Below are 55484 nucleotides of genomic sequence, written 5' to 3'. Positions count from 1 at the left end.
GGCCGCGCAGCATGCCGGCGGCCACCGCCTGGGCGCCGTCGAAAATCTGGAACAGCGCAGCAAAGGCCAGGAACGACACGGCAAGCCCGATCACCCTGGCATTGGCCGGGTCGCCGAGATCGATGAAGGCGCTGATCAGCAGCTGCGGCCACAGGATCATCACCAGCCCCATCAGCGCCATGAACGACACGCCGATGACAAAGGCGGTCCAGCCGGCGCGGGAAACCCCTTCCGGGTTGCCGGCGCCATGGGCGAGCCCGACGCGCACCGTCGCCGCCTGGTTGAGGCCGAGCGGCACCATGAAGCTGACCGAGGCGATCTGGATGGCGATGGCATGCGCCGCGAGCGAGGCCGCGTCGATCAGGCCCATGAGAAGGGCTGCGGCGTTGAAGATCGTCACCTCGAAGGCGAGGAGGCCGGCGATCGGCAAGCCGAGCCGCAGCAAGCCCTTGAAGCGCGGCCAGTCGGCCCGCCAGAAGCGCCCGAACAGTTGATAGCGGCGAAACTTCGGCTCAAGCATCACCACCGCCGCCATTCCGGCGAACATCAGCGTGCTGGACAGCGTCGTGGCGAGGCCGGAGCCGGCGATGCCCATCGAAGGGGCGCCGAGATTGCCGAACATGAACACCCAGTTGAAGAAGACATTGCAGGCGACGGCAACGAAGACGATGACCAGCGCCCAACCCGGCCGCTCCAGCGCGGAGATGAACGAGCGCAGGACGATATAGCCGTAGAAGGGCAGCACCGCCCATTCGAGCCAGCGCAGGTAGATGCCGGCCTGATGTGCCAGCGCCGGTTCCTGACCCATGGCCAGCAACACGGCCTCGCCGTACCAGAGAAATATCCAGATCGGGATTGAGATGAGGATCGCCAGCCACAGGCCCTGCCGCACGGTGCGGCGCAGGTCGCGCACCGAGTGACGACGGCGGCCGAGTTCCGTGGCGATCATCGGGGAGGTCGCCAGCATCAGGCCAAGCCCGAAGATCAGCGGCATGAAATAGAGGTTGGCGCCGAGCGCGCCGCTGGCCAGCGTGTCCGGACCCAGCCGCCCCATCATCATGACGTCGGTGGCGGTCATCGCGGTCTGGCCGAGATTGGTGAGCACCATCGGCCAGGCGAGCGCCAGCGTCGCCCTGATTTCCTGACGCCAAAGGTTTTCCGGCGCGCGAGCGCCGGCTTCGATCGCAGACATTTTGTCGCCTATCCGATTGCGGCGCGTCGGCTAAAAGGCCGGAAGCCACGTCTCAGCGCGGAAAATGGCCGTGATCGGCCCGGATTCCGCATTAACCGCCCGGCTTGTCTACGAAATGGGCAGCTATGGCAAGGGGCTGGCTCAACGGAAGCGTTGAGCCAGCAAGGCGTACGGTCTCATTCCGCTTGTTTGGCCCGCCTGTTTGGAGAGAGCACAGAAGCCGCTATGATTGCGTCGTTGCTCGACCTGAAGAGCGGGCGTGATAGCAGGTTCCATCGAAAGGCATGAGGATGAGCGCGTTTCCCGAAATCTACCTGGTTCGGCATGGCGAGACGGAATGGAGCGCCGCTGGAAAGCACACCGGGCGGACCGACATACCGCTGACGCCAGCCGGCGAGGAGGCCGCCGGGCGGGTCGCTGAGCGGTTGCACGGCCTTTCGTTCCAGGCCGTCTGGTCGAGCCCGTCGCAGCGCGCCTTCAAGACTTGTACGCTGGCCGGCTTCGGTTCGGCCGGCGTGAAGAAGGCCGATCTGGCGGAATGGGACTACGGCGCTTACGAGGGGCTGACCACAAAGCAGATCCGCATCGAACGCCCCGGCTGGCGTCTCTTTCGCGACGGCTGCCCTGACGGCGAGGCTGCAGAGGACGTCGGCGCAAGGGCGGATCGGATCGTCGACGAGCTGCGTGACGTCAACGGCAATGTCCTGGTGTTTTCAAGCTCGCATTTCCTGCGGGTGCTGGCTGCGCGCTGGCTCGGCCTGCCGCCGCAAGATGGCGCCCTGTTCGTGCTGGATACCGCCAGCACAAGCGTACTCGGCTATGACCACGACCTTAGCGAACCAATTATCCGGCGATGGAACCAGAGATAGCATTACAGGCCATTCGAGCCTATCTGATCGCGTCCAGCGCCTGCCTCTGCCGGTGCATCTCCAAAAACACGCGATAGTCGCGGTCGAACCGGCCGGCGGCCGCCAGATTGGGCTCTCGCGTCTTGCCGCCCTGCTGCATGGCGACGCAGGCGGCGTTCAAACCGGGAAAAAGCCGGGCGGCGGTCGCGGCGATCATGCCGGTGCCGAGCAGCACCGCCTCATCGGCCAGCGGCTCGACCACCGTGCAGCCGGTGGCGTCGGCATAAAGCTCCATCAGCAGCGGATTTTTGGTGTGACCACCGGTGACATGCAGCGTGTCGATCAGATAGCCGTTCTCGTTCAGTGCTTCCAGCACATGGCGCACCCCAAGCGCGATGCTTACAGCGGTGCGCCAATAGAGCTTGCACAGGCTGTCGAAGGAGGACTCCAGCGTCAGGCCGCTGATGACGCCGACGGCATGCGGGTCGGCGAGCGGCGAGCGATTGCCGTGGAAATCCGGCAGTACATGCAGCCTTCCAGCAAGATTCTCGCCCTCCAGGGCGCGCAGTTCAGCGACGCGCCCGGCGATCCTGGCGTGCATGGCGGCGTCCGGCTCACGGCCGGCGCCGTGCCAGCGGATGATGTGATCGAGCAGCGCGCCGGTGGCCGACTGGCCGCCTTCCGACAGCCACAGCCGGGGAAGGGCCGCGCCATAGTACGGGCCCCAGACGCCGGCAAAGGGTTGCGGGTCGGGCGACATCGCCATGACGCAGCTCGAGGTGCCGGCGATCAGCGCCAGATGCCGGCCGATATTGGTTTCATCGCCGGCGAAGCCGCCGAGCACGCCGAGCGCGCCGGCATAGGCGTCGATGACGCCGGCACCGACCCGGCATTGTTCGGTCAGGCCAAGCTCAGCCGCAGCTTCCGCGCTCAGCCGGCCGATATCGGCGCCGACTGGGCTGGCCTTCTCCGGCAGATTGCCATGCTCGAAAAGATCGCCGAGCCCGACGGCTTGGAAGAAATCGCGCCGCCAGCCGGTCTCTTCATGCGCCAGATAGGTCCATTTGGCGGTCAGCGTACATTGCGAACGGGCGAGCGACCCGGTCGCCTTCCATGTCAGGAAGTCGGTGAGGTCGAATAGATAGCCGGCTTCGTTCCATGTTCCGGGCAGGTTGCGCTTCAGCCACATCAGCTTCGGCGTCTCCATTTCCGGCGACATGACGCCGCCGATATAGTCGAGCACGGCGTGGCCGCTTTCGGTGCATTCATCGGCCTCAGCAATGGCGCGGTGATCGAGCCAGACGATAGTGTCCCAGCGCTTTTCGCCTGATACCGAGACGCTGAGCTGGCTACCATCCTTGCCGCGCACCACCAGCGAGCAGGTGGCGTCGAAGGAGATGCCGACGATACCCTCCGTTGCCACGCCGGCCTTTTCGCGGGCGGCGCGCACGGCAATGCAGACCGCCGACCAGATATCCTGCGAATCGTGTTCGGCGTGGTCGGCCTTCGGCCGGTTCATGACGATCGGGTGCTCGGCGCGGCCGAGCAAGGTGCCTCTGGTGTCGAGAATGCCCGCACGGGCGCTCCCGGTGCCGACATCGACCGCGCAAACGAAACTGTTCGTCAAGGTGTTCTTACTCTCGCTCCCAGGCCTGCAATCAGATCGGGCAGTTGCAGCATGTCAGCGAATATAAAGTCCGGTTCACTCGACGCAAGCCGCGCTTTCAGTGCCGGGCTGCCAGCATGCGAACCGCCGGTGAAGGCAAGGACGCGCATGCCCGCCGCCCGTGCCGCCGCGACGCCGGCCGGGCTGTCCTCGACGACGAGACAATTTTGCGGGATCGCCCCCATGTTGGCGGCTGCGTGGAGAAACAGGTCCGGCGCCGGCTTGCCCCGTGCCACCATGGCGGCGCTGAACAGATGCGGCTCGAGCAACCCGAGCAGTCCGGTGACATCGAGCGCATGGCGGATGCGCTCCAGCGTGCCGGAGGAGGCGACGCAGCATGGCATGCCAAGCCTCGGCAAAACCTGCCCGATGCCGGGGATCGGTTTCAGCTGGTCGCGAAATTTGCGCATCAGCTCGACGCGCATCTCGCTCAGGTGTTGGTCGGTGATATCAAGTCCGAAGTCGCGGCCGAGGATTTCGCGGACGCTTTTCATGCTCTTGCCGAGGAAATGCTCGTAGGCGGCGTCCTCGCTGACACTGCCGCCGGCGAGCGTGATCATGCTAAGCAGCGCCGAAACCGACAGCCCCTCGCTATCAACCAGCACGCCGTCGCAGTCGAAAATGACTAGGTCAGGCGTCATTGCAAGGCCTTCATCGGCGGGGCCTCATGCCTTGAGCCGATCTTAGAGATTGCCGGCGAGATAGCGCGTCAGTGTCGCACGCGCACCGTCGGCCCAGAGCGCCTGGAGCGCATTGGCGAAGGCTTCGACAAACGGCGCCGAGCGGCCGACATCGCCATAGATGTCTTCCATGGCCAGCCAGGCGGCAGGCGCATCCTTTGCCGCCCTGGCTGTCGTCTGCAGCCGGTCCCAGCTCGGATCGTTGGGTTCGATGGCGGCGCCGCTGTCCGTCGTGCCGAAGCAGTAGCGGCACCAGAGCGCCGATTCCAGCGCCAGGCCGGCGACGCCCTTGCCGGCCTTCAGCCGGTCGGCGATGATCGGGATGATGAATTTCGGCTGCCGGTTGGAGCCGTCAAGGCAGAGCCTGCGGATGGTGTCGCCGATCTTCGGATTGGAGAAGCGGTGCTCGATGAGTTGATAGTAATCTTCCAGCACGATGTCCGGCACCGGCGGCACGGTCGGGATGATCTCGTCGTGCTCCAGTCTGTCGAGAAAGCCGCGCACCAGCGGCTCCTGCATCGCCTCGTGGACGAAATGGATGTCCATCAGCCCGGCCGGATAGGCGATGGTCGCATGACCACCATTGAGGATGCGGATCTTCATCAGCTCGTAGGGCGCAACATCTTTGACGAACTGCACCCCGACCTTTTCCAGCGGCGGGCGGCCGTCGGTGAAACGATCCTCCAGCACCCATTGCCTGAACGGCTCGCAGAACACCGGCCAGTTGTCGTCGAGACCGAATTCGCTCGAGAGAGCGCCACGCTCGCGGTCGGTGGTGGCCGGCGTGATGCGGTCGACCATGCCGTTGGGAAAGGCGACGTTCTCGCTCACCCAGTTCGCCAGATCCTCGTCGATCAGCCGCGCGAGACCGATGACGCCATCGGCGGTGACATGGCCGTTGTGGGGAATGTTGTCGCAGGACATGATCGTGAAGGGCACGATGCCGTCGTCGCGGCGGCGCATCAGCCCGGCAAGAATGATGCCGAAAACAGTCTTCGGCGTTGCTCCCGGCTGCGCATCGGCGACCATGTCGGGATCGGTCGGATTGAACACGCCCGATGCCGGGTCGATGAAGTAGCCGCCCTCGGTGATGGTCAGCGAAACGATCCTTATCGCCGGATCCGCAAGCCGTTCGATGATCGCGGGCGCGTCACCCGGCACCAGGAAGTCGATCATGACGCCGGTGACGCGGGCGCTCATGTGGCCAGAATCCTGCTCGACCACGGTGGTCAGCCAGTCCTGTTCCTGCAACTTGCCGCGGCCGACCTTTTCGCCGTCGAAGACACCGGCGCCGACAATTGCCCAGTCATGGCCGACGCCGGCATTGAACAGGTCGTCGAGATAGACGGCCTGGTGCGAGCGATGGAAATTGCCGACGCCGAAATGCACGATGCCGGCCTTGAGCGCGGCGCGATCATATTTCGGGCCGGCGACCTCAGGCGGAAGTCGGGACAATGTCGCGGACGAGAGTCTTACTGTCATTTCAACAAACGCCTTCTCATTGCGGCGCCTGCGCCTGCCTGACCTTCTCCCCTTGTGGGAGAAGGTGGATCGGCGCGCAGCGCCGAGACGGTTGAGGGGTGTTGGACGAAGTGCTCCGCTGGAACACCCCTCATCCGCCTCGTTTCACTCGGCACCTTCTCCCACAAGGGGAGAAGGAAAGTTCAACTCATCCACTGGCCGCCATCGACATTGTAGGTCTGGGCGACGATGTATTCGGCGTCGTCGCTGGCCAGGAACACCGCCATGCCGGTGAGGTCTTGCGCCGTGCCCATGCGGCCGTAAGGCACGGCTTCGCCGACCAGTCTCTTCTTCTCGCCCTTCGGCCGGTTCTCGTACTTGGCAAACAGGGCATCGACATGGTCCCAGTGCTCGCCGTCGACGACGCCGGGCGCGATGGCGTTGACGTTGATGCGGTGCTTGATCAGGTCGAGTCCCGCCGACTGGGTGAGCGAGATGACGGCGGCCTTGGTGGCGCAATAGACGGCAACCAGCGCCTCGCCGCGGCGCCCGGCCTGGCTTGCCATGTTGATAATCTTGCCGCCTTTGCCGCGGGCGATCATCGAGCGGGCGGCGGCCTGCAGCATGAACAGCGTGCCGGCGACATTGACGGAAAACAGCCGGTCGTAACTCGCCTTGGTGATCTCGACGATTGGGGCCAGGTCGAACAAAGCGGCGTTGTTGATCAGAATGTCCAGTCCGCCGGTCCTTGTCTCGACCGCTTTCACCGCCGCCTCGATCGAAGCGAGGTCGGTGACGTCGAGCTCGACCGCATAGGCTTTTGCGCCGATCTCCGAAGCGGTCTTTTCCGCAGCTTCGAGATTGATGTCGCCGATCGCCACCGTGGCGCCCTCGCGGACATAGGCTTCGGCAAACGCCCTGCCGATGCCGCGCGCCGATCCGGTGATCAGCGCCGATTTACCCTCGAGCCTCATTGCATCATCGCCTTTCCGTCGGCGCCGAAGCGATGCAGCTTGGTCTTGTCGGGCGTCAGATAGATCGTGTCGCCGTGATGGGCGGCCAGTTCGCCGTCGGCGCGCACTGTCAGCGGCCCGACACCGTCGGCTTGAACGTGCAGAAACGTGTCGGAGCCGAGATGCTCGGCAACACCGACCGTGGCTTTCCATTCGCCTGAAGTCGTCGAGATGTTCATATGCTCGGGACGGATGCCGACGGTCTTGGCGCCATGTTTGGCCGCCGGCCCACCTTCGATCAGGTTCATCTTCGGCGAACCGATGAAGCCGGCGACGAACAGGTTCTTCGGCGTCTTGTAGAGCTCCATCGGCGAGCCGACCTGTTCGATGTTGCCGGCATTGAGCACGACGATCTTGTCGGCCATGGTCATCGCCTCGACCTGGTCGTGGGTGACGTAGATCATCGTCGTCTTGAGCTGATGATGCAGCTCGCTGATCTCCAGCCGCATGGTGCCGCGTAGTGCTGCGTCGAGGTTGGACAAAGGTTCGTCGAACAGGAAAGCCGATGGCTGGCGCACGATGGCGCGGCCGATGGCGACGCGCTGGCGCTGACCGCCGGAGAGCTGGCCGGGGCGGCGATCGAGATAGTTGGTGAGGTTCAGGATGCGCGCCGCATCCTTCACCTTCCGATCGATGGTCGCCTGGTCCTCTCCCGCCATCTTCAGCGGGAAGGCGATGTTCTTGGCCACCGTCATGTGCGGGTAGAGCGCATAGGACTGGAACACCATGGCCAGCTTGCGCTTGGCCGGCGCCTCGCCGGTGACGTCGCGGCCATCGATGTTGATGGTGCCGGCGGTGGTGTCTTCCAACCCGGCGATCAGTCGCAGCAGCGTGGACTTGCCGCAGCCTGACGGGCCGACGAAGACGACGAACTCGCCGTTCTCGATGACCAGATCGATGCCCGGAATGATGATCGTCGACCCGAACGACTTGGAGACGTGCTTGAGCGTGATGTTTCCCATGGTTTCCTCCCCGAGGGGTTATTGTCCGTCGTTCATCGCTTGCGGCGGTGTTACTTCACCGCGCCAAACGTCAGGCCGCGCACCAGCTGCTTCTGGCTGAACCAGCCCATGATCAGGATCGGCGCGATCGCCAGCGTCGAGGCCGCCGACAGCTTGGCCCAAAACAACCCTTGCGGGCTTGAGAAGGAACTGATGAAGGCGGTGAGCGGGGCGGCCTCGGTGGTGGTCAGCCGGATGGTCCAGAACGCCTCGTTCCATGCCAGGATGATGTTGAGCAGCATCGTAGAAGCGATGCCCGGCACCGCCATCGGCGTCAGCACATAGACGATCTCGTTCCAGAGCGATGCGCCGTCCATGCGCGCCGCTTCCAGGATCTCGCCCGGGATTTCGCGGAAGTAGGTGTAGAGCATCCACACCACGATCGGCAGGTTGATCAGCATCAGCATGATCATCAGGCCGATGCGGCTGTCGAGCAATCCGGTATCGCGGAAGATCAGGTAGATCGGGAACAGCACGGCAACCGCCGGCATCATCTTGGTGGAAAGCATCCACATCAGGATGTCCTTGGTCCACTTGCCCGGCGAGAACGCCATCGACCATGCCGCCGGTATGGCGACGAGCAAGGCCAGGATGGTCGAGCCGACCGACAGGAACACCGAGTTGAGGAAGAACTTGAAATAGCCGTTCTGCGCCTCGACCGCGGTATAGCTCTCCGTGGTTCCCGACGGAAACAGGTTGAAGCCCTGGATGGCCTCCTGCTCCGACTTGAACGAGGTGATGATCGTATAGAGGATCGGGAAGAAGATCAGCAGGGCGACGATCCAGGCGGCCGCGGTCGCGATCGTCTTGTGCTGGGTGCTGACTGCACGTGCCATCGTTTCCTCCCTTATTTGTCCAGGTTCTTGCCGACCGCGCGCATGGCGAAGAAGGCGACGATATTGGCTAAAATGACGGCAATGATACCGCCGGCGGAGGCCTGGCCGATTTTGAACTCCAGCAACGCCTTCTGATAGACGAGGAAGGGCAGGTTGGTGGAGGCGTAACCCGGGCCGCCATTGGTGGTGACGAGGATCTCGGCATAGACCGACAGAAGGAAGATCGTCTGGATCAGGATGACGACGGTGATGGCGCGCGACATATGCGGCAGCGTCAGATAGATGAAGCGGCTGATGAAGCCGGCCCCGTCCATCTCGGCGGCTTCCTTCTGCTCGCCATCGAGCGACTGCAGGGACGTCAAGAGGATCAGTGTCGCAAACGGCAGCCACTGCCAGGCGACGATGATGATGATCGCCAGCATGGGATATTGGCCAAACCAGTCGATCGGCTGCCCGCCGAAGAAGCGCGCAATGTCGGCGAAGACGCCGTATTGCGGATGCATGATCATGTTCTTCCAGACCAGTGCGGCCACTGGCGGCATGACGAAGAACGGCGAGATCACGAGGATGCGGACGATGCCCTGTCCCCACATGGGCTGATCGATCAGCAGCGCCAGCAGGATGCCGCCGATCACCGTGATCAAAAGCACGCTGCCAACGAGGACAAGCGTGTTGAGGATCGACTGCAGGAATGCCGGATTGGAATAGAAAAGGGCGTAGTTCGAGAAGCCGACGAAGCCGTCGCGGATCGGGTTGAGCGGGTTGTACTGCTGGAACGAGAACCACAGGGTGAATGCCAGCGGAACGATCATCCAGACGAACAGCAGCACCACGGATGGCGCCATCATGAAGCGGGCAAGCGAACGGGTCTGCTGAGTAGCCATCACGGTCACCCTTCAAAGGTCAGCCAAATTTTCAGAGTTTGCCAAATTTTCAGAGTTTGAAGGTGGCCGCCCGAACTGGGATTCGGGCGGCCCCTGCTGCCGGCCATGATGGGCAACCGGCGTTCGGCACCGGGAGGAGCCTACTGGATATAACCGCCCTCGGTCATCGTCGCGGTGGCAGCGTCCTGGGCCTGCTTCAGAGCGTCGTCGACGCTCGTCTGGCCGGCGAGTGCCGCCGAGAACAGCTGGCCGACAGTGGTGCCAAGGCCCTGGAACTCAGGGATGGCGACGAACTGGACACCGACATAGGGCACCGGCTTGACGGTCGGATGCGTCGGATCGGCGGCGTTGATCGAGTCCAGCGTCATCTTGGCGAAGGGCGCCGCCTTCTGGTATTCCGGGTTGGCGTAGAGCGAGGAGCGCGTTCCGGGCGGAACATTGGCCCAGCCTTCCTTCGAGGCGACGAGCTCGAGATAGTCCTTGCTGGTTGCCCAGGATACGAACTTCTGAGCGGCGTCAGCCTTCTGCGTGCCGGCGGGAATGGCCAGCGACCAGGCCCACAGCCAGTTGCCGCGCTTGCCCAAACCATTGTCGGGCGCCAGCGCATAGCCAACCTTATCGGCGACTGTTGAGTTCTTCGGGTCTGAGACGAAGGAGGCGGCGACGGTGGCGTCTATCCACATGCCGCACTTGCCCTGCTGGAACAGCGCCAGGTTTTCGTTGAAGCCGTTCGAAGATGCGCCCTCCGGGCCATTGGCCTTCATCAGGTCAACGTAGAACTGCAGCGTGTTCTTCCACTCGGGCTGGTCGAATTGCGGCTTCCAGTTCTCATCGAACCAGCGTGCGCCGAAGGAGTTCGACATGGCGGTCAGGAAAGCCATGTTCTCGCCCCAGCCGGCCTTGCCGCGCAGGCAGACGCCGTTCACGCCGTTGGCGCGATCCGTCATCTTCTCGGCGGCCTGCTTGATGAAGTCCCAGGTCGGCGCGTCGGGCATGGTCAGCCCGGCCTTCTCCATCAGGTCCTTGCGGTACATGACGAACGAGCTTTCGCCGTAGAACGGTGCCGCATAAAGCTTGCCGTCGACCGACAGGCCGTTGGCGATGGCCGGAATGATGTCCTTGACGTCATAGTCGTCGCCGAGCTTGTCGAGCGGCAGCAGCCAGTTCTGCTTGGCCCAGATAGGAACCTCATAGGTGCCGATGGTCATCACGTCGTACTGGCCGCCCTTGGTGGCGATGTCGGTGGTGACGCGCTCGCGCAGCACGTTCTCCTCGAGCGTGACCCACTGGAGCTGGATATCGGGGTTCTTGGCGGTGAAGTCGTCGGTCAGCTTCTGCATGCGGACCATATCGCCATTGTTGACGGTGGCGATGGTGATGGATTCGGCATGCGCGGCGAACGCGAGGGCGCTGGCCGACAACAGACCCAGGGTGAGCGTGCGAAGTTTCATCAAATTCCTCCCATAGACCAAGCTGAGCATTTGCCTTGGCTGTGAGCAATTACTCACTTCGCATGATTTATGTCAAGCCGGATTCGTTGCTGCAGCGCAGCACGCAACTTCGTGCGGCATCTTGCTCCGGAGGATTAGCGCCCCGAAATGCCGAATTTCGGTGCCCGCTTGACCGGATGGATTATCGATTATTGGCTGGCAATCTCGGCCAGTATCCATTCGCGAAAAGCGCGGATCTTCGGCACGTTGCGCCGCGCCTGGGGATAGACCAGCCAATAGGCGTGGCCGTCGTCGCCGACCAGATCGAAAGGCTGGATCAGGCGGCCATCGGCAAGCTCGGCCTTGAAGAAAGCGGCCGTTACGATCGCCACACCCTGCCCGGCGATCGCGGCGTTGGCCTCGTAGGCCTGAGCACCCATGCTGGAGCCGGGGCGCTTGGCCAGTTCCTCGACCGGCAGGCCGGCGGCGATAAACCAGTCCCGCCACCAGATGTCGCCGGGGTCGAGGATCGGCAGGCGCAACAGATCGGCCGGCTCCTTCACTCCGCCGATGGTCGCCGCGAGTTTCGGGCTCAGCATCGGCGTGAAGTCCGCATTGAAAAGCTTGTGCGCCTCCACGCCCGGCCAGTTTCCGCCGCCCGAACGGATGGCGATGTCGATATCCTCGCGGGCGAAATCGACGAGGCGGTTCGATGTATCGAGGCGCACCGCCAGCGATGGATGCGCGACCTGGAACGAGCCGAGGTGCTGTGCCAGCCAGTTCGAAGCAAAGGTCAGCAGCGTCGAGACACAAAGTACTCCGTCGGCGCCAGTGCGCGCGGCGGCGTAGGCTCCACCCAATAGGGCGAACGCCTCGCTGACCGCAGGCGCCATACGTTGCCCCGCCTCGGTCAGTACGATCTGCCTTGGCCGGCGCAGGAACAAAGGCGCCCCAACGCGCTCCTCCAAAAGCTTGATCTGATAGCTCGCCGCCGCCTGCGTCATGCCAAGCTCGCCGGCTGCCTTGGTGAAGGAAAGATGCCGCGCCACCGCCTCGAATACCCGGATCGCCTGAAGCGGAGGGAGCTGGGTGACCTGCCGTGAGTTGAGTTCAGGCATAAGCCCTCCTTATGGGCCGTGATCGACGTTTGATTGGCAGCAAGGCCCGACCTGGCCGATATTTGAGGTCGACGTTCACTCTCGTCTACAGCGCCGCGCGTCCTTTTGGACGCGCAAAGGACGCTGTAGCACTTTTGATTTTGCGCATGATCCTTTCCGAAAATCGGTACCGATTTTCGGGGTCATGCGCTAGAGATAACGAAGGCTGACGATCATGACCATTGTACAGGAAAAGCTATTTTTGACGCCAGGCCGAGGCTGGTTTCTGCGGCTGGCGCGCGGATTGGCACGGCACGGAGCCAGGAAAAGGGCTTATCTGGACATCAGGGAATTGCCGCCGCATCTGCAACGCGACATGGGCTTTCTCGACGGCAACGATCCTTGCGGCCGGCGCAAATAGCCTTGCTGGACTTATCCCTAATCAGCTGGCCGCCAGCAAGGCGGCGGCGGTCCGCTCGTCTGTGATGAGACCGTTGACCAGCCGCCGATTCACCGCCGCAAGGATGCCCGGCAGTTTCCGCTCGCCCATGGCAAGCGCGATCACCAGCGACTTTTCACGCGACGGGAGCGATGCCGACGACACCCTGTCATTGGTGATGCCCTCGATCATCCGGCCTTCGCGATCGAACACCCAGCCGACGATCTCGGCGACACCGCCCGCCTTTTGCAGTGCTTTCAATTCACTCTCCGAAATGAAGCCGTCCTCGTAAAGCGGCGCCTTGGGTCCGAGATCGCCGATGCCGACGAACGTGACGTCGGCTTCCGCGGCAAGCACCAGCGTCGGTTGGATCATCGGCTGGCTGAGCAGCATCTCGCGCTCCTCCGGCGAGGAGGCGATGACCGGCAGCGGCATCGGGAAGGACCGCGCCTTGACCCTGTCGGCCATGGTGAAGATGACGTTGTAGAAGGCGGCCGAACCGTCGGGCGAGATGTTGCCGGTCAGCGACACGACCTTGTGCTGCGGGCACTCCATCGGCGGCAGTTGCTCGATTGCCGCCTTCAGAGTGCGGCCGGTGCCGATCGCCATGACGATCGGCGTCGGCGACCGCAACCGTCTCTCGATCTCGGCAGCCGCTGCCACGGCGACGCCGATGGTCGAGGAGGAAGCGGGATCGCTCGGCACCACCTCGACCAGATCGAGCGCGAAGCGCGATTTCAGCCGGGCCGCGAGGTCGAGGCAATTGGCGATCGGGTGGTCGACACGCACCTTGATCAGCCCTTCGGACACCGCCAGCGACACCAACCGCTGCGCCGTTTGCCGAGAGATGCCGAGCGTCGAGGCGATCTGGTCCTGCGTGTTGCCGGCGACATAATAGAGCCAGCCAGCGCGCGCCGCGTCGTCCAGCCTGTTGCTGCCGCTGTCCTGCCGGGAATTCAACTTGCTGCCTCCCTGCCCCCGAGCATCGAGGCGGGAGCGCGTTAGTTTTACGTGGGAATGCGCCTGTGCGCAATTGCCTATCGCGAGAGCAATTGCCTAGGCAAGCTGCCGAGGTGCCTGTGGCGTTTCGAGTGGATGATGTAGCCAAGCAATTTTTGAAGTCGGCAATTTTTGAACTCCCGTAATGCCGGTGCAGGCAGGCGCGGCGGTTTATCTCCCGACGCAAACCCTTTAAGGGATTCGGGCAAAGGAGCCTCGCATGACGCCGAAAGCGGTTTTCTGGGACATGGACGGCACGCTGGTCGACAGCGAGCCATTGCACGAGGCGGCGTTGATAGCGGCGCTGCACAGCGTCGGCATCGCGGCGCCAACCAACCTGCATGAGCGGGTGCTCGGCATTGCCGCATGGCCGGTCTACGAAATGCTGCGCGACGAGTTCGGCCTCGACCTGCCGTTCGACGATTGGATCGTGCGTAAATACGACCACTATCTGCCGATGGCCGAGACGCTGAAGCCGCGCCCCGGCGCGATCGAGATCTATAACGAACTGCGCGCGCTTGGCGTAGCACAAGCGGTGGTGTCCAATTCCGACCGGCTGGTCGTCGACGCCAATCTGCGCATGGTCGGTCTTTTCTATCCCGGCATGAAGACGGTCAGCCGCAACGACGTGCGCGAAGGCAAGCCGCATGCCGAACCTTTTTTGCGCGCCGCCTGGCTGGCCGGTGTCGATCCGGCCGATGCCGTGGCCGTCGACGACAGCGTGACCGGCGCCACGGCGGGACTGGCGGCGGGGATGAAGACGATCTTCTGGCCGGAAGCGCCTATGGAAGGGCCGCCCGGCGCGATCGTCGTCAACAGCGCCGACGAATTGCGGGCTGAGCTGGGGCTTTAGGCATCAGTTTCTGTAAACCGGCTCCTGCTCGTCGAGGATCGCCTTCAATTCGGACAGGTGCCGTTCGGCCTGGCCGGGGTAATCCTCCTGCTCCGTCGCCGCCTTCTCGGCGATTTCGTCCGACAGGACCCGCAGCGGACGGCCGGTCCACAGCGCCTTGATGTAGGTCTCGGCGGCGCGTTCGAAATAGAACATGCGGTTGAAGGTGTCGGCGACGCTATCGCCGATGACCAGCACGCCATGATTGCCCATGACCATCACCTTGACCTTCGGATCGGTGAGCAGTTGCGAGCAGCGTTCGCCCTCTTCCTCGAAGGCGAGCCCGCCATAATGGCCGTCGACAACGTGGCGGTTGAAGAAGATTGCCGAGTTCTGGTCGATCGGCGGCAGCGTCGAGTCGGCGAGCGAAGCGAGCACCGTGGCGTGGATCGAGTGCACATGCATGACGCAGCGCGCGTGACGCACGTTGCGATGGATGGCGCCATGCAGGCCCCATGCCGTCGGGTCGGGCGCATTCGGGCCGGAGAGCGTGCCGGGGTCGTTGGCGTCGATCAGCAGCAGGTCGCTCGCCTTGATGCGTGAGAAATGCACCTGGTTGGGATTCATCAGGAATTGCGAGCCGTCATCGTTGACGGCCAGCGAGAAATGATTGGCCACCGCCTCATGCATGTTGAGCCGCGCCGTCCAGCGGAAGGCGCAAGCCAGATCGACGCGCTCCTCGTGGAAGGGCAGATTGGTCAGCATTTCCTTCTGCAGGCGGGCGATGCTCATCGAAAACCTCCGTGAAAGAAGCGAGGATGCCGCGCGCCGCTAAGACGCGCAACCGGTTTCGTTTGGTGCAGACGAGCGCTTTGCCTCACGCCGCAGTGCTTCTGGCGGCGTCTACCCTAAGCCCGCCATGCTCGACGATGAAATCGATCACCTCCTGCAGGCCTTTACCGCGCGACAGATCGGTGAAGCCGAACGGCCGCTTGCCGCGCATGCAGGCGGCATCGCTCTCCATGACGTCGAGATTGACGTTCACATAGGGGGCGAGATCGCTCTTGTTGATGACCAGGAAATCGGACCGGGTGATCGCCGGCCCACCCTTGCGCGGGATTTCCTCGCCTTGGCAGACCGAGATGACGTAGAGCGTCAGATCAGCGAGGTCGGGGGAAAACGTGGCGGCAAGATTGTCGCCGCCCGATTCGATGAAGACGATATCGAGATCGGGAAATTTTTTGGTCATCTCGGCGATCGCCTGCAGATTGATCGAGGCGTCCTCGCGGATGGCGGTATGCGGGCAGCCGCCGGTCTCGACGCCGATGATGCGATCCTCGGGCAGCGCCTGAAGCCGGGCCAGCATCATGGCATCTTCCTTGGTGTAGATATCGTTGGTGACGACGGCGATCGAGAACTCGTCGCGCAGCGCCTTGCAGAGTTTTTCGGTGAGCGTCGTCTTGCCGGAGCCGACGGGGCCGCCGATGCCGACGCGAAGAGGACCATTGGCTTGTGTCATGCGACGAACTCCGTGATGGCAAGAATGGCGAAGCCGAGCCCTACAACCAAGCAGAGCGGCGAATAATAGCTGATATCAAGCCGCGCGAAAGGCTGCTCGGGCGCCAGCCGGCGCCACCAGGGCGTGAAGCCGGCAATGCCGCGCCCCAGGAAGACCAGCGCGATGAGCAGCGCTGTCGCGGCGAGCCCGGCCTTGGGAAAGGGCGTAGCAAACACGCCTTCGAGCGCCAGCGGCCACAGTGTCGCCAGGCCGAGGCAGGCGGCGACGGCGAAGCTGGCGAAGGGCGCCGGCATTTCGTCGACGCCGCAAAAGCCAACCACCGCGCGGGCGCAGGAGGCAGCGTCCCTGCCCGGCCAGATGCCGCCAATGCCCCAATAGACATGCAGCGCGGTGATCACAAGCAGGACCAGCGAGAGGGCGAAGGCGAGGATGATCATGAGCGGAACAGCCGCGAATATTGTGTTTCATGCTTCATCGCCATGACATCCGAGACGAACGCGCAGCCGCCGAGATCATCCAGTGTCGAGCCGGCAGCACGGGCGGCGACGCTGAGCGCCAGCGGTTCGAAGCCGGCGAGCAGCGCGGTGGCGCCGGTCTGGCCGACGACGCCGAGCCTGATCGCGGCCTGGACGAGGTTGGAAAAGAAGGTCTGCAGGAAGGCCGACAGCGCGTCCTGCAGGGCGATGGCGATGCCGCCGGCAGTTGCGCCGACGGCGACGCAATAGGGGCACTCAGCCGGCAGACGGTCCAGCACCTGACACGGCCAGGCCGATGCCGCCTTCAGGAAGGCGGCGCCCTGCAGCATGGTCTCGGCATGGCGCTCGCGCGAGCCGGCCAGGGCCTCGGCGAGTGCGGCGATTTCGGCGAGATCGCCAGCCTGGCGCGCGCGCCGCCAGCTTTCGGCAAACAGCACGGCATCGTTCCAGCCCGAGCCCATCTCGATCAGCGTCTCCAACCATGCAGCGAGGCTTACGCTGTCGGCGACCAGCCCGGCATGCACGGCTTGTTCGAGACCATGGCTGTAGGAAAAACCGCCGACCGGGAAGGCAGGCGACAGCCACGCCATCAGCCGCAACAAAGCGACATTGGAAGGCTGGTCAGTCATGGTCGTGCGAATGGCTGTGGGAATGCGACTCGCTGTGCGTATGGGAATCCGCTTCGGCGTGGCTGTGCGCATGCGCCTCGGCATGAGCATGGCCATGGCCGCCATGCCCGGAATAGGCGCCGCGCACCGGCTTGAACGGCTCGGAGACGTCGCTCACCGTGGCACCCAGCCCTTCCAGCATCGTCTTGATGACATGGTCGCGCAGGATGAGGATACGTTCCGCTTCGATGGCGGCAGCCAGGTGGCGGTTGCCGATATGCCAGGCAAGCTCGGCCAGGTGCACGGCGCTCTCGGCACGGATGTCGTAGAGCGGTTCCTCGGCCGCGACGATCTCGATATGGCGGCCATCCTCCAGCACCAGCCGGTCGCCATCGTTCAAGGCCACCGGTTCGGGCAGGTCGACCAGCACCTTGTCGCTACGGGCCGTTTCGATGGCGCGGCGGCGCAGATGCCGCTCGTCATGGGCAAGCACTGCGCTGTCATATGGCGTGACCGCTCCTGCTTGGCCGGCGGCGAGCACCGAGACGGCACGCGGGAATTTGGTGAAATCGGTGCGGATGTCGAGCTTCATGTAAGAACTGCCTTTCCCAAAAAACCCTAGACCATCCCGCCCGTCGACCCAATGCCAGCGCATGCCCCGAATTCGAATTCGACTTCGGAAAGGATCATGCGCCAAATCAAGTTTCTACAGCGTCCTTTGCGCGTCCGAAAGGACGCGCGGCGCTGAAGTCAGACGATCGTGTCGAAGAGCCGCAGGATAAACGATATCTGGTGGACGAGGGCGGCCGCGACAAAGGCGATGTGGAAGCGGCGATCGCAAACCTTGGAGGTTAGCCGAAACACCTCCACTTCGTCGTCCCAGGGCGGGAGCAAGGAGCGAAGCGACGCGGCGCAGACCCTGGGATCCATGCCGTTACCTCGCGGCAGTGCCCGGCCGACCAGAACCGAACGCTACCACCCGGTTCCGCGAAAAAGCTCGAACCACTCCGGATTGGTCTTCTCGATCAGTTCGATCTTCCATTGGCGCGGCCAGCGCTTCAGCGACTTTTCGTACTGGATAGCGTCGCGAATGTCGAAATGTTCCTCGTACCAGACCAGACGCTGCACGCCGTAGCGGCTGGTGAAGCGCGAACCCTGCCCGGATTTGTGCTCCGGCATGCGGCGGCCGAGATCGTTGGTCACGCCGATATAAATCGTGCCGCGCTTCTGGCTTGCGGTCATATAGGCATAGCCGGTCATGGTTGAAGGGTAACTGGCGCCGTTGCGGATACAAGCACCGTTCTCGGCCGCTGCATTCTTCGGCTGATATCACGGAATGGATCCCAGGGTCTGCGCCGCGTCGCTTCGCTCCTTGCTCCGACCTGGGATGACGAAGGCATGGTGGCCTGTGGCTAATCCCCAGCGTCAGAGATGGTGGCTGCAGGCCGGCCGGCAGCGCGACCGTCAGTCAAAGAACCAAATCCCCTGTGCAGAGGCACCTCGGACAACAGAGGCATCGATATTTGACGCTCAGCCGCCAAGGCGATGGTAGGGATCAGAACAAAAAATACCTCTGCGCCATCGGCAGCACGGTGGCCGGTTCGCAGGTGAGCAATTCGCCGTCGGCGCGGACCTCATAGGTTTCGGGGTCGACCTCGACATGCGGGGTGGCGTCGTTGAGCACCATCGAATGCTTGCCGATGCCGCCGCGGGTGTTCTCGACCGCGACCATCTGCTTGTCGACGCCGAGCCTGCCGCGCAGGCCGGCATCGAGCGCCGCCCTGGAGACAAAGGTCACCGACGAGTTGGTCATTGCCTTGCCATAGGCGCCGAACATCGGCCGGTAGTGCATCGGCTGCGGCGTCGGGATCGAGGCGTTGGGATCGCCCATCGGGGCGGCGGCGATCATGCCGCCGATCAGCACCATGTCGGGCTTGACGCCGAAGAAGGCCGGGTTCCACAGCACCAGATCGGCGCGCTTGCCGACCGCCACCGAGCCGATCTCGTTCGACAGGCCATGCGCGATGGCCGGGTTGATCGTGTATTTGGCGATGTAGCGGCGGACGCGGAAATTGTCGTTGTCGCCGGTTTCCTGCGGCAGCGAACCGCGCTGGCGCTTCATCTTGTCGGCGGTCTGCCAGGTGCGGATCGCCACTTCGCCGACGCGGCCCATCGCCTGGCTGTCGGACGAGATGATCGAGAAGGCGCCGATGTCGTGCAAAATGTCTTCGGCGGCGATGGTCTCCTTGCGGATGCGGCTTTCGGCAAAGGCGATGTCTTCGGGGATCGACGGCGACAGATGATGGCAGACCATCAGCATGTCGAGATGCTCGGCCAGCGTGTTGACGGTGTAGGGCCGGGTCGGATTGGTCGAGGACGGGATGACGTTGGGCAGGCCGCAAACCTTGATAATATCGGGCGCATGGCCGCCGCCGGCGCCTTCGGTGTGGAAGGCGTGGATGGTGCGACCCTTGATCGCCGCCACCGTGTTTTCGACAAAGCCGGATTCGTTCAGCGTGTCGGTGTGGATCATCACCTGCACGTCGTAGTTGTCGGCGACCGAAAGGCAGCAGTCGATTGCCGCCGGTGTCGTGCCCCAGTCCTCGTGCAACTTCAGCGAGCACGCACCGCCCAGCACCATCTCTTCAAGCGCGGCCGGCAAGGACGCGTTGCCCTTGCCCGACAGGCCGATGTTCATCGGGAAGGCGTCGAAGGACTGGATCATGCGCGCCAGATGCCATGGCCCAGGCGTGCAGGTCGTCGCCAGCGTGCCATGCGCCGGTCCGGTGCCGCCGCCGAGCATGGTGGTGATGCCTGACATCAGCGCCTCCTCGATCTGCTGCGGGCAGATGAAGTGGATATGCGCGTCGAAGCCGCCGGCAGTGAGGATCTTGCCTTCGCCGGCGATGATCTCGGTGCCGGGACCGATGATGATGGTGACGCCGTTTTGCATGTCCGGATTGCCGGCCTTGCCGATCGCGGCGATGCGTCCGTCCTTGAGGCCGATATCGGCCTTGAAGATGCCGTCTGATGCATCGACGACCAGTGCATTGGTGATGACGGTGTCGACCGCGCCTTGGGCGCGGGATACCTGGCTCTGGCCCATGCCGTCGCGGATGACCTTGCCGCCGCCGAATTTCACCTCTTCGCCATGAAGGGTGAAATCCTTTTCGACCTCGATGAACAGTTCGGTATCGGCAAGCCGCACCTTGTCGCCGACGGTCGGGCCGTACATCTGCGCATAGGCGGCGCGGGTGATTCTAGCCATCAGCAATTGCTCCCGAAATACGGCCCAAAACACAGCCGGTCGAAGCCGGGCCCCACATTGTCGCCATCCTATGGTCACGCAATGACCCGCTGATCGACACCTTCCGATCCCATTTAACGTTTGAGGTGGCCGGGTCACCCCAAAACGACCGTTTGCTAATCGATGGAAAGGAAGATCCATGCGCAAAACGATAAGTCTCGCAGCCGCCGCCACCCTCCTGCTCGCGACCGCTGCCAGCGCCCAGCAACAGCCTGCGCCGCAGCCCAGCGAGCCGCCGGCTTCGCCCGCTCCCGCGGCGCCTGGCGCCCAGCCGGCTCAGCCGCAAGCGCCGGCGATTCAGACCGTCAACGTCGTCGACATCGAGGAACTGCCCAAGGAAACGCAGACCAAGGTCAACGAAGTGATCGCCAAGCGCGGCGAGGACGGCCTGCAGAAATTGCGCAGCTCGATCGACGCGACGCCACAGGTCAAATCCGCGCTCGAAGCCAAGGGGCTCACCTCGGCGCAAGTGATCGCCGCCAGCATGGACACCAATGGCGCGCTGACCTTGATCACCAAGAAGGCGAGCTGACGATGCGCTATGGCGGGCCGGCACAAGGTCGGCCTGCCGCATCGGGGAGGGAACCTTCGCAGGGCAGAATACGTTTCGATTTTTTGGCCTGGTAACGAGTCTCGAAAGAGGCTCTGAGAGCGAGCGATGGCGATCACCACCTTCCCCGACACCAGATGGCTGCATATGATTGCCGCAACTGCGTTTCTCGCGGCGAGCGTTCCCCAGGCCGCGCTGAATGCGCAGGGCCTCGAAGGCCCGGATACGGTCAACAAGATCATCGGCTCGGAGGTCGGCCAGGAAGAGACCAACACGGCTGTGGAAGCCGGCAAAGTCGCCACGGCGATCGAGCGGACGCGTGAAAACATCGGCGCGGTGCGCAAGACATCCAAGCTCGACAAGGTCGACATCGTGTTCCTTACCGACGCGGCGCGCACGGAAGGCGGGCTGCCGCCGGCGATAGAAAGCAAGGTCGAGCAGCATCAGGACGAGATTGCGGAACTGCGCGAGGAGATCGCGGCGAACGCATTGCTGTTCAATGCCATCGACTCTCGACGCGTGCAGACCGAAGACGTTCTCGCCGTGGAATTCGACGATCCTGGCAAGGTCGTTATCTACGCCGCGGCCAAGCCGCCCAGCTGAGCCGAAACTGCTCGACGCCCTGGATCGCACAACGCGACCAGGGGATCGCACAACGCGACCAGGGGATCGCACAACGCGGCCATGGGATCTCACAGCGCGCCCATGATCTTCTGCTGGAACCCGTAGACCTCGCGCTTGCCGCCGAGCGCCACCAAAGTGACGTCGCGCTCCTGGCCGGGCTCGAAGCGCATCGCCGTGCCGGCGGCAATGTCGAGACGCATGCCCCGCGCCTTGTCGCGATCGAATTTCAGCCCCTCATTGGTCTCGAAGAAATGATAGTGGCTGCCGACCTGGACCGGCCGGTCGCCGCTGTTGGCCACTTTCATGGTGACGGTCGGCTGGCCCTTGTTGAGTTCGATCTCGCCGCCTGCCGTGATGATTTCGCCCGGGATCATCGCCAGCCTCACAAGACGCCGAAGACGAGGCCGGCACCGAAAAGCGGGATCGCCGAGAGCGACGTGCGTTTGATCGTTGCGAGGACCATCGATATGCCTTCCGTTGTCAGGATCGTGCCGTCACGCGGCGTTGCGGGCCGGGCCGCAGCCTTCGCCCTTGAGGACGCGCTTTGTCGAGGCGGGATGTTTGTTCAGCATCGCTGCCGGCCGGATCGGGCGCGCTGAAAAATTGCCGCCGCAATTCGGGCAGACGCCGCCCAGCACGTTTGCCGCGCAATCGGCGCAGAAGGTACATTCGAAGGTGCAGATCAGCGCATCCGTCGCCTCAGGCGGCAGGTCCCTGTCGCAGCATTCGCAGTTGGGGCGCAGTTCAAGCATTTTCCTCTCCTCACCGTATCGGTTCATGCACCGTCACCAGCTTGGTGCCGTCGGGAAACGTCGCCTCGACCTGGACGTCGTGGATCATCTCGGCGATGCCCTCCATCACCTGCGCGCGGGTGACGACATGGGCGCCGGCCTCCATCAGTTCGGCAACCTGGCGGCCGTCGCGGGCGCCCTCGACGACGAAGTCGGTGATCAGCGCGATCGCCTCCGGGTGATTGAGCTTGACGCCGCGTTCGAGCCGCTTGCGCGCCACAATCGCCGCCATGGCGATCAGCAGCTTGTCCTTTTCCCTTGGCGTCAGGTTCATGCGTTTCCCTAAGATGGCGTAAATTGCAATGACATAATCGGAATCAGAGTGACCATAATTTGGGCAGACCCGCCCGTCCGTTGAGCAATTCGACGAGCGGAACCAGCCGCTTGCGGAGCTGGTAGCCGTCCTCGGCAAACAGCCTCGCAAGAAGCTTGCCAGATTTCTTCACGCTCCAGACGCTGGCGTCGCCCTGGCCGCCGATAATGCCCCGGGCCGGATCGAGCAAAGCCTCCACCCGCGGCGAGATCATCAGCACCGTCGCCATGGCGATGGCGCCACCGGCCACGGCGGAACGGCCCAGAATCGCCGCAATGTCCGGCCCGATGCGGAAATCCTCGGCATGAATGAGCGCTCCGTCCTGACCGACGCGCCAGCGGTCGTGGAAATGGCCGTGCGCCGCGCGTTCGCCCATGGCGAGGCGGCCGAAGATGGTCGCCTCGAGCACCAGCGCCTCGGCACCGGCGGCAAGCTCCAGGTCGAGCCTGCGGGCAAAGGCCGATCGATCAAAGACGATGGTTTCCTGCGGCAGCCAGGCGATGCGGCCGCCGGCGCCGACCGTCAGCTTCACCCGCACTTCGGCGCGATCGGATGCGGCGCGGTAGACCTTCTCGCAGGCCTGGGTGGTTATGGTGGCGGAGGCGCCGGAGCCGACATCGACCTCCCAGCCGAGGCGGTCGCCGCCAGTCAGCCCGCCGGCGGTGTTGATCAGGACGGCTTCGAGCGGATCGGCCGAGACGGCCGGCATGCGGATCTTGGCGGAACCATCCTGATAAAGCCGCCGCAGACGCGTGCGGCCGCCAGTGCTGTCACAAGCAAGCTGCGCCATTCCGGCGACGCGCTGGGCCGGCGGCACAAAGGTCAAGCCATGTTCGATCATATCCATGGCGCCAACGATAACCGCACTCATATGGTTTGAATCCGAAATTCGCATCACTTTGGAGCAGCGTAATGAACGAATTTCGGATTCAAAGCCATATGAGCAACTTATGGGATTCTGGTGTGGTTTGGATTTGAGGTTCCTAACCGCTGGTGCGATCAATTCGTAGGAACCTCAAATCCAGACCACACCGCCGGCTTTGTCGACATATAGCTTGTTGCTTGACAACGTTTCGGTTTCTATAGAGGAGCCGTCTTGGTACGGTCACACAGCGCCTGGCTGGATAAAAGGCGACGGTGACGATCTGAACCTGGGGAAAAAGAGGCGCCGATCAGTTGGCGTCGAGAAACGACAAGGGTTGGGGAAGGAACCGAATGGCTGACCAGCTGGCAACGGACATCATCGCGAAGATCAAGGCTCATGCCGAGCCCGGTGGCGAAGAAATCACCACCAGCACCGAACTGACCTCACTTGGCATTCATTCGCTGGAACTGACGGAGATCATCTTCGACCTCGAGGAACAGTATGGCATCGAGATCGAGATGAACACGGTCGATGCCTGGAGCAACCTGAAGAACGTCGGCGACATGGTCGAGGCGGTTCGCGCGCTGATCGCGAAAAAAGCCTGACTGAATGCACAAGCGCGTCGTCATTACCGGCATCGGCGGCCTATGCGGGCTCGGCACCAATGTGCCCGCGATCTGGGGCGAGATGCGCGCCGGCCGCTCGGCCATCGGCCCGATCGTCAATTCGGAGCTGCATGACCTGAAAATCAGGGTCGGCTGCGAAATCAGGACGCTTCCCGATCACGGCATCGATCGCAAGCAGGTCGTCTCGATGGATCGCTTCAGCCTTTTGGCGACGATCGCCGCGCGGGAGGCCGCGCAACAAGCCGGACTAACCTTGCACGCAGCCAACACCTACCGGATGGGTTCTATCGTCGGCGTCGGCGTCTGCGGCTGGGAGGCGATCGAAGAGAGCTATCGCGCCATCCTGCTCGAAGGCAAGAATCGCACCGGCATCTTCACCGTGCCGAAAGTGATGCCGGGCGCTGCGGCCGGCCATGTCAGCATGAATCTCGGCCTGCGCGGACCGGTCTTCGGCATCACCTCGGCCTGCTCCTCCTCCAACCATGCCATTGCCTCGGCGGTCGACCAGATCAGGCTCGGCCGCGCCGACGTCATGCTCGCCGGCGGCACCGATGCGCCGCTGGTCTGGGGCATCCTGAAAGGCTGGGAGGCGCTGCGGGTGCTGGCGCCCGACACCTGCCGGCCGTTTTCGGCCGATCGCCAGGGCCTAGTGCTCGGCGAAGGTGCCGGCATGGTTGTGCTGGAGACCTACGAGCATGCCATGGCGCGCGGCGCCACGATTCTCGCCGAAATTGCCGGCGCCGGTCTTTCCGGCGATGCCTCCGACATCGTCGCGCCGACCATCGAAGGGCCGGAGGCGGCGATGCGCTTCTGCCTCGTCGATGCCAGGCTCAACCCGGACGACATCGACTATATCAATGCGCATGGCACCGGCACCAAAGCCAACGACCAGATCGAGACGGCGGCGATCAAGCGCGTCTTCGGCGACCATGCCTACAGGCTTTCGATCTCCTCGACCAAATCGATGCATGCCCACTGTCTCGGCGCGTCGGGCGCCCTTGAGCTGATCGCCTGCGTGATGGCGATCCGCGAAGGCCTCGTGCCGCCGACCGCCAATTTTCGCGAAACCGACGCCGATTGCGATCTCGACATCACGCCGAACGTGGCGCGCGAGCGCAAGGTGCGCGCAGCGATCAGCAACGGCTTCGCCTTCGGCGGCACCAATGCGGTGCTGGCGTTCAAGGCGGTCTGACCGCAATCGGTTCCCCAGCTACCGCCAGACTTCTTTGCCACGCGCTGCCGCGCGATAAATTCCCCGCCCAGGAGTTTCGATGACCGACCTGTCCGCCTTTCCGATCGCCACGCGCTGGCCGGCCAGCCATCCCGACCGCATCCAGCTCTATTCGTTTCCGACGCCGAACGGGGTGAAGGTGTCGATCGCGCTGGAGGAACTCGGCCTGCCCTACGAGGCGCATGCGGTGAACATCGGCAAGAACGAGAGCTGGACGCCGGAATTCCTGTCGCTGAACCCGAACGGCAAGATCCCGGCGATGATCGATCCCAACGGCCCGGACGGCAAGCCGATCGGGCTGTTCGAATCCGGCGCCATCCTGCTCTACCTGACCGACAAGACCGGCAAGCTCGTTCCGGCCGACCCGGTGCGGCGTTACGAAACGATCCAGTGGGTGTTCTTCCAGATGGCCTCGATCGGGCCGATGTTCGGACAGGTCGGCTTCTTCCACAAATTCGCCGGACGCGAGATCGCCGACAAGCGGCCGCTGGCGCGCTATCGCGACGAATCGCGGCGGCTGATCGGTGTGCTCGAGACTAGACTGAAGGGCCGCAGTTGGATCATGGACGACGACTACACCATCGCCGATGTCTCGATGCTGGGCTGGGTGCGCAATCTGATCGGTTTTTACGAGGCAAGGGAGCTGGTCGGCTTCGACGATTTTCCCCATGTCGCGGCATGGCTGGAGCGCGGCCTTGCCCGGCCGGCGGTGCAGAAGGGTCTTACTATCCCCGCCCGGGGCTAGCTCAATCGGCCGCAGCCGCCGAGAAGCGGCTATTTTGCCTTGGCTTTGGGTTTTGAGCCGCCCTTGCCCATGACGGAAGCGGCAAGAGACGCAGCGCCCCTGGCGGTGGCGACAACCGCGCCGGCCGCGACATTGGCCGTCGTTTTGACCGTGCGCATTGCGCTGTCAGCCATAGAGCCGCCGCTTGCCGATTTCCTTGGCTTGGCCGGTTTTGCCGAGGCCTTGGCTGCAGTGGGCACCACTTTCTTCGGTGCTGCCTTGCCAAAACTGGGCTTTGCCGCATCCTTGGAGCGGGCGGCGACCGCCGGGCCAGCGCCCGTCTTTGATTCGGTTGCCTTTGATTCGGTTGCCTTGGATCGAGTTGCCCTGCCCTTGCCGGGCGTAGGCTTTCTTGCCGTGGTAGCCATCGGACAGTTTTCCTCATGTCAGCATCATTGCCGTATCGGACATAACGGCCGGAAAGTCCTAAGGTTCCAGGCGCGGGTGGTCCCGGGATCAGGATTGGGCGCCGATCACCAGGTCGGCGGGGCGGCGGCGGGCAAGCACGCGGTCGATGTTGGGCATGTCGTTGGAGGCGATCCAGGCGCGTGCGTCGTCGTCGGAGCGGCCGTGCTCATGCCATCGCTCGAGCAGCCGGCGCTCGAGCTCGGCGCGCGGCACATCGACGAAAACAGAGAAATCGAACAGCGGCGCCAGCCGCGACCAGGGTTCTTCGTCGAGCAAGAGATAATTGCCTTCGACCAGGATGAACTTGGTGTCGGCGGCGATGATCGAAGCGGCCGCGCGAGACAGCTCCATGCTGCGGTCGAACACCGGAATGGCGATGTCGGGCTCGGACGCGCGGATGCGCTTCAGCAAGGTTTCGAAACCGGCAAAGTCGAAGGTCTCCGGAGCGCCCTTGCGCGCGCGCAGGCCGCGCCGCTCGAGCACGATATCGTCGAAATGGAAGCCATCCATCGGCACGATTTCGGCCGCGCCTTCCGGCAGCAGTTCATGCAGGCGGGCCGACAGCGTCGACTTGCCGGCGCCCGGAGGGCCGGCGATGGCAACGACAAAGCGCCGCGCCTTGCCGGCGCGCTTGAAGATGGTGGCGGCGAGGTGAGCAATCTCGGACATCGGAGCCTTTCTGGCTGGGGGTTTTGGATCGCATCTTGGCGATAGTTCGCGGGAATTTCAAACGCGGATTCGACGCAGAAATTTGACTGTCCGTTGGCAAGTAGCAAACCTCTAGGATTGGCCGAAACGATCCTCCCTTTCGTCATCCTGGGGCGGAGCAAGGAGCGAAGCGACGCAGTCGCAGACCCCAGGATCCATGCCGTGACATCAGCCGAGCAATGCGGCGGAATAGAATGAAAGCGCTCTGTAGCGATCCTTCGCGCCCCCTCTGTCCTGCCGGACATCTCCCCCACTTGGGGGGAGATCGGCAGCTTCGCGGACAGCGTCCTTTGGTGGTTGGCGAAATCAGTGATGAAGGCCAATCTCCCTCCTTGTGGGGGAGATGTCCGGCAAGGACAGAGGGGGGCGCTGTCCCTCCGCGATCAAAGGTTCTGCACTGCAGCAGCGCTCCGATGTCACGGCATAGATCCCAGGGTCTCCGCGACGTCGCTTCGCTCCTGCTCCGCCCTGGAATGACGAGGGTGGGGTGGCGAGCGCTCAAGCTGGGGCCGACCCGCCGATCCGCAGGAAATCGCCGTCGAAAGCGACATCCCGCGTCGTACCGTCAGCAGCCGCAATGCGCATGTGCCCATGCGCGGTGGCGATGTCGCGCGGCGGCTCGCCGTCGAATAAGGGCAGTGCGCCGATGACGTGGCGGAACGAGACGTTGCCGCCTTCGCCAAGGGCAAAGGCGGTCGCCACCCCTTCCCGCTTCAGCCAGTTGTCGCCCAGTGACGCGGCATGGCCGAGCGCGGTGCGACCGTCCTCGATGCCGAGCACGCCGCGATGGCGGCCGCTCCACGGCGCGTAGTCGCGCCCGCCATTGCTGATCCACAGCATGGTGACCGGCAGCTCGGCCGGGTTCTTCAGCACCACAACCAGATCGGCTTCCGCCTTTCGCGCCAGCGCGGTCCAGCCCGGTCCGCCATGGTCGGCCTCGACCAGCGTGACGAAATCCTCTCGGTTCTGGTCGATGCGATAGTCGGTCAGGTCAAGCGTGCCGCCATCGGCGGCGGGAAATCGCGTCAGGTCGGCGGACCGCGCGGGATAGGCGAAAAGAAAGCGGCCGCGGGCCGGATCGGGCTCGAGCGGGTCGTCCGGCGTTGCCGCAAACCGCTTCGGCGAAAAAGCCAGCCTGCCGCCGTCCTTCATCACCGTCATCGGATGATGGGCGACGGAAATGCCGCCGGAACCGCCGGAAAAGACATGCTCCTGGTAGAGAAACGGATGGTCGTCGCGCAAGGTCAGGATCTTGTCGACCGTCGCGCCCATGACCTTGTGCTGCAACCTGAAAACGGCCCGCCAGCCATCGCCAGTCGCCGCGGAGGCGACGACATCCCAGCGGCTGTTGGCCGGCCAGCCATGCAAGGGTGCTTCCTCGACATCGCTGCGCGAAAACGGCGCGCATAAAAAATCGCCGGACAGGCGAACGGTGCCCTGGGGCAGGTCTTGCGGCAGCGTCTCGCGCGGCTCGTCGACCCACGGCGCGCGATGCAGCGGTTTTAGCCGGCGCCCGTCGATATCGACCGTCATGTCGGCGAGATGGCCGACGGTGAGATCGACCGTCACCGAAATGCCCTTTGCCTTGATCGTGAGCGTATCCATGGCGCACCTGCTGATTCTGCCGCCGCCAGCAAACCCGCTCGGTGCCGGTTGCGCAAGCTGGTGATGGGCATTTCATGTCAGAGACGCATTTGCCCGGTCACGTACCGCTAGCCCCTCCCCACAAGGGCAGCGCTATCGCAGGTAAAGCCGAGGCTTTCGCTCTACGATGGACCCCCACCCTAACCCTCCCCACAAGGGGGAGGGAACGCTGCCGCTTGCCCTTACTTCGCCCTTTGGCGCCGTAAGGCAGACAATTTGCCGAGGTCAGCGCAAACGGAAGTCTCCCTCCCCCTTGTGGGGAGGGTCAGGGGTGGGGGTCCATCGTAGAGCGCAAGCCTCGGCTCGAACGCCGGACGGGGAGAGGATGCCGGCAGGCAGGTGGAGGGCGGCGCCAACGCCCGGGGAATTCAAACCTGAAGCGATTGCCGTGAACACCGGCATTAACCAAATGGACGGCACCATTGGGTTAGGCTAGTTTCTCGCTCGTTTCAGCAACAGCTTACCTTCAGAATGTCCAAACTGCGCCACTTTCCGCTCACCCCAAAATTTGTCGCGGCGTTTGCGCTGCTGGTGCTGGTTGCCGGCTGCGCGACGACGCCGACGGAGACGATGCTGGCGGTGCCGGCGCCGGCGCAGAAATATGCGGCTGTCGTCGTCGACGGCAGCAGCGGCAGGACGCTGTTCGAGGCCAACTCGACGGCGCCGCGCTATCCGGCGTCGCTGACCAAGATGATGACGCTCTACCTGCTTTTCGAGGCGCTGGAGCAGGGCCGCTTCAGCAAGACGACGCTGATCCCGGTGTCGGCCAATGCCGCTAGGCAGCCGCCGACCAAGCTGCGCTTCAGGCGCGGCGAGGCGATCGACGTCGATTCGGCGATCCGGGCGATCACCGTCAAATCGGCCAATGACGTGGCGGTCGCCGTCGCCGAGTATCTCGGCGGCAGCGAAGACGCGTTTGCCGCGATGATGACGGCCAAGGCGCGCCAGATCGGCATGCGCAGCACCGTCTTCCGCAATGCGTCGGGCCTGCCGGACGCCGGCCAGCAGACGACGGCGCGCGACATGGCGGTGCTCGGCATGGCGCTGCGCGCCCGCTTCCCGCAGCATTTCCACTATTTTTCGGAAAGCGACTTCACGTTCCGGGGCAGGCTGGTGCGCGGCCACAACGACTTGCTCGGCCGCGTCCGCGGCGTCAACGGCATCAAGACAGGCTATATCAGAGCCTCAGGCTTCAACATCGTCACCTCCTACGATGCCGACGGCCGCCGGCTCATCCTGGTGGTGATGGGCGCCGACAGCGCGCGCCAGCGCAACGACCACGTCGAAGCGCTGATCCAGCGCAACCTGTCGCCGGCATCGAACACGACGACACGGTTGTTGTATGCCGAGCAGTGAGGGGTGGACGAAATGCCAGGGCATTTCGAATGGCGAATTCCTGAGCCTGCAAGGCCGCGCAGCGATCGGATGCGGCGCGAACCGATAACCCAGAGGCGCCGAACAACTTTACGGCGCCTTGCCCGTTGAAGCCCGCGCCGGCTTCCGCTAAGAAGCCGTGGCTGGCCGGTTACCCGGCTGGTTCGTTTTCCGGATCTCGATCCTGAAGGCACCCGTAGCTCAGCTGGATAGAGCGCTGCCCTCCGAAGGCAGAGGTCACAGGTTCGAATCCTGTCGGGTGCGCCAATGATTTCAATGAGTTATGCCGGTTGGCAGTCCTGCAATGAGTCTGCGCGGAAGCGCTACGGAAGCGATCCGCTGGAAAGAATCAGCATTTCAGGGACGAAATCGCCATGAATTTTCCCACCAATTTTCAGCCGATAGGACGGCTTGGTTCGCCGCCGATTCCGAAGTTGGTCCGAAATTCAGAAGTTGCTGCGTCATTGAGTGACCGGGCGAAGCAACATTCGATGACGTCGATCTCGCCGGTGATGTCCAGGTAGTCAGCCTTGGCAGCAATACACGCTTCCATCATGGGTCTGGCCGTCTGCGAGAACGGGCCAGCACAGTTCAGCACCGTTGAGAAGCCGTGCAGGCAATCACTCAGTTGGCTGGCCGAGCGGATAGGGAACGTCAGCGAAGGACAGTTCAACACACTGGCCAGTTTCGCAACCCGCTCTTCATTGCGGCCAGCTAGCGTAGGTTGAAGGCCCAGCGTCACAGCGTGCCGCGCGATCAGGCGGCCGGTGTAGCCGGTAGCGCCGTAGATAGCGGTTCGCACCGAGTGGGGATCGAAGCTGCTCATCACAATGCTACGACAAAAAACCGAGGAACTGGTCTAGGCCGTTCCCGACCGCCCCCCTCCTCGTTGAATTAGCTCCTCTAGCTCTGGGTCAATCCATTGCTTAATGTCATCGATGGCTTCCTCGACCGCACTGACCAATTCTTCCTCCGCGCCCTGCAGGACCAGGAAGTCCTTTACGCGTGTCAGTCTCTCTCGTTGAGCAATTGCCTCTTCCGCTTCGTCCAGGTTCTCAAGACGTGGCAAATCTGGGACTTTCATGCTGGCTCCTTAAAGCGCAAAGCCTACGCCTTCTTATGACATGGCACTAGCTAAAAGCGGTTTTGGATGAAGTCTGAGGGCATGCCGGTTCGCCCTGATCTTGGACGTGCATCCGGTACCGCAACGGCGCTTGCGATGTCGGCTCGAAATTAAGAAAACGCTCTATAGCCGAGGGGAATGCTGGCGAATAAGCGTTTTGTACTTTGACTGCCGCACGCCGATGGCGGGGCTGGGTCGCACGACGACAGACCGACACTTTCAAGGCTTGTCTTCGTTGAGGCTACATATCCGGATCAACCATCTGCCGTCGGGCTGGCGCTGGAACACATTGAGCGAGGTGCCCTTCTCGTGTTCGTCACGGTAGGCGGTCAGGCACCAGGCGAGGTCGCCGGAACTGCCGGCGTCGATGACCGACAATTGCTTGTCGTCACCGCCCAGTTGCGTCCATACTCGGTGGAGAGCCTCGACCGCCGTTCGACCCCGCGCGGGTGGCGCATATGGGGAATAGACCTCGCCCTCTTGCGTGAATACGGCGGCGCAGCCGGCAGCATCCTTCCCCCGATAGGCCTTTGCGTAGGCGTTATAGACGTTCTGCAAGTCCTCGTTAATCGACATCTCATCTCACCTCCGTTGGGTTGTCCGATCAGCGAGCGCGCCGCGCAAAGCTCACTTCAAATCTCGGCAAGCGGATGATGGCCATCAGACAAGCACTCCCGCTTGGCGAAATCCGTCAAGAACGAACTCCCGATCCTCGTCAAGCGCACACATCTTTGCGCAGATGTGCGCGTGCACAGTCGTATCAAACGCGTCTGGTGCCGTCTGCACAATTAGACGAGCTTCGTCTGTCATCCCTAGCTGGGCAAGACAGGTTGCCTCGTTCAGCTTGAAGAAGTAGGGCGCATCGATCAGCGTTCTGTACGCAGCGAGAGCGGCCTCCAATTCGCGCGCCAAATAGTAGCAGTCCCCTAGGCTGGAAACGAATGCAGGAGGCAGCAGCGGCTCCAGCTTGCATGCTCGCTTGGCGAGTTCCAGCCCCTCTTGGTGCGGACCTGCAAAGGACATGACCCAGCCCGCGCGAGCAGGACATTGACGTCCCGAGGGCTCATCGCCGCTGCCATGTCGGATTTCTCACCATGCGCTGCGGGCGATCAATGGACGATAAAATGAAAGGACCATCGCCAGACTTGGGGTTCGGAATTTTAGAACTACATTGTGGGTGATCCTTTCCTAAAGGCGGGACACCCTTGGCCGATCTCAAATCCGCACGTCATCATTGGTGGCCGGAAGGCGTTTCGTCCTTCTGGAAAGACGAAGAAGGTTTCACTAACTGGTTGCTGCCAGATGGCACGGTGAGGCGCATGCCTCCCAAGAACCTCGGCCTCATCGGCAACGGCCATCAGATACGCCTGGGACAGCCCGGCGAAGCTACGCCGTTTGATCAGGATTTTGAGAACGTTTTCGATAGGGCAGACCGTAACTTTCCTAGCGCCATTAAATGGCTTCAAGGGCTAGGGCACGACGACGTCCCAAGCTCTGAACCACTCGCTACTCGATTTCGGCCGTTAGACGTATCTGACGACAATTTGGCAAAGTTGGCCGAAGGCCTGATTTCGCTTGCCGTTCGAAGTCCGATGAACCGGGAAAGCGCAGTCCGCGTTGCTGAGCACTTTCGGGGTCCGCTGCCAGGGGCTGAGCGGAACGCCCTTATCGGCCTTAACATGCGAAACACGCATCAAGATGCCGTGCAACAGATCGGGATCGATGGAAAGTTTGTGGCAATCTATTCGCCGAACAGGGAGTTCATTTTTGGCGACGGATTTTATCACAACATCCGATCCCCGCTGAACGCCATGCATTCCCCGACGCTCCTTGCGCCGCTCACCCCTAACATTGCGGCCTTACTTGTGAGGCCAATGAGTTACCGCACGCTTCCTAGGTTCTTCACGCTCGTGATCAACGGCGATGAGACCGACCGGCTAAACCACGCAATTCAGGTTCATGCTCGGAAGCAAGTTTTCTATAGGACAGATAAGCCAAAAATATCCGAGGCCTACGGCCAGGAACGCCATCTCGTGTATACCGGCCAAAACCCGATTAAGGACTTGGTCCAGAACATCCCCGGCGTTGAGCAGCCGAGACAACGGTTCTTTCCGTCCCTTTGAGACCTGGGATGGAAGCGGCCTCGTAGACCCAAATTCTAGAACCATCCGCTTGCATCAGGGGGCTGGTTTTCCGGTTGAAACGCGCTTGACCACGCGACCTACCGCCTACAAGGCGGTAATAGCTCCACCTCGCATCTAGTTAACATGGGAGAAATAGTTAGTAATATATCGTTATAAAACCGCTAAAAAGGGGGGATATCGGATGGGACTGGCTGTTAAAGTCATTGGGCAGGACAATCGGAATTTTGAAAAAGTAGCGAACACTATCAGCGACCGGCTCTCGCAGGAGCTGATTATCGCGTTGGTTGGCCCGGTAGCATCGGGCGTTTCGACGACTGCGAGGTTTTTGGCTGACCTGCTGTCCCAAAAATATGGTTATGACGTTTGCCCGATTATCAAACCAAGTACGATTATAAAGGCGGAAGCTCACAGGGTGGAGGGCGTAGCGCTCACAGCTAGGGCACCACTTGGTACCTATATCACCGAAATGCAGGATATCGGCAACAAGCTGCGCGAAAAGTTTGGAAGCGATTATCTGGCAGAGAAGGCGGTCGAGCAAATCGTCAAGTTCAGAAAACAAGAGGGTGGCTACAAAGGAGAAATACCCCTCCCAGGTCGCCGGGCCTACATCATCGATTCAATCAAAAACACAGAAGAATTGGACCTACTGAAGACAATTTACGGAGAGACGCTTTGCCTCTTCGGAGTGTTCGCTCCAGACAATCTGCGACGACAGCGGCTCATTGATGATGGCACCAATGCAAACGAGGCCGATGGTATTATTAACCGAGACCAGAATGAGGTCGCCACTTTCGGGCAGAAGACACGCAAAGTTTTCGTCGGGGCCGATTTTTTCCTCTGCAATGACAGAAAAAAGGAAGAGCTACATTCAAGTGTTGAGCGACTTTTAGACATCATTTTCGGCACAAAGATAAGGACGCCCACGAGGGCAGAATCTGCCATGTATGAGGCCACCTCTGCGGCCTCGAACTCGGCATGTATGTCGCGCCAAGTGGGTGCGGCCATCGTTTCTAAGAGTGGAGAGCTGATCTCGGTAGGCTGGAACGATGTTCCCAAATTTGGAGGCGGTCTGTATGGTGAAGACGATCAATCTGTCTGGAGCGAAGAGAAGCGCCGCATAGAAGATAATGATCATCGCTGCTTCAAATGGGGGCAGCGCATCTGTCATAACGAAACGCGTAGAACCGGGATTATGGACCGCATTCGTGACCGGATTCTTGGCGCTAACTTTGTGAAGAACGGCACGAAAGCGAAAGAAGTGGCTGACGTTCTAGCTGGCACAGAAGTTGACGACCTAATCGAATTTTCGCGCTCGATTCATGCCGAGATGGACGCGATCCTGGCGATTGCGCGCGAGGGGAAGCACTCGCTTGTAGGCTCTACGCTTTATACGAACACCTACCCGTGTCATAATTGCGCTCGCCACATCGTAGCAGCAGGAATTCGCAGCGTTGTGTACATACAGCCCTACCGGAAGAGCCTTGCAACTGTGCTTCACTCGGACGCTGTCACGGAAGATCCCGACGATAGGGCAAAGGTAATTTTCCGGCAGTTCGACGGAGTGGCACCACGCAACTACCTCAGGCTCTTTCAGCCTACAGCGGAAAGAAAGAAGGACGGGCGAGTATTAACGATGGACCATAAGACGGCTGTTCCTGTCTTTCGAATGGCACTTGATTCGCCTGCCGAATACGAGTCTAAAGTGATTGCCGATCTAACCGACAAGGAACAGACGCCGCTAGGAAAGGGGAGCGTGGCCTAATGGCGAAGCAAAAAAAACCCGCGGAACCTAATCAGCTCGCGTTTGATCCTATTTGGAATGCATCCGGCCCAAAATCCCCGTCTACGCCTCAGCTTAGATCCTCTGGGCTCCACACCGGCAAAATAGTGAATTTCGTTGATGCCTCCACGCTGTCAATTCGACGGGAGGCTGTTGAGAGGGTTGCGCGGTCTGGAATTTTTGCGGTTCCCGCCAGTAAACGTTGATCCACGTAGCCGCAGTAGAACCTAATGCTTTGATCGATCCGCTGATGAGCTATGCACCACATTGATCCGGTATCAACCGGGCCGTGAGGACGTGCATGAGGCGCTAAGGGTGACGCGCGGCCTATTCGAACCGGCAAAAGCGAATGGTGGTTAGAAGATTGGTTAGTAGCCTTCTAACCGGAACTGCTAAAAGCCTTGGAAATAAAGAGATTTCGGGGATTGACTGGCGGAGAGGGAGGGAGAATAACCCGAAAACCCTCCCTTGAACGCTTTCAAGGACTTAGGCGGGCCCGCAGATCTAGTACTCAGGAAAATGTACCAGAAGTCTGTACCAGAGCCAGAGGAATGTGCACCGATTGCAATTTAATCGCCTACCAAATTCCCACCAATTTTCGGGCAATAAAGCGGCTTTGTCCTCCGCCATTTTCGAACGGGAGCCGAAATTCAGCCAAACCCTTTGTAGCCCTTTTGACGGCCATACAGCCGCATTCGATTTCCTCGGAGATTTTGTAGGGCGCGGCCCCAAGCGCCTGGCAAGAACGTCAGAACTTCCCCGAAATTAAGTGTTGGCCCTGGCCAATACCGCAAGCGGCGACAAAAGCAGGATCTCGTCCAGCGGACAAGTCACCTTGCGGAGCTGCCTTGGATCCGGCAATCCGCAAAATGCTCCAGAGAACAACGCACTCCAGTGTCGTCTCTTCGGCCGCTGCCGTCAACGAATCTCCGAATCGAAGCAAGCGGCTCCAAATGTCACGCGCCAACTCACCCGATTGCCCTGTCGAACTAGCGCTTGCAATTGCGGGGCGCTTACCGCTAGGCTACCCTGGCGATATGAAGCGAATGACTAGGACAGTGGCGACATTGCTGTCGCGAACCACTGCAGATCTAATCGTATCGCAGGCTACCGGGAGGAATCAGATTACCCCGGCTTGACTCCAACATCAGCAGTTTAAGCTTCCACACACCACGGAGGCGAAAGGTAACTAATGTTGTTGCTAACGAACTGCCGGAAATCAGTAGCGATGCCTTTGGCATTGTCGTTTCTTGCACTGCCTCCTGGCACAGCATTCTCCCAACAGAACGAATTGAGTACTGAACAAACGGTTCAAAAGGCGGTCGAGTTACTTGCCACAGCTCTAAAATGTCCCATTAAAAATGTGGTCGATGGCAACACCACCAGACATTCAGTTTTCTCGTCAATCGGCGACGAGTTTGAGTTGGGGATTAGACTGAAGATTATTGATAAGACTGTGGATCCGGATATTGATGTGAGCCAGCTTCAGGCCTGGGACACAATAGGAGAAGAACAACCCAGCACGTACCAATTTGCCGCCAATTGGGCAGAGTTATCGTCTGTTGAATCTGACGCAACCTCGATCACTTTGAACTGCCGGAATGGTGATAAATGCATCTCGTATTACGAATATCTCGAGTACGGCTATCCCATTGCTCCAGACGGAACCCCGAAATATGGGAATATCAGCGTAAATTTTGACGATAACCGCACGTTAGTAGAAAGCCGAAGCAAGCTGTCTGACATAAAGGGCCTTTGTCCTGATCAGGTTTCAAATGTAGTACTCGCGATCAAGATACTGATGCAGGCTGCATCTACCGGAATTACAACAAGACCTTCAGCCGGCGCATATGAATTTAAGGCTGCTCCGCCTGTCCAGGCTTTGATCATTCGCAAACTACCCGGGAAACAGGAGTCGCCTGCAGGCGCGATTCCTATGACGAGTGGCCCACTTTTTCCAACTGACTGCAAGAAGGTCAGTGGCTATAAGTTTGAGTGGTGTAAAATAAAGTGGGCTGGAGTTGAGGGTTGGGTGTCGAAAACCATGCTGGTGCCTAGAGCAGATGTTCCATAAGGGAGCCTGGGGCAACGATATGAAATCCGGGAGAATCCTTGAAGTCACTTTATCTTTGTTTGCACTTGCGTCAGCAACGACGCTTTCGAGCGCTCAAACTTCTCGCGACCTGTCCAGCATTGCTCGGGCCGATCCTAACTTGGACCGTTGCCCACTCCGCGGCGAGCTCGTTGAATATCGCGAACTAGATGGCATCGAGATTTGCCGGGGACCGCACGACGCTTGTCAACAGGGAGAGCCCTTTTCCAAATCAACTCACGAGGCGTGCGACCAGGCGAGCGAATGCTATGACGATGTATGGGATCAGAACAGAGGTATCCGTGATTATAATAAGTACATCCGTGGCTGTAGGGCAAAATCGGAGCCCAAGCGCCCAAGCATAGCCACGGACAGTACATTGACTTCCCGGCAACCGACTGCAAGCAAATCGCAAGGGTTGGATGATCTGAGTAGCCAGTTAGATTCAGCGCTGAAGTCTGCGGCTAACAGGGCTAGGGGAGCAGCACAAGAAAATGCGGCGTCCTTGGATCAACTCAATAAGGAGTTTGATGCGGCGGTCACTGAAAAATCTTCGGAATATATGCGCCTCGAAGACCAAAGGCGTCAGGTCGAATTGGAGCTGAAACGAAACCAGGAGTATCGTGCCCGGTTAAAAGCGCAAATCCAAAATGAGAAGCGGCGGCAAGTCTATCTGCAGCTACAGCGTCAGAGGCAATTGGCTGATTCCGCATATTACAGAAAGGTGCAGCAGCGCCAACAAGTTATGCAGATGCTGAACATTGCCGCGGGAATGGTCAACACTTTCTATGCACGGCCGGCCTACCAGCCAAGCGCACGCTCCAACGCCTATAGCAATGGGAGTTTCAATCCATACGGAGATCCACGAGGTCAGGAAGGTTGGTACGATCAGTATAATGCTGGTAGAGGTGGAGGTGCCTCGAAACCCAGCTACCAGCCAAGTTATCCCTCTGCACCCTCATATCCGACACCCACATTTAATGGTGGTGGGGTTACTCGAACATGTCCCCCGACATGCGCGATTAAGTGACTGGAGGCTTAAGACAAGGGTTGAGAGATCCAACCCTGCAGGGCCTCACGAAAGCAGTACGCAAACGTCCCGCTATTGAGGACTAGAAATGATGCGCTTCTTGCTTGGATCTATCTTGGCAGTTTTGTTTATAACTTCAATGGAGTCGGCTCAGGCCCAGAGCCCCTGCGACCGTGCTACAAACGCAAAGGAAGTCGCGGAGGCGAGAGCTAGAATAAAGGAGATAAAAGACCTTTTTGAAGCTTTAAAGGGAGTAGGCGTGCAAGTGCCAAACCCACTAAAAGTGGCGTTAGCATCCGCGGAATTGGGAACTAATTTTGCGGAGTCGGCCGGTCAAGTTGAATCTGAATTTTTGAAAGCCACCCAAAGAGCAAAAGAGCTGTGTGGCGACCCGGCTGGCGACGAAGTAGGTGTGTGCTGGGCTAAAATTGATAGCGTTTGGCAAGCGCGCAATGTCGCGGGTCTTCGTAAGATAGTAAGCCGAACAGTAGACAAATGGCGCGGCAGCAGATGTGGCTCTTCATTTGACCCATACGGGTCGCCCCTTGGACAAGAGGGTTGGTATGACGAGTAACCTAAATGAAATTGCACCGAAATTACAGACTTCCCCGGTGGTCGGGGAAAAGACCAATTCGGCGAGCGCCATCCCCAAAGCAAGTGCCGCTTTCGTAAAGTCACCCTTGATCCCCCATGACGCGCACAACGGTCCGCCGCCACTGGCCATCAGCGCCTGACCGACTAACAGCCGAAATATCGATCCTCGATGATTTCCGCCGCCATCGAGCTTGCCGCGATGTTGCGCCAGCCGTTGGCGCAGGGTCGAAGTTGAGCCTGTCGTTAGGGCGTGAGTGCCAACCCGGACTAGACGAGGACCATGGCCGCTGTCACTCCTGGGCTCTGTTTCGTCGAAGAAGAAATAAACACCGCGTCTCGGCATCGAAGGGCCGAGGTTGGCCAACCGCCAGGGACCGTTTTGGAGACGGATCAGACGTTCCATTAAACCGTAGAACTGCAGAACATCAACCAGCCTTGCCATGATCTCCTGCTAGCCAAGCGAGTTGCTCCCCTTGACGGAGATAAGCCATTGGAATGTCCACCTTGATACCAAGGTCGAGCAGTTTCGGGACAAGGAATTCTCGATAACGCTGACCGGCGAGAATGATGACATTCTGAAGGCCCGGCTCCGCTTGCATCAACGCGTTGAACGTCTCTTGCGCCCACATACGACGCTGTTCTGTCGGCAGTGTTTTCAAGGTGCGATGATAGGGATCGATAGTCGTATCGGGTTCGACCAATCCGTATAGCGCAGAGAGCACGTACCATCGCTTGCCCGTCGCCTCAGCGAAGCGCCTTTTGCCTCGGAATTGGGCAGACGTGTACAGCTTTTTTGCCGCCGCCTTGTGAGGCAGTTTCGACTTCACGCATGACACAAGGGTCACGGTGTCCGACGAGACCGATGGCCGAGCTGTTTTGTCGTCAGATGCCGCCAGTTGGAATGTCACCGCAGGAGGCCTCCTCCGCTTGCACGATCCGTGTTCTCGCGAACTGTCGAATAAAATCTGACGGCACGGTCCATTCGCGGTAGCCTTTACCCTCCTCCACCAACTCGTAATCATCCAAGATCGATAGGGGAACGCTGAATTCTACGGCTAGGATCGTGTCTGCGCCAAGAGCGACGCCCTCATTGGCGTCCAGGGGGCGGTCCGACAGAAAGACCCCGCGCATCTCTTTGTCGGTCATGTAGCAACCTTCTCCATCTCGGAACCCATCGCGCAAAATCAAGTCTGCGCGTTCGGAGGTAGTCTTGTGAAAGAGCGTCCAACGCCTTTCGCGTATCATTGTCCCCTGCTCCTCGTCCAGCACCTCCCTCATTTTACTCAGGAAACCGGCATCCCGCCACATACATCCGCACCTTGCCGGGCTGTGAAGGTTGGGACCCAAGGAGGTCATCAAAATTTCCGACCAACATTCATCGGACCACCCCGACCTCCGTTCGGATAGGTGAACAGGAAACTGAGCCGTTCAAACTGAGGTGAGATCAATGGCGAAGTGAAATTAACTTCACCTGAAGCGGGGTTTGTCGAACGCGCTGGGATCTTCGCGCCAAAGAGTTCACCGGAAGCGGTTCGGGCGGCAAGTCCATCTTTTTGTGTGCCTGGCCTGGCCGCTGACAGCTGGATAGTCCGTCGAATCGCTGGAAGCCTGGCACGCCGGGATATCGTCCGTCAAAAGAACCAATCGCCCAAAAATCGCATACAGGCGAGGTGATTTCGCTCTGGGCGGCCTTGGTCAAGGTGGGTTGATGGATTGGATGCTGGTCAAGATCGGCGAGTGGCGTGCCTTTGCCGGCCTTTGGCGTGGGGTTGAATACGACTGAAGGCAGCCCTCCAACTATATACCGAGCCGGTGAGGATCGTTGGCGAAGGGCGGCTTGCCGTAAACTGATCGGAACTGCTGGATAAGTTTTGCTTCAACAGAACGCGGAACTTCGCCAGGCGTTTCCTTCCATGCGATGCGCAGGTTAGCGAGATTGGCAAGCTGCCAAATTAACCGACCACCCCAATGGCCGATAGGCTTCCCAGCACCGAAGCTGCGAACTCTCGCAGTCGGCGGCGCAGCTGATTGGCTTTGCCGATGTAAACCACCTCCGCACCATCGACCCAGTTAGCCATAAGCGCTTCATGCGAAATCGATGGATCCCTGCCTTTGAACCAGCCGCCACAATTCTTCTCTGCAAACGCGACAGGGTTACCACCATCGTAGGTGACTACATACACGCCCCCCAGTGACCGGGCACATGGCCGAGCCCGCATCTGCGAACGGCAGCCAGCCTACAAATCCTGCGCTCTCAGGTGCATGCCGGGTGAAGATCGTGGCTCTCAACCTAACTATGCAGGCGGCATCCTCAAGAGCAATATCAAACGGGGGACGCAGAGAGCGTATCCAATGGTAATCGCAATCTGCACCGACGGCATTGCACGGACGGCTTTGTTTCGGCTCGAAACAGGATCGGCCCGAAATTCTGCACGCACTGCGCCAGGTCCGGGATTGCGCCAAGGACGTACGTAGGGCGGCATTCCCATTGCAAGGTGTAGTGGAGAAGCGATGTCGAAAGGATAGCACTGGCGGGGCTAGAAAGCTGGAAGCGAACCGTTTTGTGGGTGATGGTGGATCTCGCCTGACGCCCAGCCCACATAAAGCCGTGGCGTGCCTTCGGGGTGGAGGCGCACAAGCTGGTCAGGTCCCGCAATCGCGCCGAACAAGGTGACGAAGGCCGCATAATCTTCGAACCACCTTCGTGTCGGCGAGAAGGAGTGGACGATCATTGCCGCCGCGTCAGTCTTGAAGCGTCGCGCCTCGATGACAGCGGAGGCTGTACGGTGAAGCAATTGATAGCGGATGTTGTCGGGCAATGGCTGTGTCAGGCCCAACAAGTCGCACACGAAAGCCAACCTCTCTCGCTTCCCGTCAGAGGCATTCGCCAGCCACATTCCGAGCGGCTGATCGAATGGCTCATCAACTTTCCCCTCTATGGTGAGGGCAACAGTTTGACCCCCAGCTCTGATCAACGCGAACAGGTCATTCTGGCTGTCGCCCCGCCGTGCACCGGGTAGCGGCACCTTATGTTCTGGAAGGGCAACAAGTAGCTCGGGAGCCGACCCGATGGCAGTCAGAAGACGTGCGATTTCAGGTGGAAGTCCACCGGCATTTTCCCAGCATTCAGCCAGGCACATCGCCGAATAACCAGAACGCCAGTGTTTCACCGGGTCCGCAAGCAGTCGTCGCCAGTCGTCCGCCCCTTGGCTTGGAAAATAGATCTTTGTCATGGGTCAGTTGGTACTCCCCCGCTCCCCTCTAAGAGGAGCTATGCCCCGTCATTCTTCCGTGAAGAAATCCTCATCCAGGCGCTTGAACTGGATGGCGCGGCTGATGCGCACGCCAACCCCGTGTTCCATCATGAGATCGGAGAGATGCTGACCGTCGATCAATATCACTCGTTGGGAGAGATGCTTCACGAAGTCTCGTGCTTGCGGGCTGAAGGTGGATGTTGTGACGAAAACACCCTTCGTTGCACCCAGCCCAACAAGGCTGCCCACGAAGGCCTGAACATCTGGACGGCCCACCGTGCTGGTTTCTGCATAACGCTTCGCTTGCACATAGACCCTGTCGAGACCGAGGGGATCTTCGTTCACGACGCCATCGACTCCGCCATCGCCAGATCGACCAAGTTGGGCGGCGGCATTCTTATGGGATCCACCGTAACCCATGGCGACGAGTAGATTGACGATCAACTGCTCAAAGAACGCGGGACTGTTCTGAGCAATGCGTTCCAGCAATTCCGCCCGCAACGCTAACTGGACAGTCTGATGGGCGGCCTCAATTTGCTCCTCCGGCGTCGCTATAGCGGTATCAGAAGCATGGGCTTTGATCTGGCCCGTGGGGGCATCATCAGTGGCTCGGCTGCTGGCCTTGTAGAATTCTTGGAAAGATGGCTGCTTCATCAGCAGGTTGACATCAACGCGACTCGGGTTGGTAGCCAGCAAGGTTCGACCAGCATCCGTCGCGATGAACCGTCCCCGAGCCGGTGACGCAATCAACCCCGCCTTTGACATGTAAAATTTTGCCCAATGGATGCGGTTGTGTAGGAGGCGTTGTCGACCACTTGGGAGAAGCTCCTGGCGAGCCTCCTGCGAAAGGCCAAACTCGTCGGCAATACGGTCTGCGACATCAGCTACCCGCTTCTCACCTTCGGCAGCTAGACGCAGGACTGGCAGCATGAGGGTCTGGTAGTCAGGTATCGGCAATTTGGGGCCTTTCATTTGCTTGGCGGCTACTTAAACTTGCGCTGGTGAGGCGGATGCAGCCCCGCAATCGATGAGGTTGGACAATCTGGATTGCAGATCGAAAATGCATCTAACTACCTCCGCAACACTGTGCGCTGCGGCGTCGCCGCGTAATCGTTCGCATGGGCCAAGTCGTTACGAAGCTGCTGTATGGCTTTGAATTTCTTATCAAGTGAGCCTTTGCTGCTTCCCGATATGATCTTCTTCCGAATAATATCGGCCTTGTCGCAGAACTGAGTGAACAAAATATCATCGACATAACCTTCAGCTTGCCTTGATAGCCCGATCTCATAGGATATTTTGGTCTGACGCTCCCGGCTTAAGGCAGATAGCCATTCCTTGGTATCGTGGAAGTGCCGGCGAATAAGTTCCGACATCGTGAGTTCCATTCCGGTCACAAGGCCGAATAATGCAGCCCGAACTGGCAGTTTCTGCATATCTGAAAGACTGACCAGTCCGTCAATCCTGGAACCGGAGACAACCAATTGGCATGGCTGTTCGTCTGCGCGTCCCCGCGTTCGCGCCAATTAAGGATGCCTCGGAAAGGGGTTCAAAATAGCTACCGACTTGTTCATTTGGGGCTCGTTTCGAAAACCATCGCTCCGCATGAAAAAGGCCGATTAGTCTGCCATTGTCGTCTACTGGAATGTAGCTGAACCGGTCAGTTCTCCCCTATTTAACACGCAAAAACGGAACGCCTTCACTTCCTGCTGGTGCTGCGCTTGTCACAACCCAGCACGCAAGCTGTGGCCCGGATTCGAATGGGATCAAAGGACAAATCTCGACATCTATTTTTCCGTCATCTTCAAGGAAGGCTGCTTGGCTCGCCGTCAGGTCCAAGACGAAGGGCCAAGCGGTTTCTTCTTGGATCCGCTTGACACGGCGTACCCACCATTGGGAGAGAATGCCAGCCTTGCCGATTTATAAGGCTGCGTGCGGTTTCGTTTGGATGCAAACCGCGCGGACTAGCAGATGCTCGGGACAATTAAGGGAAGCGACGAAATGCCGACAGGTGACATCATTCAGCAAGCTGTGATCAGGGCAATCGACGATTTCGAAGACCGCCGGGACGCTCGGGGCGCACACTTAGTTTCTTCCGGCGGGCTGGTAAGGGCATGAATATCAATGGGTTCATCTGGGGCATCGCTGATGATGTGCTCCACCACGTTTACGACCGGACCAAGTATCGCGATATCATTTTGCCTATGACAGTCATCCGTCGGCTGGACGCGGTCTTGGAGCCGACGCGCGCGAATGTTCTCGCGCGCAAGGCCGAATTGGATGCGGCGGGCGTGCCCGAAGCGGCACAGGGGCCTGCGCTTGATCGGGCCGCAGGCCAAGCTTTCCATAACCGCTCGCCATTCTCCCTTAGACAGCTTCTTGCGAGGCCTAATCCTGCTACCCAGAAGGCCGATTTCGAGGAATATCTGGACGGCTTTTCAGAAAACGTGCGCGAGGTCATCGCGCGATTCAAGTTCCGTGAAGAACTTGGTCGTCTTGCCGAACACAATCGTCTGCACGCGCTCATTGAAAAGTTCTGCGATGAACGGTTCAACCTAGCACCGACCCCCGTGCGGGACGATCAGGGACGGGTTCGGCTTCCCGCGCTCGACAATCATACGATGGGCACCATCTTCGAGGAACTGCTGCGGAAGTTCAACGAAGACTACAACCAAGGTGCTGGCGAGCAATTCACACCTCGCGACATCGTAGAACTCATGGCGGAGCTGGTCTTCCGTCCCATCAAGGACCGCATCGGCGACGGCACGTATCTTCTATACGACGATGCTTGCGGAACCGGCGGCATGTTGACCGTCGGCGAAGCCAAGCTGCGAGATCTTGCCCGCAAGGAAGGCAAAAAGACTGAAATCCACCTGTATGGACAGGAACTCAACCCCGAGACCTACGCGATCTGCAAGGCAGATTTGCTCTTGAAGGGCGAGGGAGACGAGGCCCGGAATATTGCTTTCGGCTCGACCTTGTCGGCGGATGCTCACGGAAGAAACGGCCTGAAGTTCGATTTCATGATGGCCAATCCGCCCTTTGGGACAACGTGGAAGATCGATCTGGCCGAGATGGGCGGCAAAGCGGCAGCGAACGATCCGCGCTTCGTGGTCGATCACGATGGCGTCGCGGGCGATGACAAGCGGCTCCGCCTTTTTCCGCGCGTGTCCGATGGACAGCTCCTCTTCCTGGTCAACAAGCTGTCGAAGATGAAGGATACGCCCTTAGGCTCGCGTATCGCGGACGTTCACAATGGCTCGGCGTTGTTCACAGGCGAAGCCGGCTCCGGCGAGAGCAATGTCCGGCGCTGGATCATTGAAAACGACTGGCTGGAAGCGATCATCGCGCTGCCGCTCAACATTTTCTACAATACCGGCATAGCCACGTATGTATGGGTTTTGAGCAACCGGAAGGCGGAAGCGCGCAAGGGCAAGGTCCAGCTGATCAATGCGACCAAGCTCTTCAAGCCACTGTCGCGGAACCTAGGCAAGCGTAATTGCGAGATGGCCCCCGCGCACATCAAGACGGTATTGAGCGCCTATGCTGCAATGAAGCCGAGCGACATCTCCGTCGTGTTGCCAAACGACTCCTTTGGCTACTGGAAGATTTTGGTGGAGCGTCCGTTGCGGCTGGCGTCGCGCTTCACCCGCGAAGGGATCGAGGCGCTTCGGTTCCAGAGCGGGCACCGTCCCTTGCGCGAAGCGCTGCTCGCCGAGTTCGGCGACGTTCTGTTCGACGATTTCGCGTCGGTGGCCGAGCGTTTGAGATTGCATCTCGATCCCCCCGAGCCCGATACCGACGAAGCTGAAGAAGATCAGGATGAGTCCGCCGAGGCTGTCGAGGCGACGCCGCGCATTCCGAAGAAGACGGTGAAGAAGTTGCTCGATCCGTCGACCTGGGCGCGGGACCGGCGGCTGCACCAAGCGGCCGAGGCTTTGATGAAGGCGGTCGGCGAGGACGAATACGATGACTATGGCGTGTTCGAGGCCAAGGTGCTCGAGGCAGCCAAAGCGCGCACGCCTGCACTTAAGGCTGCGGAGGCGCGGCTGATCGCACGGGCGATGAGTTGGCGTTCCCACGTTGCCAAGCCGATCGTCAAGGCAGCGCACAAGCCGTCCGCAAAGTCTGCCGATCCACTCGGTGGCCTGTTTGCTGTCACGCAGAAAGGCAAGGCGGCGGTCGTTGCCTATGAGCCTGACAAAATGCTGTCGGATACCGAGATAGTCGCCTTCGACGAGCCCGGTGGCATCGAGACGTTCTTCGAGCGCGAGGTCGCATCACACGCGAAGGATGCCTGGATCGACCGGGGCGCGACGAAAATCGGCTACGAGATATCCTTCGCCCGCCACTTCTACAAACCGAAGCCGCCCCGACCGCTGGCGGAGATCAAGACAGAGATCGACGCGCTGGAACGTCAGACCCAGCAACTGCTCGATGCCGTGCTGGTCGAGGCCGGCGCGTGAGCACCAGGTTGAGACCTTATCCCGAATACCGGGACAGCGGCATCGATTGGCTCGGTCGCGTCCCTGCGCATTGGGATGTCGTCCGGAACGGCCGGCTGTTCGCCGAGCGGAACGAAACGGGTTTCCCCGACCTACCTATCCTTGAGGTTTCGCTGCGCACGGGCGTGCGAGTCCGGGATATGGAGGGGGGTCGCAAGCAACAAATGGCAGATCGGGCGAAGTACAAGCGCGCGGTCCACGGCGACATTGCCTATAACATCATGCGCATGTGGCAGGGCGCGGTGGGCGTTGCGCCCTGCGACGGGCTTATCAGCCCTGCTTATGTGGTCGCCCGCCCGCAGGACGGCGTCGATCCAAGATTCTACGCCTATCTGTTTCGAACTACCGCCTATATGCGCGAAGTAGATTTCGCTTCGCGGGGCATCGTGCCGGATCGCAACCGTCTCTACTGGCAATACTTCAAGCCACTGCTTTCTCCGACGCCGCCGCCTGACGAGCAGCGCCGGATCGCCCATTTCCTCGACGCCTACACGACCCAGGTGCAACGCCTTGTCGCCGCCAAACGCCGAACCGTGGCTATCCTCGATGAGCAGCGCGCGCAAATCATCGAAGCTGTCCTGACCAAGCATGATATCAGCACCGGAATCGAAATGATGCTCAAACGGGCGTTGCACGGTATCGTCGGAGGTTCGACACCATCGCCCAATACTGATTTTTGGGGTGGTGACATTATCTGGGTTACTCCACCTGACATTAGTGCGTCTAACCGCCTTTCTGACTCACGCCGTAAGTTGACAGAGGCGGGGCTGCGCAATTGTGCAGCTTCGATCGTCCCGCCAGGCTCAGTCATACTCACAACACGCGCACCAGTCGGCAACATCGCAATCGCCGACGTTGCCCTTGCCACCAACCAAGGATGCAAGGCGCTAGTGCCGGATCGTTCCAAGATTTCGACAGAGTTTTTAGCTCTCGCCATTAGTCGTCTTGTTCCAGAAATGAGGGTTCTGGCGACTGGCACCACTTTTCAGGAGATATCTGGATCTCGATTAGGGGCTATGAAAGTTCGGGTACCCGCCCCCAATATCCAGAAGTCGATACTGGATGCAGTTCGTGAGGAAACGAAACCTCTCGACGTTGCTAAGGAACGCATCGGTACCGAGATCAATCTGATATTAGAGTATCGCGATTCCCTAATCGCTGCGGTCGTAATGGGGCAACTCGATGTACGGGAGGCGAGGCTACCCGCGGGCGAGGTGGTGAACGTCCCTCCCGACGAGCCGTTGGGCGACGAGGAAATGGAGGACGAGCTTGAGCCGATCGACTGACATCAGCGAAGGGGGGCTGGAATCCTTGATCGTCGGCGCGTTGACTGGCGCGTCATCAACAGACGATTCCCCCGTGGCCGCCGTCGCAGAAGGGAGTAGTCCATACATCGGCCCCAACGATTATGTCGAGGGACACCGCAACGATTTCGATCGGGTCCACGCGCTCGACATCGCCCAACTCGCAGCCTTCATCCACGCCACCCAGCCGGATCTTGTCGGTCCGCTGTCGATTGACGCGGACACGCCCGTGCGGCGCTCATTCCTAGCGCGCGTGCGCGGCGAGATAACCGCGCGCGGCGTTATCGACGTGCTGCGTGCCGGCGTCCGCCACGGTCCCTACGAAGTGCGGCTTTACTATTCGTTGCCATCGCCGGGAAACGTCACGGCGGCAATGCGCTTCGCCGACAATCGTTTCTCGGTCACCCGCCAGCTCGGCTACTCGCTCGATACAGCGCGGCGCGCTCTTGACCTCGGCCTGTTCGTCAACGGCGTGCCGTTAGCCACGTTCGAGCTGAAGAACAGCCTGACCGGCCAGACAGCCGCTCATGCGGAGGCGCAATACAAAACTGACCGCGACCCAAGGGAGTTGATTTTTCGCCCCGGCCGCTGTGCCGTCCACTTCGCAGTAGACGATCGCGAAGTGCGGATGTGCAGTCAGCTCGCCGGGCAGAAGAGCTGGTTCCTGCCGTTCAATCGCGGCTGGAAAGATGGCGCGGGCAACCCGCCCAATCCGGACGGTATCAAGACCGATTATCTGTGGCGCGAAGTGCTTGCCAAGCGCAGCCTCGCCGACATAATCGAGAACTTCGCCGGCATTGTCGAGGAGCGAGACGCGCGTGGCAGGATCACCGAGCGCAAGCCGATTTTCCCCCGCTACCATCAGCTCGACGTAGTGCGGGCGCTGTGCGCTGACGCGACCGATCGTGGGGCGGGAAAGCGCTACCTCATTCAGCACTCGGCAGGTTCAGGCAAATCAAACTCGATTGCCTGGACGGTGCACAAACTCGTGGGGCTGGAACGCGAAGACACCCCTGTGTTTGACACCGTAATTGTGGTGACCGATCGCCAAGTGCTGGATAAAAACCTGAAGGATACCATCGGCGGCTTCGCGCAAACGGCGCGTCTAATGGGTCACGCCGAACGATCCGGCGATCTGCGCGACTTTATCGAGAGCGGGAAGAAGATCGTCGTCACGACAGTCCAGAAATTTCCGTTCATTCTTGACGACATCGGCAGTACGCACCGCGGCCGGCGCTTCGCCATCGTAATCGACGAAGCGCATTCCAGCCAGGGCGGTCGCGCGGCCGGCGCGCTCAACAACGCGTTAGGCACGAACGCCGAAGACGACGAGATGACGACCGAAGACCGAATCCTCTCGATCATCGAAGGTCGGCGGATGCTGGACAACGCCAGCTACTTGGCCTTCACCGCGACGCCGAAGAACAAAACCCTCGAATTGTTCGGCGAGCGCTATGAAGGAGAAGGAGTAGTCAAGCACCGCCCCTTCCATCTCTACTCGATGAAGCAGGCGATCGAGGAAGGATTCATTCTCGACGTGCTCGCCCATTACACGCCGGTCTCGAGCTATTATCGGCTGGCAAAGACGGCGGCGGACGACCCGGAAGTCGACGTCTCGCGCACCTTGAAGTCGCTGCGGCACTACGTCGAAGGGCACGACCACGCCATCGCCACCAAGGCTGGGATCGTCGTCGATCACTTTCTCGACCAGGTAATCGCCCGGCGGAAGGTCGGCGGCGAGGCGCGCGCCATTATGGCGGCGGACGGCATTGAGCGCGCGATAGATTATTGGCGGGCGATCAACGCGGCTCTCGTCAAGAGGGGTTCGCCATACAAAGCCATCATCGCGTTTTCGGGCACGGTCGACGATGCGGGGGATCAACGTTCGGAGGCATCGTTCAACGGATTTCCAAGCAGTGAGTTGGAGGAAAAGTTCGACGCTGATCCCTATCGGTTCCTCGTGGTCGCCGACAAATATTTGACCGGCTTCGATCAACCGAAACTGTTTGCCATGTACATCGACAAGACACTCGCGGGAGTGAAGGCGGTGCAGGCGTTGTCCCGTCTCAATCGAGCCCGGCCGGGAAAGACCGAACCGTTCGTGCTGGATTTCCGCAATGGACCGGCCGTTATCGAGGCTGCTTTCTCGGATTTCTATAGGACTACGATTCTGTCCGGAGAGACCGACCCCAATAAGCTCCACGATCTCAAGCGGGGGCTCGACGGCGCCGCCATCTACACAGATGAGGATGTCGGAAACATCGTATCGCTATTCCTGGAGGCGGCAGCGCGCGACCGGCTCGACCCGACTCTGGATGCCTGCTCGGCGCAATATGAGCAGCTAGCGGAAGACGATCAGATCGCCTTCAAGGGCGCGGCCAAGGCGTTCGTTCGGACCTACGCGTTTCTCGGCGCGATCTTGAGATACGCTGTCCCCGAATGGGAGAAATTATCGACGTTTCTCACCCTACTCATCCCGAAGCTGCCCAGTCCCGCAGGCGACGAAACACCTGTCGATGTACTCGAAGCCATCGACATGGACAGCTATCGTATTGAGGTCGAGGCAGCGATGGAGATCGCGTTGACCGATGCCGATGCTGAGATTGATCCAGTCCCCATGGGTGCTGCGGGTGGTCACTCCGAGCCGGAAATAGACCAGCTCAGCAGCGTGATCCGTGACTTCAATGAGCGTTTTGGAGCGACGGAGTTTCGCGATCAGGATCGCGTCACGCGCTTCCTTTTCGAGGAACTGCCACAAAAGATCGGCGCAAATGACCGGGTGCAGAACGCGTTGCGAAACAACGATCCACAAAACGCCCGGATCGAACACGATCGGGCGGTCGACGACGAACTGCTCGGCAGCTTGGCCGATCACACCGATCTATACGCGCTCTACAACACCGACAAGGCGTTCAAGGCATGGCTACAGGATCGGCTTTTTACGGCGGCAAAGCGATTCCAGGAACCGGTGTCGCGAGATGATGCATCCGCCTGAGAACTCTGTCATGAGCGGCTCAGGCAGTACCAGCCGCACCGTTTGGCTGAGGCGGATCTTTTTTCTATAGTGCTCTGGCCGTCGCCTTCCGGTTCCGCATGTTCGTGAAGAACCTCGTCGCACCAGAAGTTTGGTAACTCTCGGCATGCAGGTTCCATTCCTCAAAAAGGTGGGCCGGAGCTATCATGAATGCGCCAGCGGTCTTGCCTCTCAACCAGCATTCAGCAGGAGGCATGCTGGGGTTCGGCCTCCGATCTACCTTGAGGATGAACACAAACCCACCCACGGAAAAGCGGACTAGGTTGACACCCTCCTTCCGGTCAAGAAGCGGCATGCGATAGAAATAGGCTTCGCTGTCACCGGCTTGGAGCTGAAACGCCGAGACATCAACTGCCTGTGGAACATCAGTGCGTTCAAACGCCACATCCGCTAGAACGCTTTCATATGGACCAACGCTGATGCGGCCAAACTCCGGCTTCGTCACCGCGTATTTCCAAGCTATTCCGGCAGCAAAGCGGACAAGCCCATCGCCGTCCAATGGATCGACAGCTAAAAGCCGGCCCGGAGGGGTGTGTTGCGCACGAGCTTTCGTGAGGAGGCTGAAGGCATACCCCTCGTGCTTGCCGAGAATACCGTCGCACTTGCCACAAAGGATATTTCGATCGTAGCGCCCCGTGTTTGTTGTCTTAAAGCCGCTGCCACGTGGGGACGTAAGCACATGCTTCTCGCCAGGAGACGCTTGGATTTCGACAGCAAAGGCTCTCGGGATCAGGTGGGCGTCGATAGTCCTTTCTTCGCCGCAGATAAGGCACGCCATACAGGAATTCCTTTGACCAATGCCGCAAGCTTCACGGGCACGAATACAGGGTTTCGGCCTCCTAACCGGAGAGGCGCGTTCAAGCAACTACAAGACTGTGCCTGCCGCATTGTTCGTGAACATGTCGCCGTCGCGAATGTAGCGAGCCAGCATGGCGTCGGAGGCATGGCCGGTCTGCGCCCTGATCTTCCATACCGATGCGCCTGCCATTGCTGCACTGGTAGCAAATCCGGCACGAAGGCTGTGGCCCGAATAGCCGGATGGATCGATCCCGGTCTCCGCCAGCCGCTCCTTCAACACAAGCGAGACAGCTTCACCAGACAGGCGCTGGCCACTGATATTGCCGTGCCGGTCAACGCCCAGAAACAGCGGCCCCCCCTCAATACCGGATCGGGACAGCCACAGATCAAGCGCATTGATTGGGCACCATCGAGTTCGACCGAATGGGATTGCGATCTTTCGTCCACTGCCCTCCTGGTCGGTTTTCGACCCTCGTAGATGGACGATGATGCCCTGCCTTACATAGTCGATGTCCTCCACATCAAAGCCAACGAGTTCGGAGCGCCGGAAACCTCCCGCGAAGCCGACCAGGAGCAAAGCGCGATCTCGGATGCTCTTGATGTCATCGGCCATCTTCTCAAGGATCAGAAAGAGATCATCACGCAGCAGAGGTTTGGCTTCGGCTTGGGCGGTCCCGAGACTGCGTTTGATCCCCCTGATTGTCGCTTTGACGAGTTCGGACGATGTTGGGCTGACGAGACCCTTCGCAGTGTGAGCTTTGGAGAGGGTTGCCAGACGCCGACAAAGTGTGGCCACGGCCAGGGTTTCGGCGTGTTCTGCCAGGTAGCTGGCAATTGCAGCATCAGTTGACGGAATGCTCCCGCCCCAGGCTTCAAAATGTGCGAGATCAGCGGCATAAGCGCGTTTGGAATTGGTCGCCAATCCCTGCTCGACGTATGCGGCAACTTTTTCCGACAGCGCGGCAGTGAAGTTAATTTCAATTCCGGTCGCGCACTTTTCCTCCACCAGTTGTTGGCTGTCCGTAAGATCAAGTTCGCAAGTTTTAGATCGCGATAAGAGGGGATTATCACGAATTAGACGGTCATAGGACATGTTGGCGCTCCTCGTTCAGGAGCCAGATATCTGCACGAAGCAATGAGATGATTTCGGTGGCGTTTAGACAAGACGGTCCCTGACATTCAATTTGCCAGGTTCTTCGCAGTTCGTCCGCCACGGACCACCGATAGTGGGCGCGTAGAAGTTGACCCTCGACAGCAAACAGGATGTCGCCGAGGAAGTTGACCTGCTGGGACGGGGGGATGCAACAACGGATCCAGCGAGCGGTCGCGCAATCGCGGCGGAGCAATCTTTGCAAAGCATGTCGTCCCTCCCTCGAATATCGGTCCAGCGACCAACTAGGCACGACCCCACACATGGTTTCGGGCGGAAAGTCGTCGTCCTCGACTGCTGTTGGCTGGACCGGCTTCAGCGTCGAAATCAGGACAACTAGCGGACAGAGGACCTGGCTAGTCCGGCGGAACCCTTCCCTCGCAACTTCGACCAAGGTGTGGGGATGACCGGCTTCGCACATCGCGTCGAAGACCGTCTGTGGATCTCCCCTTCTTGTCCGCAGATGCGGGGACGGGCAACGGTCGGTCCCCACAGCGTACCAAAAGGCCAACGCTCGCTTCGGCAGGGGGGTATTGCTGTCTGCTATCCGCAGCAGTTCCGGGATCGTTGCATAGGTCAATTCTAGCCTGCTTTTCTCCAAGGCGGGATGCCGCTCGGCAAACATGAGGAGGTCATCTGCCGCGCGACACTTCGGTGCGTTCACCAGCCGCTCGACAATGAAACTGGCAACTCTCCACTCGCCGCCGATACGTGACCGGAACGTCTTCCCGGCAAGGGATGCGATTACCAGGCTCACAGTGGCGAGATCGGCCACACCAACATCTTCGAATGCAATGACGCCGCAACGCCGCCAGAACCCTTCGTGCGACTGCTGAACCAGTGTGGCGGCAGCCTGCAAAGCGAATTGCCGATGCCCCCGCCGGATCGCCTTCTGCAGCAAGGCCATGGCTAACCAAGGGGAGATGTCGAGGGCATTGGGGATGGGTGGCGTATGATGTTGGATTTTCAGTGCCAGTTCGTCCCGCAAACTGGCTAGGATATCGGGACCGTTCATTTGCCTTCCTCCTTGAAGGGTTCAAGGGGAGGCAGGAGACAACTGACCCACTATTAGAATAGCACTTGGTCGATAACAGAGAAGAAGAATTGCGATGACACTGCCCTAAAGATTCGGAGAAACCGAGGGGGTTGTGCTCGATTGGCTCCAGTCCGAGGAGGGCATCTGCATTCGACCCAAGCGCGACGCACAGTCGGATGGCCACTTCGTGTCGCTTTTTGCTGGGCGGTTGAAGCAGTTGTTACCGGTAAGTCGCGCCTTTCGATGCCGGAATCATGGATAGTGCCGATTCGAAGGCCTCACGAAAGTCCTCATGCTCCATGATGAGAGTCATGAACGCGGGTTGAAGCGGCACCAGCCTCCGGAGAACTAATTCGAGTGCCATTTGCGGCGCTGCCTCTTCGGGCAAATCGGCACGCATCCTGTCCAACTCGCTTGAGATGCGGCGAGCCGTTCTTGCAATGATCCGGTTTATCTTCTTCTCATCGAACATGACTGACGGCTCCTGGCGCAAGGTTTCACTGTCTGCAAATTTTTTCGGCGACCTGCTTCGATGGAGGTCGAGTTGGTCCGGCTATGTCATGCAAATCCCCAGATTCGAAGGCGAACAAACCCGGTCTGACGTGTTCTGCCCTAAGCGCCTGATGGTACAGAGGTATCTTGGTTATTTTGGCCTGCCCCAACCCCCTTCCGCATTGCCTGGGCGTCGTGTCGCGGATCGTGTCCCCGGAGGTTCAGTGTCCCTGGGCATGTTCCCGCCAGCAAACGTGCCCACTGGTTACGCAAAGTGCGTAAGCGACGGCGCACAGCGCGACATTCGTCTATAGCGACCATATGGCTGTCGGGTCCTACTATTTCTGCGGATGCTGCTTGAGGTGGGCCTGGCACCTTTTCCACCGGTCCTCATCAGGAAGCAGGCCAAAAACCGCAATCTACGTTCCACCGTATCCCCACGGTGACGGCCGCCTTGCTGAGGTAGGCTGAAGGCTGCAAGTCCTAGTGCAAGCACTAGGAGTAGCCCTATGACGAAGCATCAGATCGAGGTGATCACATCGGTCGAGCGGCGTCGGCGATGGTCTCGCGAGGAGAAGGAGCGGCTGGTCGCGGCGACGTTTGAGCCTGGAGCCAGTGTTTCGGAGATTGCACGGTCGGCCGGCATCCATGTGAGCCAGCTTTTCCGGTGGCGCAAGGAGCTCTGCCAGATCTCCGCGCCGTCCGTGCCGCAGCTCGTTCCCGTGGAAGTCGTCGAGGCGCTGCCAGCGCCGCAACCGCCGGCGACGCCACCGCCGATCACCCGGCCGCGCAAGAAGAGCAGCATGGTGACGATCGAGCTTGGCGGCGCCCGCCGCCTGCGGGTCGAGAGTGATATCGACAGCGAGGCGCTCGGCCGGATCCTCGATGTTCTGGAGCGGCGATGATCCCGGTCCCGAGCGGTGTGAAGGTGTGGCTCGCCACTGG

57 protein-coding genes and 1 tRNA gene (1 of these 58 running past the window's edge) are annotated in these 55484 nt (G+C 60.4%); 18 read left to right on the top strand and 40 right to left on the bottom strand.

Features of this window, described 5'->3' with window-relative positions:
- Positions 1-1192 carry the 5' portion of an MATE family efflux transporter gene (locus NKH36_RS00290; RefSeq protein WP_352959510.1) on the bottom strand. Its footprint begins 212 nt before the window's first position, so 1192 of the gene's 1404 nt are visible here — the first part of the coding sequence; the start codon lies at positions 1190-1192; its stop codon lies off the left edge, out of view.
- A 290-nt stretch (positions 1193-1482) separates the two neighbouring features.
- Here NKH36_RS00290 and NKH36_RS00285 point away from each other — a divergent pair, with 290 nt between their 5' ends.
- Positions 1483-2061: a histidine phosphatase family protein gene (locus tag NKH36_RS00285; protein WP_352959508.1), complete on the top strand. Its 579-nt coding sequence runs from the start codon at positions 1483-1485 to the stop codon at positions 2059-2061.
- Positions 2062-2080: 19 nt separating this feature from the next.
- Here the strand turns inward: NKH36_RS00285 and NKH36_RS00280 are convergent, their stop codons facing one another.
- The 9 genes from NKH36_RS00280 to gcvA all read right to left on the bottom strand — a co-directional run bounded on the left by NKH36_RS00280 (position 2081) and on the right by gcvA (position 12129).
- Positions 2081-3667 carry an FGGY-family carbohydrate kinase gene (locus NKH36_RS00280; RefSeq protein ID WP_352959505.1) on the bottom strand — a complete coding sequence of 529 codons (1587 nt, stop codon included), beginning with the start codon at positions 3665-3667 and terminating at the stop codon, positions 2081-2083.
- Entirely contained in the window at positions 3664-4347 is a 684-nt protein-coding gene (locus NKH36_RS00275; RefSeq protein ID WP_352959502.1) for an HAD family hydrolase, read from the bottom strand. The genes NKH36_RS00280 and NKH36_RS00275 overlap by 4 nt, the downstream gene beginning before the upstream one ends.
- 42 nt (positions 4348-4389) lie before the next feature.
- A complete protein-coding gene (locus tag NKH36_RS00270; RefSeq protein WP_352959499.1) occupies positions 4390-5868 on the bottom strand; it encodes a mannitol dehydrogenase family protein in 1479 nt (492 codons plus the stop codon).
- A 182-nt stretch (positions 5869-6050) separates the two neighbouring features.
- Positions 6051-6821, bottom strand: coding sequence for an L-iditol 2-dehydrogenase (locus NKH36_RS00265; RefSeq protein ID WP_352959497.1), 771 nt, complete (start codon positions 6819-6821; stop codon positions 6051-6053).
- Entirely contained in the window at positions 6818-7822 is a 1005-nt protein-coding gene (locus tag NKH36_RS00260) for an ABC transporter ATP-binding protein (protein ID WP_352959495.1), read from the bottom strand. Before NKH36_RS00260 ends, NKH36_RS00265 begins: the two co-directional genes overlap by 4 nt.
- A gap of 50 nt (positions 7823-7872) precedes the next feature.
- The gene (locus tag NKH36_RS00255) at positions 7873-8697 is read right to left on the bottom strand and encodes a carbohydrate ABC transporter permease (RefSeq protein ID WP_352959493.1); all 825 of its coding nucleotides are present in this window, start codon (positions 8695-8697) and stop codon (positions 7873-7875) included.
- 11 nt (positions 8698-8708) lie between these two features.
- Positions 8709-9581 carry a carbohydrate ABC transporter permease gene (locus NKH36_RS00250; protein ID WP_352959490.1) on the bottom strand — a complete coding sequence of 291 codons (873 nt, stop codon included), beginning with the start codon at positions 9579-9581 and terminating at the stop codon, positions 8709-8711.
- 140 nt (positions 9582-9721) lie between these two features.
- Positions 9722-11032 carry an ABC transporter substrate-binding protein gene (locus NKH36_RS00245; RefSeq protein WP_352959488.1) on the bottom strand — a complete coding sequence of 437 codons (1311 nt, stop codon included), beginning with the start codon at positions 11030-11032 and terminating at the stop codon, positions 9722-9724.
- 188 nt (positions 11033-11220) lie between these two features.
- Positions 11221-12129 carry a transcriptional regulator GcvA gene (gcvA, locus tag NKH36_RS00240; RefSeq protein WP_352959485.1) on the bottom strand — a complete coding sequence of 303 codons (909 nt, stop codon included), beginning with the start codon at positions 12127-12129 and terminating at the stop codon, positions 11221-11223.
- 214 nt (positions 12130-12343) lie between these two features.
- On the opposite strand from gcvA, the gene NKH36_RS00235 reads away from it, so the two are divergent.
- The gene (locus tag NKH36_RS00235) at positions 12344-12529 is read left to right on the top strand and encodes a hypothetical protein (protein ID WP_352959483.1); all 186 of its coding nucleotides are present in this window, start codon (positions 12344-12346) and stop codon (positions 12527-12529) included.
- 21 nt (positions 12530-12550) lie between these two features.
- Here NKH36_RS00235 and NKH36_RS00230 read toward each other — a convergent pair whose 3' ends face one another.
- Complete coding sequence (locus NKH36_RS00230) at positions 12551-13507, bottom strand: sugar-binding transcriptional regulator (protein WP_352959480.1); 957 nt, start codon at positions 13505-13507, stop codon at positions 12551-12553.
- A gap of 259 nt (positions 13508-13766) precedes the next feature.
- Here NKH36_RS00230 and NKH36_RS00225 point away from each other — a divergent pair, with 259 nt between their 5' ends.
- Entirely contained in the window at positions 13767-14399 is a 633-nt protein-coding gene (locus NKH36_RS00225) for an HAD family hydrolase (protein WP_352959477.1), read from the top strand.
- Positions 14400-14402: 3 nt separating this feature from the next.
- On the opposite strand, the gene NKH36_RS00220 is transcribed toward NKH36_RS00225, so the two are convergent.
- The 8 genes from NKH36_RS00220 to ureC all read right to left on the bottom strand — a co-directional run bounded on the left by NKH36_RS00220 (position 14403) and on the right by ureC (position 20249).
- Positions 14403-15170: a class II aldolase and adducin N-terminal domain-containing protein gene (locus tag NKH36_RS00220; RefSeq protein WP_352959474.1), complete on the bottom strand. Its 768-nt coding sequence runs from the start codon at positions 15168-15170 to the stop codon at positions 14403-14405.
- An 85-nt stretch (positions 15171-15255) separates the two neighbouring features.
- A complete protein-coding gene (ureG, locus tag NKH36_RS00215) occupies positions 15256-15897 on the bottom strand; it encodes an urease accessory protein UreG (protein WP_352959471.1) in 642 nt (213 codons plus the stop codon).
- Positions 15894-16334, bottom strand: coding sequence for a DUF3995 domain-containing protein (locus tag NKH36_RS00210; RefSeq protein WP_352959468.1), 441 nt, complete (start codon positions 16332-16334; stop codon positions 15894-15896). The genes ureG and NKH36_RS00210 overlap by 4 nt, the downstream gene beginning before the upstream one ends.
- Positions 16331-17002, bottom strand: a complete 672-nt coding sequence (locus tag NKH36_RS00205) for an urease accessory protein UreF (RefSeq protein WP_352959465.1) — start codon at positions 17000-17002, stop codon at positions 16331-16333. Before NKH36_RS00205 ends, NKH36_RS00210 begins: the two co-directional genes overlap by 4 nt.
- Positions 16995-17573, bottom strand: coding sequence for an urease accessory protein UreE (gene ureE, locus NKH36_RS00200; protein ID WP_352959462.1), 579 nt, complete (start codon positions 17571-17573; stop codon positions 16995-16997). The genes NKH36_RS00205 and ureE overlap by 8 nt, the downstream gene beginning before the upstream one ends.
- Before the next feature lie 158 nt (positions 17574-17731).
- Positions 17732-17911: a hypothetical protein gene (locus NKH36_RS00195; protein WP_352959459.1), complete on the bottom strand. Its 180-nt coding sequence runs from the start codon at positions 17909-17911 to the stop codon at positions 17732-17734.
- A 42-nt stretch (positions 17912-17953) separates the two neighbouring features.
- A complete protein-coding gene (locus tag NKH36_RS00190; RefSeq protein ID WP_352959456.1) occupies positions 17954-18241 on the bottom strand; it encodes a GIY-YIG nuclease family protein in 288 nt (95 codons plus the stop codon).
- Between the two features lie 295 nt (positions 18242-18536).
- Positions 18537-20249, bottom strand: coding sequence for an urease subunit alpha (gene ureC, locus NKH36_RS00185; RefSeq protein ID WP_502911936.1), 1713 nt, complete (start codon positions 20247-20249; stop codon positions 18537-18539).
- A gap of 178 nt (positions 20250-20427) precedes the next feature.
- On the opposite strand from ureC, the gene NKH36_RS00180 reads away from it, so the two are divergent.
- Both NKH36_RS00180 and NKH36_RS00175 read left to right on the top strand, forming a co-directional pair.
- On the top strand, positions 20428-20820 hold the full coding sequence (locus tag NKH36_RS00180; RefSeq protein ID WP_352959453.1) for a hypothetical protein: 393 nt from the start codon (positions 20428-20430) through the stop codon (positions 20818-20820).
- A gap of 126 nt (positions 20821-20946) precedes the next feature.
- Positions 20947-21441: a hypothetical protein gene (locus NKH36_RS00175; protein WP_352959450.1), complete on the top strand. Its 495-nt coding sequence runs from the start codon at positions 20947-20949 to the stop codon at positions 21439-21441.
- 89 nt (positions 21442-21530) lie between these two features.
- Here NKH36_RS00175 and NKH36_RS00170 read toward each other — a convergent pair whose 3' ends face one another.
- The 4 genes from NKH36_RS00170 to NKH36_RS00155 all read right to left on the bottom strand — a co-directional run bounded on the left by NKH36_RS00170 (position 21531) and on the right by NKH36_RS00155 (position 23413).
- The gene (locus tag NKH36_RS00170) at positions 21531-21836 is read right to left on the bottom strand and encodes an urease subunit beta (protein ID WP_352959447.1); all 306 of its coding nucleotides are present in this window, start codon (positions 21834-21836) and stop codon (positions 21531-21533) included.
- 120 nt (positions 21837-21956) lie between these two features.
- Entirely contained in the window at positions 21957-22214 is a 258-nt protein-coding gene (locus NKH36_RS00165; RefSeq protein WP_352959444.1) for a DUF1272 domain-containing protein, read from the bottom strand.
- A gap of 10 nt (positions 22215-22224) precedes the next feature.
- Complete coding sequence (locus NKH36_RS00160) at positions 22225-22527, bottom strand: urease subunit gamma (protein ID WP_023801505.1); 303 nt, start codon at positions 22525-22527, stop codon at positions 22225-22227.
- A gap of 43 nt (positions 22528-22570) precedes the next feature.
- Positions 22571-23413 carry an urease accessory protein UreD gene (locus NKH36_RS00155; protein WP_352959828.1) on the bottom strand — a complete coding sequence of 281 codons (843 nt, stop codon included), beginning with the start codon at positions 23411-23413 and terminating at the stop codon, positions 22571-22573.
- A gap of 368 nt (positions 23414-23781) precedes the next feature.
- Between NKH36_RS00155 and NKH36_RS00150 the strand changes: the two genes are divergently transcribed.
- From NKH36_RS00150 to NKH36_RS00140, 3 genes are all read left to right on the top strand, one after another.
- Positions 23782-24036: an acyl carrier protein gene (locus NKH36_RS00150; protein WP_095491223.1), complete on the top strand. Its 255-nt coding sequence runs from the start codon at positions 23782-23784 to the stop codon at positions 24034-24036.
- A gap of 4 nt (positions 24037-24040) precedes the next feature.
- Entirely contained in the window at positions 24041-25249 is a 1209-nt protein-coding gene (locus NKH36_RS00145; protein ID WP_352959440.1) for a beta-ketoacyl-[acyl-carrier-protein] synthase family protein, read from the top strand.
- Positions 25250-25328: 79 nt separating this feature from the next.
- Positions 25329-26033, top strand: a complete 705-nt coding sequence (locus NKH36_RS00140; protein WP_352959437.1) for a glutathione S-transferase family protein — start codon at positions 25329-25331, stop codon at positions 26031-26033.
- A 29-nt stretch (positions 26034-26062) separates the two neighbouring features.
- Here the strand turns inward: NKH36_RS00140 and NKH36_RS00135 are convergent, their stop codons facing one another.
- The 3 genes from NKH36_RS00135 to NKH36_RS00125 all read right to left on the bottom strand — a co-directional run bounded on the left by NKH36_RS00135 (position 26063) and on the right by NKH36_RS00125 (position 28793).
- Entirely contained in the window at positions 26063-26440 is a 378-nt protein-coding gene (locus NKH36_RS00135) for a hypothetical protein (RefSeq protein WP_352959434.1), read from the bottom strand.
- An 88-nt stretch (positions 26441-26528) separates the two neighbouring features.
- Positions 26529-27149 carry a nucleoside triphosphate hydrolase gene (locus tag NKH36_RS00130; RefSeq protein WP_352959431.1) on the bottom strand — a complete coding sequence of 207 codons (621 nt, stop codon included), beginning with the start codon at positions 27147-27149 and terminating at the stop codon, positions 26529-26531.
- Between the two features lie 537 nt (positions 27150-27686).
- Positions 27687-28793, bottom strand: a complete 1107-nt coding sequence (locus NKH36_RS00125) for a hypothetical protein (RefSeq protein ID WP_352959428.1) — start codon at positions 28791-28793, stop codon at positions 27687-27689.
- A gap of 510 nt (positions 28794-29303) precedes the next feature.
- Here NKH36_RS00125 and NKH36_RS00120 point away from each other — a divergent pair.
- Together NKH36_RS00120 and NKH36_RS00115 are read left to right on the top strand one after the other, a co-directional pair.
- Positions 29304-30188, top strand: a complete 885-nt coding sequence (locus tag NKH36_RS00120; RefSeq protein ID WP_352959425.1) for a D-alanyl-D-alanine carboxypeptidase family protein — start codon at positions 29304-29306, stop codon at positions 30186-30188.
- 208 nt (positions 30189-30396) lie between these two features.
- Positions 30397-30473, top strand: a tRNA-Arg gene (locus NKH36_RS00115).
- Positions 30474-30600: 127 nt separating this feature from the next.
- Here the strand turns inward: NKH36_RS00115 and NKH36_RS00110 are convergent.
- The 4 genes from NKH36_RS00110 to NKH36_RS00095 all read right to left on the bottom strand — a co-directional run bounded on the left by NKH36_RS00110 (position 30601) and on the right by NKH36_RS00095 (position 32352).
- Positions 30601-31032, bottom strand: coding sequence for a saccharopine dehydrogenase NADP-binding domain-containing protein (locus NKH36_RS00110; RefSeq protein ID WP_352959422.1), 432 nt, complete (start codon positions 31030-31032; stop codon positions 30601-30603).
- Between the two features lie 33 nt (positions 31033-31065).
- Positions 31066-31290, bottom strand: a complete 225-nt coding sequence (locus NKH36_RS00105) for a hypothetical protein (RefSeq protein ID WP_352959420.1) — start codon at positions 31288-31290, stop codon at positions 31066-31068.
- 258 nt (positions 31291-31548) lie between these two features.
- On the bottom strand, positions 31549-31905 hold the full coding sequence (locus NKH36_RS00100; protein ID WP_352959418.1) for a YybH family protein: 357 nt from the start codon (positions 31903-31905) through the stop codon (positions 31549-31551).
- Positions 31906-31989: 84 nt separating this feature from the next.
- Positions 31990-32352 (bottom strand): hypothetical protein, encoded by a 363-nt coding sequence (locus NKH36_RS00095; protein WP_352959416.1) that lies wholly within the window; start codon positions 32350-32352, stop codon positions 31990-31992.
- A gap of 182 nt (positions 32353-32534) precedes the next feature.
- Here NKH36_RS00095 and NKH36_RS00090 point away from each other — a divergent pair, with 182 nt between their 5' ends.
- From NKH36_RS00090 to NKH36_RS00075, 4 genes are all read left to right on the top strand, one after another.
- Positions 32535-33452: a hypothetical protein gene (locus tag NKH36_RS00090; protein ID WP_352959413.1), complete on the top strand. Its 918-nt coding sequence runs from the start codon at positions 32535-32537 to the stop codon at positions 33450-33452.
- A 202-nt stretch (positions 33453-33654) separates the two neighbouring features.
- On the top strand, positions 33655-35235 hold the full coding sequence (locus NKH36_RS00085) for an anti-phage dCTP deaminase (RefSeq protein ID WP_352959410.1): 1581 nt from the start codon (positions 33655-33657) through the stop codon (positions 35233-35235).
- A gap of 1246 nt (positions 35236-36481) precedes the next feature.
- Positions 36482-37327, top strand: a complete 846-nt coding sequence (locus NKH36_RS00080; RefSeq protein ID WP_352959407.1) for a hypothetical protein — start codon at positions 36482-36484, stop codon at positions 37325-37327.
- 19 nt (positions 37328-37346) lie between these two features.
- Complete coding sequence (locus NKH36_RS00075) at positions 37347-38375, top strand: coiled-coil domain-containing protein (protein WP_352959404.1); 1029 nt, start codon at positions 37347-37349, stop codon at positions 38373-38375.
- Between the two features lie 520 nt (positions 38376-38895).
- Here the strand turns inward: NKH36_RS00075 and NKH36_RS00070 are convergent.
- The 6 genes from NKH36_RS00070 to NKH36_RS00045 all read right to left on the bottom strand — a co-directional run bounded on the left by NKH36_RS00070 (position 38896) and on the right by NKH36_RS00045 (position 43596).
- On the bottom strand, positions 38896-39411 hold the full coding sequence (locus NKH36_RS00070; RefSeq protein WP_352959401.1) for a GIY-YIG domain-containing protein: 516 nt from the start codon (positions 39409-39411) through the stop codon (positions 38896-38898).
- Entirely contained in the window at positions 39395-39877 is a 483-nt protein-coding gene (locus tag NKH36_RS00065) for a DUF6884 domain-containing protein (RefSeq protein ID WP_352959398.1), read from the bottom strand. The genes NKH36_RS00070 and NKH36_RS00065 overlap by 17 nt, the downstream gene beginning before the upstream one ends.
- Positions 39852-40115 (bottom strand): hypothetical protein, encoded by a 264-nt coding sequence (locus NKH36_RS00060; protein ID WP_352959395.1) that lies wholly within the window; start codon positions 40113-40115, stop codon positions 39852-39854. The genes NKH36_RS00065 and NKH36_RS00060 overlap by 26 nt, the downstream gene beginning before the upstream one ends.
- A 1391-nt stretch (positions 40116-41506) precedes the next feature.
- Positions 41507-42202, bottom strand: a complete 696-nt coding sequence (locus tag NKH36_RS00055; protein WP_352959392.1) for a DUF6946 family protein — start codon at positions 42200-42202, stop codon at positions 41507-41509.
- Positions 42203-42250: 48 nt separating this feature from the next.
- Positions 42251-43195: a restriction endonuclease gene (locus NKH36_RS00050; protein ID WP_352959389.1), complete on the bottom strand. Its 945-nt coding sequence runs from the start codon at positions 43193-43195 to the stop codon at positions 42251-42253.
- A gap of 98 nt (positions 43196-43293) precedes the next feature.
- A complete protein-coding gene (locus tag NKH36_RS00045) occupies positions 43294-43596 on the bottom strand; it encodes a hypothetical protein (protein WP_352959386.1) in 303 nt (100 codons plus the stop codon).
- A 738-nt stretch (positions 43597-44334) separates the two neighbouring features.
- Between NKH36_RS00045 and NKH36_RS00040 the strand changes: the two genes are divergently transcribed.
- Genes NKH36_RS00040 through NKH36_RS00030 form a run of 3 tightly spaced genes read left to right on the top strand, consistent with a single transcriptional unit; the run spans position 44335 to position 51024 of the window.
- The gene (locus NKH36_RS00040; protein ID WP_352959383.1) at positions 44335-46686 is read left to right on the top strand and encodes a type I restriction-modification system subunit M; all 2352 of its coding nucleotides are present in this window, start codon (positions 44335-44337) and stop codon (positions 46684-46686) included.
- Positions 46683-48011: a restriction endonuclease subunit S gene (locus NKH36_RS00035; protein ID WP_352959380.1), complete on the top strand. Its 1329-nt coding sequence runs from the start codon at positions 46683-46685 to the stop codon at positions 48009-48011. The genes NKH36_RS00040 and NKH36_RS00035 overlap by 4 nt, the downstream gene beginning before the upstream one ends.
- Positions 47995-51024 carry a type I restriction endonuclease subunit R gene (locus NKH36_RS00030; RefSeq protein ID WP_352959377.1) on the top strand — a complete coding sequence of 1010 codons (3030 nt, stop codon included), beginning with the start codon at positions 47995-47997 and terminating at the stop codon, positions 51022-51024. The genes NKH36_RS00035 and NKH36_RS00030 overlap by 17 nt, the downstream gene beginning before the upstream one ends.
- Positions 51025-51088: 64 nt before the next feature.
- On the opposite strand, the gene NKH36_RS00025 is transcribed toward NKH36_RS00030, so the two are convergent.
- From NKH36_RS00025 to NKH36_RS00010, 4 genes are all read right to left on the bottom strand, one after another.
- Positions 51089-51841, bottom strand: coding sequence for a hypothetical protein (locus tag NKH36_RS00025; protein ID WP_352959374.1), 753 nt, complete (start codon positions 51839-51841; stop codon positions 51089-51091).
- Positions 51842-51928: 87 nt separating this feature from the next.
- Positions 51929-52954 (bottom strand): site-specific integrase, encoded by a 1026-nt coding sequence (locus NKH36_RS00020; RefSeq protein ID WP_352959371.1) that lies wholly within the window; start codon positions 52952-52954, stop codon positions 51929-51931.
- On the bottom strand, positions 52944-54026 hold the full coding sequence (locus NKH36_RS00015; protein ID WP_352959368.1) for a hypothetical protein: 1083 nt from the start codon (positions 54024-54026) through the stop codon (positions 52944-52946). The genes NKH36_RS00020 and NKH36_RS00015 overlap by 11 nt, the downstream gene beginning before the upstream one ends.
- A 241-nt stretch (positions 54027-54267) precedes the next feature.
- Positions 54268-54519 carry a hypothetical protein gene (locus NKH36_RS00010; RefSeq protein ID WP_352959365.1) on the bottom strand — a complete coding sequence of 84 codons (252 nt, stop codon included), beginning with the start codon at positions 54517-54519 and terminating at the stop codon, positions 54268-54270.
- Positions 54520-55048: 529 nt separating this feature from the next.
- Here NKH36_RS00010 and tnpA point away from each other — a divergent pair.
- Complete coding sequence (gene tnpA, locus NKH36_RS00005; protein ID WP_352959362.1) at positions 55049-55444, top strand: IS66-like element accessory protein TnpA; 396 nt, start codon at positions 55049-55051, stop codon at positions 55442-55444.
- Positions 55445-55484: the final 40 nt, after the last annotated feature.

It is taken from the genome of Mesorhizobium sp. M1312 (assembly GCF_040318115.1).
Lineage (GTDB): Bacteria > Pseudomonadota > Alphaproteobacteria > Rhizobiales > Rhizobiaceae > Mesorhizobium.
This window is presented reverse-complemented; position numbering and strand designations above follow the sequence as displayed.

Bases quoted from the DNA above. Each gene is read 5' to 3' on its own strand.
- NKH36_RS00085 (WP_352959410.1), top strand. From the start codon at position 33,655: ATGGGACTGGCTGTTAAAGTCATTGGGCAGGACAATCGGAATTTTGAA.
- NKH36_RS00155 (WP_352959828.1), bottom strand. From the start codon at position 23,413: ATGGATATGATCGAACATGGCTTGACCTTTGTGCCGCCGGCCCAGCGC.
- NKH36_RS00235 (WP_352959483.1), top strand. From the start codon at position 12,344: ATGACCATTGTACAGGAAAAGCTATTTTTGACGCCAGGCCGAGGCTGG.
- NKH36_RS00055 (WP_352959392.1), bottom strand. From the start codon at position 42,202: ATGACAAAGATCTATTTTCCAAGCCAAGGGGCGGACGACTGGCGACGA.
- NKH36_RS00190 (WP_352959456.1), bottom strand. From the start codon at position 18,241: ATGACCGGCTATGCCTATATGACCGCAAGCCAGAAGCGCGGCACGATT.
- NKH36_RS00205 (WP_352959465.1), bottom strand. From the start codon at position 17,002: ATGACTGACCAGCCTTCCAATGTCGCTTTGTTGCGGCTGATGGCGTGG.
- NKH36_RS00140 (WP_352959437.1), top strand. From the start codon at position 25,329: ATGACCGACCTGTCCGCCTTTCCGATCGCCACGCGCTGGCCGGCCAGC.
- ureC (WP_502911936.1), bottom strand. From the start codon at position 20,249: ATGGCTAGAATCACCCGCGCCGCCTATGCGCAGATGTACGGCCCGACC.
- NKH36_RS00050 (WP_352959389.1), bottom strand. From the start codon at position 43,195: ATGAAAGGCCCCAAATTGCCGATACCTGACTACCAGACCCTCATGCTG.
- NKH36_RS00150 (WP_095491223.1), top strand. From the start codon at position 23,782: ATGGCTGACCAGCTGGCAACGGACATCATCGCGAAGATCAAGGCTCAT.
- NKH36_RS00285 (WP_352959508.1), top strand. From the start codon at position 1,483: ATGAGCGCGTTTCCCGAAATCTACCTGGTTCGGCATGGCGAGACGGAA.
- NKH36_RS00275 (WP_352959502.1), bottom strand. From the start codon at position 4,347: ATGACGCCTGACCTAGTCATTTTCGACTGCGACGGCGTGCTGGTTGAT.
- NKH36_RS00265 (WP_352959497.1), bottom strand. From the start codon at position 6,821: ATGAGGCTCGAGGGTAAATCGGCGCTGATCACCGGATCGGCGCGCGGC.
- NKH36_RS00145 (WP_352959440.1), top strand. From the start codon at position 24,041: ATGCACAAGCGCGTCGTCATTACCGGCATCGGCGGCCTATGCGGGCTC.
- NKH36_RS00175 (WP_352959450.1), top strand. From the start codon at position 20,947: ATGGCGATCACCACCTTCCCCGACACCAGATGGCTGCATATGATTGCC.
- NKH36_RS00125 (WP_352959428.1), bottom strand. From the start codon at position 28,793: ATGGATACGCTCACGATCAAGGCAAAGGGCATTTCGGTGACGGTCGAT.
- NKH36_RS00225 (WP_352959477.1), top strand. From the start codon at position 13,767: ATGACGCCGAAAGCGGTTTTCTGGGACATGGACGGCACGCTGGTCGAC.
- NKH36_RS00045 (WP_352959386.1), bottom strand. From the start codon at position 43,596: ATGTCGGAACTTATTCGCCGGCACTTCCACGATACCAAGGAATGGCTA.
- NKH36_RS00245 (WP_352959488.1), bottom strand. From the start codon at position 11,032: ATGAAACTTCGCACGCTCACCCTGGGTCTGTTGTCGGCCAGCGCCCTC.
- NKH36_RS00080 (WP_352959407.1), top strand. From the start codon at position 36,482: ATGCCTTTGGCATTGTCGTTTCTTGCACTGCCTCCTGGCACAGCATTC.
- NKH36_RS00165 (WP_352959444.1), bottom strand. From the start codon at position 22,214: ATGCTTGAACTGCGCCCCAACTGCGAATGCTGCGACAGGGACCTGCCG.
- NKH36_RS00170 (WP_352959447.1), bottom strand. From the start codon at position 21,836: ATGATCCCGGGCGAAATCATCACGGCAGGCGGCGAGATCGAACTCAAC.
- NKH36_RS00095 (WP_352959416.1), bottom strand. From the start codon at position 32,352: ATGTCCTTTGCAGGTCCGCACCAAGAGGGGCTGGAACTCGCCAAGCGA.
- NKH36_RS00120 (WP_352959425.1), top strand. From the start codon at position 29,304: ATGTCCAAACTGCGCCACTTTCCGCTCACCCCAAAATTTGTCGCGGCG.
- NKH36_RS00220 (WP_352959474.1), bottom strand. From the start codon at position 15,170: ATGAGCATCGCCCGCCTGCAGAAGGAAATGCTGACCAATCTGCCCTTC.
- NKH36_RS00135 (WP_352959434.1), bottom strand. From the start codon at position 26,440: ATGGCTACCACGGCAAGAAAGCCTACGCCCGGCAAGGGCAGGGCAACT.
- NKH36_RS00010 (WP_352959365.1), bottom strand. From the start codon at position 54,519: ATGTTCGATGAGAAGAAGATAAACCGGATCATTGCAAGAACGGCTCGC.
- NKH36_RS00075 (WP_352959404.1), top strand. From the start codon at position 37,347: ATGAAATCCGGGAGAATCCTTGAAGTCACTTTATCTTTGTTTGCACTT.
- NKH36_RS00025 (WP_352959374.1), bottom strand. From the start codon at position 51,841: ATGGCGTGCCTTATCTGCGGCGAAGAAAGGACTATCGACGCCCACCTG.
- NKH36_RS00130 (WP_352959431.1), bottom strand. From the start codon at position 27,149: ATGTCCGAGATTGCTCACCTCGCCGCCACCATCTTCAAGCGCGCCGGC.
- NKH36_RS00160 (WP_023801505.1), bottom strand. From the start codon at position 22,527: ATGAACCTGACGCCAAGGGAAAAGGACAAGCTGCTGATCGCCATGGCG.
- ureE (WP_352959462.1), bottom strand. From the start codon at position 17,573: ATGAAGCTCGACATCCGCACCGATTTCACCAAATTCCCGCGTGCCGTC.
- NKH36_RS00070 (WP_352959401.1), bottom strand. From the start codon at position 39,411: ATGGCAAGGCTGGTTGATGTTCTGCAGTTCTACGGTTTAATGGAACGT.
- NKH36_RS00255 (WP_352959493.1), bottom strand. From the start codon at position 8,697: ATGGCACGTGCAGTCAGCACCCAGCACAAGACGATCGCGACCGCGGCC.
- gcvA (WP_352959485.1), bottom strand. From the start codon at position 12,129: ATGCCTGAACTCAACTCACGGCAGGTCACCCAGCTCCCTCCGCTTCAG.
- NKH36_RS00180 (WP_352959453.1), top strand. From the start codon at position 20,428: ATGCGCAAAACGATAAGTCTCGCAGCCGCCGCCACCCTCCTGCTCGCG.
- NKH36_RS00260 (WP_352959495.1), bottom strand. From the start codon at position 7,822: ATGGGAAACATCACGCTCAAGCACGTCTCCAAGTCGTTCGGGTCGACG.
- NKH36_RS00100 (WP_352959418.1), bottom strand. From the start codon at position 31,905: ATGTCGATTAACGAGGACTTGCAGAACGTCTATAACGCCTACGCAAAG.
- NKH36_RS00270 (WP_352959499.1), bottom strand. From the start codon at position 5,868: ATGACAGTAAGACTCTCGTCCGCGACATTGTCCCGACTTCCGCCTGAG.
- NKH36_RS00210 (WP_352959468.1), bottom strand. From the start codon at position 16,334: ATGATCATCCTCGCCTTCGCCCTCTCGCTGGTCCTGCTTGTGATCACC.
- NKH36_RS00015 (WP_352959368.1), bottom strand. From the start codon at position 54,026: ATGAACGGTCCCGATATCCTAGCCAGTTTGCGGGACGAACTGGCACTG.
- ureG (WP_352959471.1), bottom strand. From the start codon at position 15,897: ATGACACAAGCCAATGGTCCTCTTCGCGTCGGCATCGGCGGCCCCGTC.
- NKH36_RS00060 (WP_352959395.1), bottom strand. From the start codon at position 40,115: ATGACCGACAAAGAGATGCGCGGGGTCTTTCTGTCGGACCGCCCCCTG.
- NKH36_RS00020 (WP_352959371.1), bottom strand. From the start codon at position 52,954: ATGTCCTATGACCGTCTAATTCGTGATAATCCCCTCTTATCGCGATCT.
- NKH36_RS00110 (WP_352959422.1), bottom strand. From the start codon at position 31,032: ATGAGCAGCTTCGATCCCCACTCGGTGCGAACCGCTATCTACGGCGCT.
- NKH36_RS00040 (WP_352959383.1), top strand. From the start codon at position 44,335: ATGAATATCAATGGGTTCATCTGGGGCATCGCTGATGATGTGCTCCAC.
- NKH36_RS00250 (WP_352959490.1), bottom strand. From the start codon at position 9,581: ATGGCTACTCAGCAGACCCGTTCGCTTGCCCGCTTCATGATGGCGCCA.
- NKH36_RS00105 (WP_352959420.1), bottom strand. From the start codon at position 31,290: ATGAAAGTCCCAGATTTGCCACGTCTTGAGAACCTGGACGAAGCGGAA.
- tnpA (WP_352959362.1), top strand. From the start codon at position 55,049: ATGACGAAGCATCAGATCGAGGTGATCACATCGGTCGAGCGGCGTCGG.
- NKH36_RS00195 (WP_352959459.1), bottom strand. From the start codon at position 17,911: ATGGATCCCAGGGTCTGCGCCGCGTCGCTTCGCTCCTTGCTCCCGCCC.